Annotated in this window: 51 protein-coding genes (2 of these 51 running past the window's edge); 23 read left to right on the top strand and 28 right to left on the bottom strand. The window is 74.4% G+C overall.

Annotated features, from left to right (window positions below; all coding sequences use genetic code 11):
- From ACIRPH_RS21080 to ACIRPH_RS21095, 4 genes are all read left to right on the top strand, one after another.
- Window positions 1-422, top strand: the 3' portion of a protein-coding gene (locus ACIRPH_RS21080; protein ID WP_402916775.1) for a UTRA domain-containing protein. Its footprint begins 319 nt before the window's first position; 422 of the gene's 741 nt are visible here — the last part of the coding sequence; the start codon falls outside the window, past its left edge; its stop codon occupies window positions 420-422.
- A 214-nt stretch (window positions 423-636) separates the two neighbouring features.
- Window positions 637-828: a DUF397 domain-containing protein gene (locus ACIRPH_RS21085; protein WP_402916777.1), complete on the top strand. Its 192-nt coding sequence runs from the start codon at window positions 637-639 to the stop codon at window positions 826-828.
- 17 nt (window positions 829-845) lie between these two features.
- Window positions 846-1,031, top strand: coding sequence for a DUF397 domain-containing protein (locus tag ACIRPH_RS21090; protein ID WP_402916779.1), 186 nt, complete (start codon window positions 846-848; stop codon window positions 1,029-1,031).
- A gap of 17 nt (window positions 1,032-1,048) precedes the next feature.
- Window positions 1,049-1,237: a DUF397 domain-containing protein gene (locus ACIRPH_RS21095; protein ID WP_402916781.1), complete on the top strand. Its 189-nt coding sequence runs from the start codon at window positions 1,049-1,051 to the stop codon at window positions 1,235-1,237.
- Between the two features lie 422 nt (window positions 1,238-1,659).
- On the opposite strand, the gene ACIRPH_RS21100 is transcribed toward ACIRPH_RS21095, so the two are convergent.
- From ACIRPH_RS21100 to ACIRPH_RS21115, 4 genes are all read right to left on the bottom strand, one after another.
- Window positions 1,660-3,171 (bottom strand): MFS transporter, encoded by a 1,512-nt coding sequence (locus ACIRPH_RS21100; RefSeq protein ID WP_402916783.1) that lies wholly within the window; start codon window positions 3,169-3,171, stop codon window positions 1,660-1,662.
- Between the two features lie 313 nt (window positions 3,172-3,484).
- Window positions 3,485-3,817 (bottom strand): hypothetical protein, encoded by a 333-nt coding sequence (locus tag ACIRPH_RS21105; protein ID WP_402916785.1) that lies wholly within the window; start codon window positions 3,815-3,817, stop codon window positions 3,485-3,487.
- A gap of 510 nt (window positions 3,818-4,327) precedes the next feature.
- A complete protein-coding gene (gene fabG, locus ACIRPH_RS21110; protein WP_402916787.1) occupies window positions 4,328-5,092 on the bottom strand; it encodes a 3-oxoacyl-ACP reductase FabG in 765 nt (254 codons plus the stop codon).
- A gap of 450 nt (window positions 5,093-5,542) precedes the next feature.
- Entirely contained in the window at window positions 5,543-6,721 is a 1,179-nt protein-coding gene (locus ACIRPH_RS21115) for a beta-1,3-glucanase family protein (protein ID WP_402916789.1), read from the bottom strand.
- A 317-nt stretch (window positions 6,722-7,038) separates the two neighbouring features.
- Here ACIRPH_RS21115 and ACIRPH_RS21120 point away from each other — a divergent pair, with 317 nt between their 5' ends.
- Window positions 7,039-7,668, top strand: a complete 630-nt coding sequence (locus ACIRPH_RS21120) for a hypothetical protein (protein ID WP_402916791.1) — start codon at window positions 7,039-7,041, stop codon at window positions 7,666-7,668.
- A gap of 108 nt (window positions 7,669-7,776) precedes the next feature.
- On the opposite strand, the gene prpB is transcribed toward ACIRPH_RS21120, so the two are convergent.
- The 3 genes from prpB to ACIRPH_RS21135 all read right to left on the bottom strand — a co-directional run bounded on the left by prpB (window position 7,777) and on the right by ACIRPH_RS21135 (window position 12,109).
- A complete protein-coding gene (prpB, locus tag ACIRPH_RS21125; protein ID WP_402916793.1) occupies window positions 7,777-8,670 on the bottom strand; it encodes a methylisocitrate lyase in 894 nt (297 codons plus the stop codon).
- 125 nt (window positions 8,671-8,795) lie between these two features.
- Window positions 8,796-10,379 (bottom strand): serine/threonine-protein kinase, encoded by a 1,584-nt coding sequence (locus ACIRPH_RS21130; protein WP_402916795.1) that lies wholly within the window; start codon window positions 10,377-10,379, stop codon window positions 8,796-8,798.
- On the bottom strand, window positions 10,376-12,109 hold the full coding sequence (locus ACIRPH_RS21135; protein WP_402916797.1) for a protein kinase: 1,734 nt from the start codon (window positions 12,107-12,109) through the stop codon (window positions 10,376-10,378). The genes ACIRPH_RS21130 and ACIRPH_RS21135 overlap by 4 nt, the downstream gene beginning before the upstream one ends.
- A gap of 290 nt (window positions 12,110-12,399) precedes the next feature.
- Here ACIRPH_RS21135 and ACIRPH_RS21140 point away from each other — a divergent pair, with 290 nt between their 5' ends.
- Window positions 12,400-13,374 (top strand): ABC transporter ATP-binding protein, encoded by a 975-nt coding sequence (locus ACIRPH_RS21140; protein WP_402916799.1) that lies wholly within the window; start codon window positions 12,400-12,402, stop codon window positions 13,372-13,374.
- Entirely contained in the window at window positions 13,371-14,162 is a 792-nt protein-coding gene (locus ACIRPH_RS21145; protein ID WP_402916801.1) for an ABC transporter, read from the top strand. Before ACIRPH_RS21140 ends, ACIRPH_RS21145 begins: the two co-directional genes overlap by 4 nt.
- Before the next feature lie 4 nt (window positions 14,163-14,166).
- Here the strand turns inward: ACIRPH_RS21145 and ACIRPH_RS21150 are convergent, their stop codons facing one another.
- From ACIRPH_RS21150 to ACIRPH_RS21160, 3 genes are all read right to left on the bottom strand, one after another.
- Entirely contained in the window at window positions 14,167-14,784 is a 618-nt protein-coding gene (locus ACIRPH_RS21150) for a response regulator (RefSeq protein WP_402916803.1), read from the bottom strand.
- Window positions 14,781-16,115 (bottom strand): sensor histidine kinase, encoded by a 1,335-nt coding sequence (locus ACIRPH_RS21155; protein ID WP_402916805.1) that lies wholly within the window; start codon window positions 16,113-16,115, stop codon window positions 14,781-14,783. Before ACIRPH_RS21155 ends, ACIRPH_RS21150 begins: the two co-directional genes overlap by 4 nt.
- A gap of 393 nt (window positions 16,116-16,508) precedes the next feature.
- Window positions 16,509-17,000: a GreA/GreB family elongation factor gene (locus ACIRPH_RS21160; RefSeq protein ID WP_402916807.1), complete on the bottom strand. Its 492-nt coding sequence runs from the start codon at window positions 16,998-17,000 to the stop codon at window positions 16,509-16,511.
- A 201-nt stretch (window positions 17,001-17,201) separates the two neighbouring features.
- On the opposite strand from ACIRPH_RS21160, the gene ACIRPH_RS21165 reads away from it, so the two are divergent.
- A complete protein-coding gene (locus tag ACIRPH_RS21165) occupies window positions 17,202-18,842 on the top strand; it encodes a helix-turn-helix domain-containing protein (protein WP_402916809.1) in 1,641 nt (546 codons plus the stop codon).
- A gap of 249 nt (window positions 18,843-19,091) precedes the next feature.
- On the opposite strand, the gene ACIRPH_RS21170 is transcribed toward ACIRPH_RS21165, so the two are convergent.
- Window positions 19,092-20,267: a hypothetical protein gene (locus ACIRPH_RS21170; RefSeq protein WP_402916811.1), complete on the bottom strand. Its 1,176-nt coding sequence runs from the start codon at window positions 20,265-20,267 to the stop codon at window positions 19,092-19,094.
- A 593-nt stretch (window positions 20,268-20,860) separates the two neighbouring features.
- On the opposite strand from ACIRPH_RS21170, the gene ACIRPH_RS21175 reads away from it, so the two are divergent.
- The 3 genes from ACIRPH_RS21175 (at window position 20,861) to ACIRPH_RS21185 (ending at window position 24,248) form a co-directional block, all read left to right on the top strand.
- The gene (locus ACIRPH_RS21175; protein ID WP_402916813.1) at window positions 20,861-22,210 is read left to right on the top strand and encodes a GAF domain-containing protein; all 1,350 of its coding nucleotides are present in this window, start codon (window positions 20,861-20,863) and stop codon (window positions 22,208-22,210) included.
- Window positions 22,211-22,329: 119 nt separating this feature from the next.
- On the top strand, window positions 22,330-23,853 hold the full coding sequence (locus ACIRPH_RS21180; RefSeq protein ID WP_402916815.1) for an aldehyde dehydrogenase family protein: 1,524 nt from the start codon (window positions 22,330-22,332) through the stop codon (window positions 23,851-23,853).
- A complete protein-coding gene (locus ACIRPH_RS21185) occupies window positions 23,853-24,248 on the top strand; it encodes a DUF779 domain-containing protein (protein ID WP_402916817.1) in 396 nt (131 codons plus the stop codon). The genes ACIRPH_RS21180 and ACIRPH_RS21185 overlap by 1 nt, the downstream gene beginning before the upstream one ends.
- Before the next feature lie 144 nt (window positions 24,249-24,392).
- Here the strand turns inward: ACIRPH_RS21185 and mnhG are convergent, their stop codons facing one another.
- From mnhG to ACIRPH_RS21215, 6 genes are read right to left on the bottom strand one after another with little or no spacing between them, the layout of a single operon-like run.
- A complete protein-coding gene (gene mnhG / locus ACIRPH_RS21190; protein ID WP_402916819.1) occupies window positions 24,393-24,803 on the bottom strand; it encodes a monovalent cation/H(+) antiporter subunit G in 411 nt (136 codons plus the stop codon).
- Complete coding sequence (locus ACIRPH_RS21195; RefSeq protein WP_402916821.1) at window positions 24,800-25,120, bottom strand: monovalent cation/H+ antiporter complex subunit F; 321 nt, start codon at window positions 25,118-25,120, stop codon at window positions 24,800-24,802. Before ACIRPH_RS21195 ends, mnhG begins: the two co-directional genes overlap by 4 nt.
- A complete protein-coding gene (locus tag ACIRPH_RS21200; RefSeq protein ID WP_402916823.1) occupies window positions 25,117-25,731 on the bottom strand; it encodes a Na+/H+ antiporter subunit E in 615 nt (204 codons plus the stop codon). The genes ACIRPH_RS21195 and ACIRPH_RS21200 overlap by 4 nt, the downstream gene beginning before the upstream one ends.
- Entirely contained in the window at window positions 25,728-27,386 is a 1,659-nt protein-coding gene (locus ACIRPH_RS21205; RefSeq protein ID WP_402916825.1) for a Na+/H+ antiporter subunit D, read from the bottom strand. Before ACIRPH_RS21205 ends, ACIRPH_RS21200 begins: the two co-directional genes overlap by 4 nt.
- A gap of 2 nt (window positions 27,387-27,388) precedes the next feature.
- Entirely contained in the window at window positions 27,389-28,219 is an 831-nt protein-coding gene (locus ACIRPH_RS21210; protein ID WP_267946916.1) for a Na(+)/H(+) antiporter subunit C, read from the bottom strand.
- Window positions 28,216-31,167, bottom strand: a complete 2,952-nt coding sequence (locus ACIRPH_RS21215) for a Na+/H+ antiporter subunit A (protein ID WP_402916934.1) — start codon at window positions 31,165-31,167, stop codon at window positions 28,216-28,218. The genes ACIRPH_RS21210 and ACIRPH_RS21215 overlap by 4 nt, the downstream gene beginning before the upstream one ends.
- 248 nt (window positions 31,168-31,415) lie before the next feature.
- Here ACIRPH_RS21215 and ACIRPH_RS21220 point away from each other — a divergent pair, with 248 nt between their 5' ends.
- A complete protein-coding gene (locus tag ACIRPH_RS21220; protein ID WP_402916828.1) occupies window positions 31,416-31,892 on the top strand; it encodes a MarR family winged helix-turn-helix transcriptional regulator in 477 nt (158 codons plus the stop codon).
- A gap of 199 nt (window positions 31,893-32,091) precedes the next feature.
- Here ACIRPH_RS21220 and ACIRPH_RS21225 read toward each other — a convergent pair whose 3' ends face one another.
- The gene (locus ACIRPH_RS21225) at window positions 32,092-32,493 is read right to left on the bottom strand and encodes a DMT family transporter (protein ID WP_402916830.1); all 402 of its coding nucleotides are present in this window, start codon (window positions 32,491-32,493) and stop codon (window positions 32,092-32,094) included.
- Window positions 32,490-33,248, bottom strand: coding sequence for an SDR family NAD(P)-dependent oxidoreductase (locus ACIRPH_RS21230; protein WP_402916832.1), 759 nt, complete (start codon window positions 33,246-33,248; stop codon window positions 32,490-32,492). The genes ACIRPH_RS21225 and ACIRPH_RS21230 overlap by 4 nt, the downstream gene beginning before the upstream one ends.
- A 159-nt stretch (window positions 33,249-33,407) precedes the next feature.
- On the opposite strand from ACIRPH_RS21230, the gene ACIRPH_RS21235 reads away from it, so the two are divergent.
- Window positions 33,408-34,025 carry a helix-turn-helix domain-containing protein gene (locus tag ACIRPH_RS21235; RefSeq protein WP_402916834.1) on the top strand — a complete coding sequence of 206 codons (618 nt, stop codon included), beginning with the start codon at window positions 33,408-33,410 and terminating at the stop codon, window positions 34,023-34,025.
- 209 nt (window positions 34,026-34,234) lie between these two features.
- Window positions 34,235-34,633 (top strand): helix-turn-helix domain-containing protein, encoded by a 399-nt coding sequence (locus ACIRPH_RS21240; RefSeq protein WP_402916836.1) that lies wholly within the window; start codon window positions 34,235-34,237, stop codon window positions 34,631-34,633.
- A 99-nt stretch (window positions 34,634-34,732) separates the two neighbouring features.
- Here ACIRPH_RS21240 and ACIRPH_RS21245 read toward each other — a convergent pair whose 3' ends face one another.
- Both ACIRPH_RS21245 and ACIRPH_RS21250 read right to left on the bottom strand, forming a co-directional pair.
- On the bottom strand, window positions 34,733-35,353 hold the full coding sequence (locus ACIRPH_RS21245) for an ATP-dependent Clp protease proteolytic subunit (protein WP_402916838.1): 621 nt from the start codon (window positions 35,351-35,353) through the stop codon (window positions 34,733-34,735).
- Window positions 35,350-36,015 (bottom strand): ClpP family protease, encoded by a 666-nt coding sequence (locus tag ACIRPH_RS21250; protein WP_402916840.1) that lies wholly within the window; start codon window positions 36,013-36,015, stop codon window positions 35,350-35,352. The genes ACIRPH_RS21245 and ACIRPH_RS21250 overlap by 4 nt, the downstream gene beginning before the upstream one ends.
- A 338-nt stretch (window positions 36,016-36,353) precedes the next feature.
- Here ACIRPH_RS21250 and ACIRPH_RS21255 point away from each other — a divergent pair, with 338 nt between their 5' ends.
- On the top strand, window positions 36,354-36,617 hold the full coding sequence (locus ACIRPH_RS21255; protein ID WP_267946905.1) for a GlsB/YeaQ/YmgE family stress response membrane protein: 264 nt from the start codon (window positions 36,354-36,356) through the stop codon (window positions 36,615-36,617).
- Between the two features lie 86 nt (window positions 36,618-36,703).
- Here the strand turns inward: ACIRPH_RS21255 and ACIRPH_RS21260 are convergent, their stop codons facing one another.
- From ACIRPH_RS21260 to ACIRPH_RS21280, 5 genes are all read right to left on the bottom strand, one after another.
- Complete coding sequence (locus ACIRPH_RS21260; protein ID WP_402916842.1) at window positions 36,704-37,615, bottom strand: Gfo/Idh/MocA family protein; 912 nt, start codon at window positions 37,613-37,615, stop codon at window positions 36,704-36,706.
- A 99-nt stretch (window positions 37,616-37,714) separates the two neighbouring features.
- The gene (galK, locus tag ACIRPH_RS21265; protein ID WP_402916844.1) at window positions 37,715-38,851 is read right to left on the bottom strand and encodes a galactokinase; all 1,137 of its coding nucleotides are present in this window, start codon (window positions 38,849-38,851) and stop codon (window positions 37,715-37,717) included.
- Between the two features lie 217 nt (window positions 38,852-39,068).
- On the bottom strand, window positions 39,069-40,028 hold the full coding sequence (gene galE, locus ACIRPH_RS21270; RefSeq protein WP_402916846.1) for a UDP-glucose 4-epimerase GalE: 960 nt from the start codon (window positions 40,026-40,028) through the stop codon (window positions 39,069-39,071).
- Window positions 40,025-41,110 (bottom strand): galactose-1-phosphate uridylyltransferase, encoded by a 1,086-nt coding sequence (gene galT, locus ACIRPH_RS21275; protein ID WP_402916935.1) that lies wholly within the window; start codon window positions 41,108-41,110, stop codon window positions 40,025-40,027. Before galT ends, galE begins: the two co-directional genes overlap by 4 nt.
- A gap of 110 nt (window positions 41,111-41,220) precedes the next feature.
- A complete protein-coding gene (locus ACIRPH_RS21280; RefSeq protein WP_402916848.1) occupies window positions 41,221-42,015 on the bottom strand; it encodes a DeoR/GlpR family DNA-binding transcription regulator in 795 nt (264 codons plus the stop codon).
- Between the two features lie 193 nt (window positions 42,016-42,208).
- On the opposite strand from ACIRPH_RS21280, the gene ACIRPH_RS21285 reads away from it, so the two are divergent.
- The 6 genes from ACIRPH_RS21285 to ACIRPH_RS21310 all read left to right on the top strand — a co-directional run bounded on the left by ACIRPH_RS21285 (window position 42,209) and on the right by ACIRPH_RS21310 (window position 51,844).
- Entirely contained in the window at window positions 42,209-43,507 is a 1,299-nt protein-coding gene (locus tag ACIRPH_RS21285) for an ABC transporter substrate-binding protein (RefSeq protein WP_402916850.1), read from the top strand.
- A gap of 22 nt (window positions 43,508-43,529) precedes the next feature.
- On the top strand, window positions 43,530-44,519 hold the full coding sequence (locus tag ACIRPH_RS21290) for a carbohydrate ABC transporter permease (RefSeq protein ID WP_402916852.1): 990 nt from the start codon (window positions 43,530-43,532) through the stop codon (window positions 44,517-44,519).
- A gap of 68 nt (window positions 44,520-44,587) precedes the next feature.
- A complete protein-coding gene (locus ACIRPH_RS21295) occupies window positions 44,588-45,436 on the top strand; it encodes a carbohydrate ABC transporter permease (RefSeq protein ID WP_402916937.1) in 849 nt (282 codons plus the stop codon).
- Window positions 45,433-47,607, top strand: coding sequence for an alpha-galactosidase (locus ACIRPH_RS21300; protein WP_402916854.1), 2,175 nt, complete (start codon window positions 45,433-45,435; stop codon window positions 47,605-47,607). Before ACIRPH_RS21295 ends, ACIRPH_RS21300 begins: the two co-directional genes overlap by 4 nt.
- A 1-nt stretch (window position 47,608) precedes the next feature.
- On the top strand, window positions 47,609-50,602 hold the full coding sequence (locus tag ACIRPH_RS21305) for a glycoside hydrolase family 2 TIM barrel-domain containing protein (protein ID WP_402916856.1): 2,994 nt from the start codon (window positions 47,609-47,611) through the stop codon (window positions 50,600-50,602).
- A gap of 177 nt (window positions 50,603-50,779) precedes the next feature.
- The gene (locus ACIRPH_RS21310) at window positions 50,780-51,844 is read left to right on the top strand and encodes a ferric reductase-like transmembrane domain-containing protein (RefSeq protein ID WP_402916858.1); all 1,065 of its coding nucleotides are present in this window, start codon (window positions 50,780-50,782) and stop codon (window positions 51,842-51,844) included.
- A gap of 422 nt (window positions 51,845-52,266) precedes the next feature.
- Here ACIRPH_RS21310 and ACIRPH_RS21315 read toward each other — a convergent pair whose 3' ends face one another.
- Both ACIRPH_RS21315 and thiD read right to left on the bottom strand, forming a co-directional pair.
- On the bottom strand, window positions 52,267-52,461 hold the full coding sequence (locus ACIRPH_RS21315; protein ID WP_402916860.1) for a CsbD family protein: 195 nt from the start codon (window positions 52,459-52,461) through the stop codon (window positions 52,267-52,269).
- Between the two features lie 133 nt (window positions 52,462-52,594).
- Entirely contained in the window at window positions 52,595-53,395 is an 801-nt protein-coding gene (gene thiD / locus ACIRPH_RS21320) for a bifunctional hydroxymethylpyrimidine kinase/phosphomethylpyrimidine kinase (protein ID WP_402916862.1), read from the bottom strand.
- 243 nt (window positions 53,396-53,638) lie between these two features.
- Here thiD and ACIRPH_RS21325 point away from each other — a divergent pair, with 243 nt between their 5' ends.
- Window positions 53,639-54,253 carry a TetR/AcrR family transcriptional regulator gene (locus ACIRPH_RS21325; protein ID WP_402916864.1) on the top strand — a complete coding sequence of 205 codons (615 nt, stop codon included), beginning with the start codon at window positions 53,639-53,641 and terminating at the stop codon, window positions 54,251-54,253.
- Between the two features lie 31 nt (window positions 54,254-54,284).
- Window positions 54,285-55,355: the 5' portion of a DUF418 domain-containing protein gene (locus tag ACIRPH_RS21330; RefSeq protein WP_402916866.1), read on the top strand. 138 nt of this gene lie beyond the right edge of the window; the window shows 1,071 of its 1,209 coding nt (coding positions 1-1,071); its start codon is at window positions 54,285-54,287; the stop codon falls past the right edge of the window.

The following is a 55,355-nucleotide window of genomic DNA, read 5'->3' on the forward strand; positions in this document are numbered from 1 at the left end:
GGCAGGAGCCCGCGAACGAACATGTTGCCCTCGGCCTGCGCGTCGAACCCGGTGACAACGTGATCGCCAGGCGCAAGATGTTCTGGGCCAACGAGATTCCCGTGCGGATCTCGACCTCGTACTTTCGTCTGGACGTCGGCGAGAACACGCGCCTCGACGGCGAGGGTTTCGTCCTGCCGACACTTCAGGCCGCCATCGAGGACATGGGCCACCGGTTCGGGAACGCCACCGAGACCCTGACCGCGCGTCCGGCCACACCGTACGAGGCCGACCTCCTGGACATCCCGGGTGAGTGGGTGGTGCAGGTGCTTCGGGTCAGCTACTCGACCGAGGACGTTCCCGTGCACGCCTTGGAGACGATCTGTGCTGCCTCCCGCCACTCGTTCCCGGTCGGGCAGGTGACCGGTTCCGACCAGTTCTGAAGTCTGGACGAGAAGCGGCCCGGAGAAGCCGGGGCCGTTGCCCGTCCTGAGGGCGGGCGAGGAACCTGGCCCTGCTCCAAGGGCTGTAGAAGGACGTGCCCCCGGTCGCCTGGGTGACAGGAAGGGCGCCACTAGGTGTCTAGTTTCCAGGGTCCTCCCGCCGTACTCTTCCGGGCAGGAGCTACCGACTCGCATCCCTATGAAGAAGGCGCCCATGTCTGAGACCTCCCACACCATGACGTTCCGTAAGAGCAGCTACAGCGGTGGCCAGACGCAGGATTGCGTGGAGGTGGCCGACTTTGATGGTGGTTCGGCAGTCCGCGACTCCCAGAACCCTGAGCTGGGCGTGATCGCCTTCCCCTCCACCGAGTGGGCTGCACTCCTGAGCACTACGACTCGCGATTAGCCGAGAGGGCACCATTGATGACCACCAGCACTCCCCACCTGAACTTCCGCAAGTCGAGCTACAGCAACCCGCAGAACTGTGTGGAGGTCGCTGATCTCCCGGGCGCTGCGGCCGTCCGGGACACCCAGTACCGCGAGTTGGGTCATCTCACGTTCGGCGCTGCCGAGTGGGCTGCACTCCTGAGCACCGCGATCCACGATTAGTCGAGAGGGCACCGTTGATGGCCGCCAGCGTTTCCCACCTGAACTTCCGCAAGTCGAGCTACAGCAACCCCTCGAACTGCGTGGAGTTCGCTGACGCGGGGGAGGGGACCGCTGCCGTGCGCGACTCACAGAACCCTCAACAGGGTCACTTCCTCCTGCCCGGCCGGGAGTGGAGCGCGCTCCTCGGAGCCGTCCGCCTGGAGTAGGTTCCAGTCGCCGGTCTGAGCCGGGATCGTCCTACGTCCTGACACCAGGAGGCGGGGCGGCCGACCATTCCTCAGGCCCCTCCGGGAACCGGGCCACCCGGTTTCCCGGGGCATCCAGCCACACCCGGTGGCCGCTCGCGTCCACCGTCAGCCCGAACCGCTCCACGCCCGGACGGCCCCGCTCCACCCACCACCGCCACGCCGCCTCGACCTCGTCCCAGAGTCTCCGGGGCCCCGACTGCCACACCTCACCCGGTACACCGGGCTCCCACCGCACGGCCGCCCATGACCGGTCGTCGAGCCCGTAGAACCAGGCGACGCCCCCGCCGTCCTGAGCCCGGAGCCGGTCCCCCACGGGGGAGTTCGCGCGGCGGGGATCGGGCTCCGGCGATCCCCGTTCGGGGCCTTCGCCGTTTCCGGGCCTACCCGGGCACCACGTCGTCCTCCGTCCCGGCGGCCTCCCGAACCGCTCCAGGAGACTCCCGCCGCCGGGCCAACAGCACGGCCACACCGATCGTGGCGGCCAGCGACAGGGCCGCGACACCCCAGGAGGCGATGTCCCAGGCCGCCGTGAGGTGTTCGGCCAGCGCCCCGGACCCGGGGCCCGTCAGGTCGCCGGCGGTCGCACGTGCGGCGATCTCGACCGATCCGGTGCGGGCAGCGACGACGCTGGTCAGCACGGCCCCGAAGACGGCGATGACCAGGGCCTCGGCACCGCCGCGCAGAGTGTTGAGGAAGCCCGCCGCCATACCCGCCTTGGCGGAGGGGACCAGAGTCATCGCCTGGCCGTCGGTGATGCCGAACGACAGGCCCATGCCGGTGCCTATCAGGGCCAAGGGCAGGGCCAGCGCCAGTGGGCCGATCTGCGGATGGAGGACGGTGAGCAGGCCGTTCCCCCCGGCGACGAACAGCAGGGCGAGAATGATCAGCCCCCGGGGCGGAACGCCCCTGGTGACGAGCCACCCGCCCAGGAGCGGGGTCACCAGGACCGGTGCCGTGAGCATGAGCATCATCAGGCCGGCGGTCTGGGCGCCCACCCCCTGGACCCCTTGGAGGTAGGTCGGCAGGAAGACCAGCACGCCGAGGAACCCGACCGACGTGGTCAGCGTGGCCAGGCACCACGCCATGAACGGGCCGTTGCGCACCAGGGCCAGGTCGAGCACCGGCTGTGCCACCCGGCGTTCGATGAGGAGGAAGAGCACGAGCAGCACCGCCCCGGCGCCCAGGGCGCCGAGCGCCTCCGGGCTCGTCCAGCCCGCCTCCGGCGCCTCGATGACCGCGAACATCACCAGGGCCAGACCGGCGATGAAGGTCGTCGCCCCGGCCCAGTCGACGCGCGGCCGGTCGGAGGCGCGCGACTCGGCGATGAACAGCGAGCCGCCCAGGATGAGCAGGCCGACCGCCGCGTAGACGAGGAACGCCGCCCGCCAGCCCACGGCCCCGACCAGCAGCCCCGACAGGGTCGGGCCGACGGCGATGCCGACCCCGGCCATGGTGCCCATGGCCGCGAAGGCACGGGTTCGAGCGGCCCCCTCGAAGAAGGTCGCCAGCAGCGCTCCGCCGCTGGCCATGATCGCGGCACCGCCGACACCGGCGGCCAGGCGGGCGGCGTCGAGGACGAGGATGTCACCGACCAGGGCGCCGACCGCGTTGCCCGCCGCGAAGACGATCGCCCCGGCGGCGAACAGCAGCCGTCTTCCGAACAGGTCGGCGAGGGAACCGCAGACGAGGGTGAACGCGGCGAAGGTGAGGTTGTACCCGGCCACCACCCAGTGGAGCGGGGCGCCGGAGGCCCCCAGGTCCGAGCCGATGCTCGGGACGGCCACCGCCGTTCCGGAGATCGACATGGCCACGACCAGTACGCCCGTCATGACGGCCGCCAGCAGCACTCCGGGGCGGGGCGTCCTCCGGGGCGGATCACTCGTCGCACGCACGTCTTTCTCCTCTGTGTCGGTGGACGTGGTCGACATTCTCGAACCTCAACTTCCGTTGAGGTCAAGGTGCGCTGGTAGGAGCCCCGGCCGTGCCGGGGCGAGGGGCGGGAAATCCTCTTCGGCGCGGCCCGACAGGGTGGGCTCCGAGAACTTCGGAGGAGCCCCGGGCATCCCGGGATGCCAAAAGGAAAACGGCCCCGGCAAGAGCCGGAGCCGTTCTGGGGATTGATGTAGGACAACGATGCGGTGATGCGGTGAAAGACCGAAAGAATGCGGACCCGGGACGCGGCGGTCCCACGCCCCGGCGGGGCCGCTAGATTTCCACGACCTTGTAGGTGAGCCAGTAGCTCGCGTCGTCACCCGTGAACGTGGTCTTCTTCTCACCCTGGCCCGCTTCTTCGGCCTGGATGTTCTCGCTGCCGAGGAAGTCGTCCGGGTCCGGGGTGTCCTCGTCCCAGAGCTCGACCTTTCCGGAACCGCCGTTCATTTTGACCATGCGGTCGATGTCCTTGGTCTGGCCGTCGTTGATCTCGACGACCCCCCAGAAGTTGGTGCCGTCCCACTTGAGGTAGGCGTTGTCAGGGCCGGTGTTGTCCTCGGTGGTGTTGCAGTGCAACTGGATGAACTTGACCCACTTCTCGGCCATGGCGTACTTCCCTAGCTTTTTGCGGCCTGCTGCATTCCGAGCGAGGGCAGGGAGTGCTTTTCGCAAGGCTCTTCGGAAGGGCAGGTTCCGGAAAGCGTGCAAGGGTGGGAAATACCCCATCGGCATCCTATGGGAATGAGGGAACTCCGAAGGATGGCGCCGTGGGCTTCTCGCCCCTCGTGCTTGTCCGGGCTGCTGCCCGAGACCAAACATTACTGAGATTCGATCGGCTGTGACGCTCTCGGCGTCGATGGCGGGGATTTTCCTTTCGGCCTTTCGGGTCTTTGGTGACGAAGAGTGCAAACTGAAACCGCCCCCCTTCCGGAAACCCTTTGAAAGGGTCTTCCGCAGAGGCGCTTTCGGAAGGTCCGTCTTGCGGCCGGGGGCAACCGCACCCGGTGTCCGCCCGAGCCCCGGGCGCTTCCCGTGCCGTCCCGGCGGGGCCGCTGACGGGGGAGTCACCGCGGCCGGGCAGCCCGGCCGCGGTTCCCCGCCAGGTGACCCCGTGCGTCAGTTCGGGCCGAGGGCCCGACCGAAGGCCTGGCCGTCCTCGGGCAGCACCTGGCCCCCGTCCACCACGAGGGACTGGCCGGTGATGAAGGAGGCCCCGGCGCTCGCCAGGAACACGCAGGCCGCGGCGATGTCCTCGACCTCGCCGACGCGTCCGACCGGAATGGCCGCGCGCATGCGTTCGAGGTAGTCCGGGCCCATCTCGTCCAGGCCCTCGGTGCGCACGTTGCCGGGGAGCACGGCGTTGACGGTGATGCCGCGGGGCGCGAGTTCCAGGGCGGCGCTGCGCATGAACCCCAGCTGGGCGGCCTTGGTGGCCCCGTAGTGGGACCAGCCCGCGTACCCGGTCAGCGGCCCCGTGATGGAGGACGTGATCACCACCCGCCCCCGGCCGGAGGCCGTCAGGGCCTCCACCGCGGCCTGCACCATCAGCACGGTGCCCTTGACGTTGGTGTCGAGGACCCGGTCGAGTTCGTCCTCGCCCATCGACACCAGCGGCGAGGAGGGGAAGATCCCGGCGTTGGCGCAGAGCACGTCAAGCCCGCCGCTGTCCGCCACGACCTCCTCCACGATGCGGGCGCAGTCGGCCGCCCTGGCCACGTCCCCCACCGCCCACCGCGCCCCCGGGACGCCCTCGGCGGCCTCACGGGTCCTGGCCTCGTCGCGGCCCACGATCACCACCCGGTCCCCGGCCTCCGCGAACCCCTTGGCGATGCCGAGCCCGATGCCCCTGGTACCGCCGGTCACCAGAACTGTTCTGCCCACAGCCGTCTCCCGCCATCCCGTTGGTCACTGCCCTCCCGGTGCTCTCGGACGGTGCCGTCCCGCCCGCCCCGACTTCTCCGGGCGGGCCACCGAGCCCCTCCACGATCCCCCCTCCGGTCGGCGCCGCGGCGGCCGGTCCCCGGGTTCCGTGCCGCCGTGCCCGCCGTGCCCGAAACCCGGAGGCCGGGGGCAGGGCCGCCGACCGCGCGGGAAAAGGGTGACGCCCCCGTGCCCGGCGGCACGGGGGCGTCACCGGTCCCGGTCCGCCGCGCCGCCGCGACCCGTTCCCGCGCCCCACACGCGGAACGGGTCCCGGCGACGGCAGGCGGACCGGGCGTCCGGAGGGCCCGCCCTCCGGGCCGGGCACGGGGCCGCCGCGGGGCGGTTTCCCGGATCCGATCCCGGCCCGGAGGCGCCCGCCCGCGTGCGCGGGCGGTGCGGGCCGCGGCGTCAGAACGCCGTGAGGGTGATCTCGAAGGCGGAGGGCCCGTGGTCCTGGATGTAGGACGCGAAGTCCTCCACGTCGTCGAAGGCGAACCCGTAGGCCTTGCCGTCCACGGTGTTCGCGTGGAAGACGGCGGCGTAGTGGTTGGCGATCTCCGACTGGTAGAAGCCTGCCGGGTCGTCGGTCGGCTGCTGGGCGGCGGCCAGCAGGGTCGCCCTGTTGAACGCGGCGCCCAGGATGGCGGCGACGGGCCCGGTGATCCCGTCGTTGGGGGCGGCCAGGTTGCCGTCGCAGAAGAGGACGTCCCTGGTCGAGGGCCGGGAGATCGGCGCGACGCCCCCGTCGAAGACCAGCTGCTCGCCCTGCACGCGGCCGGTGAAGGTCCCGGCGTTCGTGGTGACCGTCAGGTCGGTGGACGCGTAGTGCGACCAGACCTGGTCGATGTAGGGGTCGAAGTAGTCCGCGGGGAACAGCCCCTGGTCGAGGGCGTGCCCGGGGGCGATCACCCGCAGGTCGTCGTACACCAGGGAGGAGAAGACCGGGTCCGCCGAGAGCGTCTCGAACACGGCGGCCCGCCCGCCCGGCTTGAACGTGCCGGTGGTCTGGTCGGCGTCGCCGGTCAGCCGGATGCCGATGGGCACGCTGAACTGGTCGACCATGCTGGTGTTGCAGAACATCCCGGCGTCGTTGTGGGTGAACTCGACCGAGTCGTGCAGCACGTCGAAGCCGTGGTCGCTCTCCACCCAGCCGGCGGGGAGCTGGAGCGCGGGCGTGCCGTCGCCCCCGATGACGATGCGGATGCCGAGCTTGCCGCCGAGCGCGAGGTAGATGCGCCCCGACATGTAGGGGAGCGTCATGCCGGCGAGGGCGTCGAGCGGGATCGAGTAGTCGGTGTACCCGTTGTCGGTGTTGTCGCCCTCGCTGACGGGGTGGGGCGTCCCGGAGGCGTCGACCCACACGTGCTGGTTCGTGGTCAGGTCGGTGCCCACGACGTAGACGAGCACCTCTCCGTCGGCGAACCGGCCGGTGTTGTTGACGATGCTGACCGGGAGCGCTCCCGGATTGGCCAGGGCGGAGGAGTCCGACCTGAGCGACGCCTGGGTCGGGGCCGGGGCGCAGCCGCCGAGGAGGGGGACCCCCACGGCCAGGGTGGCGCCCCCGAGGAAAAGCCTGCGGTCGATCATGAGGTCTCCTTGGTAGCGGGTCAGAGACTGGAAACTAAGTGATCATTTAGTCACGCTTGCGTCAACAGGGGTAACGGTGCGTGCTTCTGGTGCGGGGGAGTTTTCCGAGGCGGAAGGCTGTGCGTGTGACGCAGCTCACCTTTCATGGTGGGAGGGGTGAAGAGCTCGGAACCCCCTGTGGCGGCGCTACGCGGGCGCGGCCGACCGCCCAGGAGCGGGGCCGTACCCTCGGGAGGGAACCGTCGGGTGCGCCCCGGAGTCGTATCCCCGGCAACGCCCGCGGACCGTCCGTGATCCCGACGACAAGGAACCTCCCCGTGTATCCCCCTGCTCCCAGACCTCCCATGCCGACCGTCCTCAAGGCGGTCAGGGTCATCCTGATCATCCGGGCGGTCATCGCCGTCCTCCTCTACGGGACGGCCTTCCTCGGCCTCCTCGTCCTCATGACGCTGCCCGCCGCCGAGGTCGAGGCCGCGGCGGGAATGCCCGTGGCGGCCCTCGTTGCGGCCCTGGTCGTCGGCCTCCTCATCACCGGCTTCGAGATCTACGTCATCGCGGACATGGGCAAGGGCGGACCCCGGGCCCGCACCCTCCTGCGCGTCGTGATCGGCCTCGCGCTGGCCAACGCGGTCCTCGGCATCATGACCGGTTCCAACCCCGCACTCGGGCTGGGCCTGGCGATCGCCGTGCTGTGTCTGATCGAGGGCCCGTCCTCGAAGGAGTGGTTCCGGGCCACCGACCCGAACGCCCCCGCCGGCCCCCCGCCGGTCCAGGGCGGATATCCGCAGCCCGGTCACCCCGAGCAGGGCGGATACACCGGCCACCCCGGGCAGATCGGCCAGGGCCACCCGCAGCCCGGCCACCCCGGGCAGGGCGGATACCCCGGCCACCCCGGCTACCCCGGATACCCGGGGCAGCCGAACCAGCCCGGTCCGGGCGGCCACTAGCCGTTCCGGCGTCCCGGGGAGCCCGCCGTCCGCGCGACGGGCTCCCCGGGCGGGACCGTCCGGCCGGGCCCCGCCGATCGTCGTGTCGGCCGTGCCCACCGCATCCGTTCAGACCGTGAAGTCGAAGACGTCGCCGTCGAAGGCGTTGTAGGCGGGGTAGTCGAGCAGTTCGTAGAGGCGCCTGCGGGTCTGCATCCGGTCGACCAGGCCCGCCTGGGTGCCCTCGTCGCGCAGGGTCCGCAGCCCGTCCTCGACCGCGCCCATGGCCAGGCGGAGCGTGGTGACCGGGTAGATCACCATGTTCATCCCGAGGGACTCCAGCTGTTGGGCGGTCAGCAGCTCGCTCTTGCCGAACTCGGTCATGTTGGCGAGCAGCGGCACGTCCACCGCCGCGCGGAACGCCTCGAAGTCGGCGGGGCCGCGCATCGCCTCCGGGAAGACCATGTCGGCGCCCGCGTCCACGTAGGCCCGCGCGCGCTCGATCGCGGCGTCCAGGCCCTCCACCGCGGCGGCGTCGGTGCGCGCGCAGATGACGAACCCGTCGTCGCGCCGGGCGCTCACCGCCGCCCGGATCCGCCGGACCATCTCGTCGGCGCCGACGACCGCCTTGCCGTCCAGGTGGCCGCAGCGCTTGGGGTTCACCTGGTCCTCCAGGTGGCACCCGGCGAGCCCCGCGTCCTCCAGGGCCTGGACGGTGCGGGCCGCGTTCATGGGCTCCCCGAAGCCCGTGTCCGCGTCGATGAGCGTGGGCAGGTCGGTCACCCGGGCGATCTGGCCGCCCCGCGTCGCGACCTCGGACAGCGTGGTCAGGCCGATGTCGGGCAGGGCCAGGTCGGCGGCCACGACCGCGCCCGACACGTACGCGCCGTCGAAGCCGAGCTCCTGGACGAGCACCGCCGTGAGCGGGTTGACCGCGCCGGGGACGCGCAACAGGCGTCCCGAGGACAGGGCCTCGCGCAGGGCGCGGCGCTTCTCGTGCGGGGCGGTACGGGCGTGCAGCATCAGGGGATTCCTTCCGATCCGGAGGGGTCGCCGGGCGCGGTCGCCCGGTCCTCCCCGAAGGACAGCAGACGGCACTTCCCCCCGGCGAACCCGGGTGGGTGTTCCACGAGGTCGGGGGAGAGGCCCTACCCGGTGGCGGTCCCCCCGCCGCACGAGGGGACGTCGGAGGACAGGGTCCGCTCGGACGCGTCGTAGCAGAGCCCGGTCGGCGGGACCCCGGACACGTCCGGCACGTAGTCCGGGCTCGCGAGGACGAGCAGGCCCTCGTCGGGCGCCCCGTCGAAGGTCACCGCGAACGCGCTGCCCGCCCCGACCTCCCCGTCGGCCTCCACCCCGGACGGCGCCAGGGGCCCCTCGCCGCCGGTGACGGCGAGCATCGACGGGACGTCGTCGCCGAGCTCGACCTCCATGAGGTCGACGGTGAACGCGAACCGGACGCCGCCGGGGGTCGCGTCGACCGAGTCCACGGACATGCTGAACGCGCTCTCGAACGAGTCGGACGAGGCCGCGAAGGACGGCCGGTCGCCGGGTGCGGCCTCGGCGGGGTTCACCACCGGGTCCCCGCCGGTCTGGGCCGCGGTCCACCACTCGACGTTGTGCCCGTCCGTCCGGACGTCCGACCGCGTCCAGCCGGCGTGCGCCTCCGCTCCGTTCCCGGCCGCGTCCTGCGCGGGTCCGTGCGCCGCCCCGGCCGCGCCGTCGCCCGGCCCGGGGGCGAGGACGCGGGCCGCCGCAGCTCCCCCCGCCACGGCCGTCACGAGGAGCAGGGCGGCGCCCGCGGCGAGGAGCGCGCGGGGGCGCCGGGGCCGGGGCGCGGCGGGGAGGCCCTCCCGGACCTCGCGCCAGGAGCGCTCCAGGGCCCTGTCGACGGACGCCGCCACCTCGTCCGAGGGCAGGTCGAGGGGGGTTCCCGTCAGGGACGACACCAGCTGGGCCGCGGTGGGCCTGCGCCCCGGCTCCTTGTCCAGGGCGGCCGACACGAACGGGAGCAGCCGGGCGGGGACCGCGGACAGGTCGGGCTCCTCCCTGAGCACCCGGTACACGAGCGCGTCCGCGGGCCCCGTCCCGAACGGCGGGCGCCCGGACGCGGCGTGGGCGACCAGCGCGCCCCACGCGAACACGTCGGCGGCGGGGGAGGGCGGGGCCCCGCGCAACAGCTCGGGCGCGATCCACCCGGGCGTGCCGAACAGCCCCCCGGTCCTGGTCAGCACGGTCTCGTCCAGGGCCCGCGAGATGCCGAAGTCCAGCACCTTCGGCCCCTCGGGGGAGAGCATGACGTTGCCGGGCTTGAGGTCGCGGTGGACGATCCCGGCGGCGTGGACGGCGCGCAGCGCCTCGGCGGTCCCGACCGCCAGCCCGTCGAGCGGGGCGCCGGCGAGCGGCCCGTGGGTCCGCACGTGGTCGGACAGGGTCCGGCCGGGCACGAACTCCGTGGCCAGCCACGGGTTCCCGCCGTCGACCCCGGCGGCCACGAAGGCGGGCACGGCGCGGCTGCGCACGCGGCGGAGCAGGCGGACCTCGCGCGTGAAGCGGTCCCTCAGCGCGGGGTCCTCCGCCAGGTCGGCCCGGATGACCTTGACGGCGGCGTAACCGCCCCGCCCGGCCGACGCCGCGTAGACGGTGCCCATGCCCCCGCTGCCGATCCGGCCCACGACGCGGAAGGCGCCCACGGCGGCCGGGTCGCCGGGGCGGACGGGTGCGAAGCTCACAGGCCGTCCTCCCCCGCCACCGAGTCGAAGGTGGGACAGGGGTCGCCGTCGAACGACCCGTCCATGGTGCTCGTCGAGACCTGGGTCCAGGCCGTCCCGCACATGTAGGCGCCCTGGCTCCGCACCGCCGCGTACTCCCCGCTCGGGGCCGCCCCGGGGTCGGGGCGGTAGGCGACCAGGACGGAGCTGGGCGCGTCGGGCACGTCGAACGAGAACTCCGCGGTGGGGTCGGACGGCGTCAGCTCGGCGAGCGTCCGGCCCTCCACGCGGTAGTCCTCCCTGCCGTCGTCGGGGTCCTCGGGCACGGACTCCAGGCCGGGGCCGACCTCGTAGAGGGTGATGTCGTCGGAGCGGAGCGTGTAGTCGCCGCTGTCGGGCAGGTAGGTGATGTCCCCGCTGACGGTGAGGCCGTCCGACCCCTCCAGGGCGGCGGTGTCGAGGTAGGTGACGTAGATGTTCATGGTCGCGATGGCGTGGTCCTCACGGGCGAACCCCTCGGGCGGCTCGTACGTCCACCCGGCGAACCCGTCGGCGGCCCCCATGTCCCCGGAGGGGTCCGCGAGGACCATCATCACGTTGTCGCCGGGGACGGTCACCGCCAGCTCCCCGGAGGCGGAGGCCGGAGCGGCGTCGCCCTCCGCGCCCCCCGTCCGGCCGAAGCGGTCCCCCGCGTACCAGGCGCCCCCGACGACCAGCACGAGCGCTGCGAGCGCGGCCCCGGCCGCCGCCCACGGGCGGCCCCCGCGTCCGGGCCGTCCGGGCGGACGGACCGCCCCCCGGGCGGGGGGCGCGGAGGGGCGGACCGGGGCAGGGACCACCGTGGCCGGGGCGGGCGGCGCCTCCCACCCGTCCGCGATCACCACGGTGACCAGGGCGGTCGTCTCCTCGTGTCCGGCGGCGGCGCCGAGGCGCGGACCGAGGAGGCCCGCCAGGAGCGCGGGGACGGTGAGGCGCCGGCCGGGGTCGCGGGCGAGCGCGCCCCGCACCAGGCCGAGCAGGTTCTCCGGCACGCCGTCGAGGTCGGGTTCGCCCTCCAGGATGCGCAGGGCGGCGGACTCGGCGGAGCCCGCCCCGAACGGGGCCCGGCCGGTGGCGGCGAAGGCCACCAGGCAGCCCCACGCGAACACGTCGGCGGCCGGGCCGGGCCGCGCCCCGCGCAGCAGTTCCGGGGCGACCCACCCCGGGGTGCCGAACAGGCCGCCGGTGCGCGTGATCGCGGTCTCGTCCAGGGCTCGGGCGATGCCGAAGTCCAGCACCTTGGGTCCGTCCCCGGAGAGGACGACGTTGCCGGGCTTGAGGTCGCGGTGGACGATCCCGGCGGCGTGGACGGCGCGCAGCGCCTCCGCGACGCCGGCGGCGAAGGCGTGCAGCGGGGCGCCGGCCAGCGGCCCGTGTTCGCCCACGTGCTGCCGCAGGGTCGGGCCCGGGGCGTACTCGGTGGCGAGCCACGGCTGCCCGGCCCGGGTGTCGCTCGCCACGAACCGCGGCACGCAGGGGTTGACCACCCGTCGGACCAGCGAGGCCTCCCGGTGGAACCGGGCCCGGAAGTCCCGGTCGGCGGCCAGGTCGGCGTGGACCAGTTTGACGGCGACCAGCCGGCCGGAGGGGTCGGCGGCGGCGTAGACCGCGCCCATGCCCCCGCTGCCCAGGCGACCGACGGTGCGGTAGCCCCCGACCGTTCGGGGGTCGCCCGGGAGGAGGGGAGGGAACGGGGGGCGGTGGGACGTCACGGAACTCCGATGGGACCGGGGAAGGGGTGGCGGGGGTCAGAATGCTACCTCCGGCGCGGGGGAGCCGGGCTCGGAGGGGGAGCGCCGCCCCGGCCCCCGCGTGGTTCACGGGGGCGTCGGGCACGTTGCCGCCCGCGTCGGCGCAGGCGTCCACGGCCTCGTCGATCCCGGCGCCGCCCCGCCCGGGGCGGCCGTCGCCCATGACACCTGTCACGGTCACCTCCTGACGGACGGCCTACGCCCTCCCCTCCGATCCGGGACAGCCTGGAAGCCCACACCGGAGGAGAGCGATGATCAGCGTTCGCGGACTGACCAAGAGGTACGGGGAGAACCTGGCGGTGGACGGCCTGACCTTCACCGTGGCCCCCGGCCGTGTGACGGGCTTCCTCGGCCCCAACGGGGCCGGCAAGAGCACGACCCTGCGGATGGTCCTCGGCCTGGACACCCCCACGTCGGGGACCGCCCTGGTCGGGGGGACCGCGTACCGGCGGCTCGCCGCGCCCGCGCGGGAGGTCGGGGCCCTGCTCGACCCCGCAGCCGCCGACCCCGGGCGCACGGGGGCGAACCACCTGCTGTGGCTGGCCCGCGCGGGCGGCATCGGCCGCGCGCGGGTGGACGAGGTGCTCGGCCTCGTCGGGCTGGAGGAGGTCGGCGGGCGCAGGATCCGCCACTACTCGCTCGGGATGCGGCAGCGGCTCGGCATCGCCGCCGCGCTGCTCGGGGACCCGGGCGTGCTCCTGCTGGACGAGCCCCTCAACGGACTGGACCCCGAGGGCATCGTCTGGACGCGCCGCCTGCTGAAGGGGTTCGCCGAGGAGGGGCGCACCGTCCTCCTGTCGAGCCACCTGATGAACGAGATGGAGGCCACCGCCGACCACGTGCTGGTCATCGGAGGCGGGAGGCTCGTCGCGGACGTCGGCCTCGCCGAACTGGTCGCCACCGGTGCGGGCACGCGGGTCGAGGCCGTCTCGCCGCGCGCGGACGAACTGGCCGCCCTTCTGCGCCGCGAGGGCGCGACGGTGGCCGGAGGAGGGGGCGGCCGGATCGCCGTGACCGGGGCCGACGCCGTCCGGGTGGGCGACCTGGCCGCCCGGCACGGGATCCCCGTGCACGAGCTGGTGCCGGTCCGGGCCCGGCTGGAGGACGCGTTCATGGCCCTCACCCGGGGTCAGGGCGGCCACGAGGGCCGGGCCGAGGGGCCCGGGTCCGCCGGAGCCGCAGGTGCGAACCACCGGAAGCCGCAAGGAAGGGAGACGGTCCGATGACCGCCGTGGACCACCGTCGACCCACCGCCAGGGACACCGTGGCGGCGGAGTGGACCAAACTGGCGGGCCTGCCCCGCAACCGCCGGACGGCGGCGGGGGCCGTCGCGCTCGCGCTCCTGGTCGCCGCCCTGTTCTGCCTGACCTTCGGCGCCACGACCGGGGTCCCGCTGGCCGAACAGCCGGTCTTCGACGTCCTGACCGCCGGACTGCTCGGCGTCGACGCCGCCGCCCTGGTGCTGGCGGTGCTCGCCGCGGCGGGCACCGGGGGCGAGTACGCGACGGGGATGATCCGGACCACGTTCACGGCCACGCCCTCCCGGGGGCGCGTGCTCGTCGCCCGGGCCCTGGTCGCGGCAGCCGCCTCCTGGGCTGTGTCGCTCGCCGCGGCGGTCGGCGCGGCCCTGGTCAGCCTGCTGGTCCTGTGGCTCTCCGGGCTCCCGGTCTGGGACGCGACCGAACCGGCGGTGTGGCGGGTCGTGCTCGGCGCCTCGCTGATGGGACCGTTCTACGCGCTGGCGGCGGTGGCCCTCGCCGACCTCACCCGGTCCACGGCGGGCGGCGTGGCGGGGGTGGCGGCCCTGCTGGTCGCGCCCACCGTCGCGGGCTGGCTGCCGGGAGGACAGGCGGTCGTGCCGTTCCTGCCGGGGGAGGCCGTCCACGTGCTCGCGGGGATCACGGGACCGGGACAGGACCACGCGAACCCGTGGACCGCACCGGCGGTCCTGACGGTGTGGGCGGTCGCGCTCCTCCTGCCCGCCCTCGGCGCGAACCGGCGCAGGGACACCTGAGGGCTCAGAGCCAGCCGTTGCGCTCGGCGACCCGGGCCGCCTCCGCTCGCGTCCGGGTCCCCGTCTTGCCGATCGCCGACGACAGGTGGTTGCGCAGCGTCCCCCGGCTCATCCCGAGGGAGCGGGCGAGCGCGGCCACGTCGTCGCCCCCGGCCGCCACGGCCGCCAGGACCTCGCGCTCGCGCGGGGTCAGCGGGCTCGTGCCGTGCGCGAGCGACTCCACCGCCAGGGCGGGGTCCACCACCCGCAGCCCCCGGTGGACCCGGCGGACCGCGTCCACCAGGTCCTCGGGGGAGGCGTCCTTGACCACGAACCCGGTCGCCCCCGCCGCCAGGGCCCGGGACAGGTAGCCGGGGCGGCCGAACGTCGTGCACATGAGCACGCGGCAGCCCGGCAGGGCCGCCACCAGTGCGGCGCAGACGCCGATCCCGTCCCCGTCCGGCATCTGCACGTCCAGCACGGCCACGTCGGGCCGGACGCGGCGCGCCTCGGCCAGCGCCGTCGCGCCGGTCCCCGCCCGGGCCACGACCTCGATGTCGGCCTCCAGGTCCAGCACGGTGGCGAGGGCCCCTCGCACGAGGGCCTGGTCGTCCGCGACGAGGACCCTGATCGTCCCGCTCATCCCCGCTCCCCGTCACCGTCGGCGCCGCGCGCCGTGTCCCCCGCCGCGCCGTCCGGTGGGACGGCGGGGGCGACCGTGTCCCCGGACAGGTCGCCGGTCCCCGCCCGGGGGGCCTCCTGCCCGGCGCCGTCCGGGGCCGCCGGGAGCTCGGCGCGGACGAGGAGCCCGCCGCCGGGCCGCGGCTCCACGGTCAGGGCGCCGCCCGCCCCGGTGACGCGGTCCTCCAGCCCGAGCAGGCCGTCGCCGGGCACGACCCCGCCGGGCCGGGCGCGGCCGTCGTCGCCGACCTCGATCCAGCCCGGCCCCAGGGCGACGCGCACCCGGGACGCCCCGGAGTGGCGGACCACGTTGGTGACCGCCTCCCGCAGCACGAACCCCAGGACCTCGTCGACCGCGTCGGCGTCGGGGCCGCCGGTACCGTCGGGGCCGCCCGTCCCGTCGCGGCGGAGGACGGCCGCCCCTGAGGACCCGGCGGAACCGGGGCCCGCGGCGTCCGCGCCCGGCGGCAGTTCGAGGGCCACGCCGGCCGCGCTCAGCACCGCCTCGGCGCGCAGGAGCTCGGCCGACAGGGTGACCCGGCGCGACCCGGAGACGGCGGCGCGCACCTCGGCCAGCGACCGCCGGCCCAGGTCCTCCAGGTCCCGCAGCTCCGCCGCCGCCCGGTCGGCGTCGCCCGTGGACTCCAGGATCCTGCGTCCCACGCCGGCCTTGAGCACGATGGTCGTGAGGCTGTGCCCCAGCAGGTCGTGCAGGTCGCGGGCGAAGCGCTCGCGCTCCCGGAGCACGGCGAGCTGCGCGGCCTGGTCCCGGGCGCGGCGGAGTTCGGCGTTGGCCTCCACCAGCCGCACGGCCAGGGCCGTGGCGACGGTGACGGTGGTGATGATGACGAGGTTGCCGAACTGCTCGCCCACCCGCCCGGTGACCAGGGCCAGGGCGGTCACGCCCACCACGGCGAGGACGGTGGCCCACAGCGTGGGGCGCAGGGGCAGTATCGCGGCGGTGACGGCGAGCCCGAAGACGAGGACCCACGAGTGCGGCAGCCCGAGGACCGCGAACAGCGCGCAACCCAGCAGGAGCAGGGCGGCGCAGGCCAGATGCCGTGCGGTGCCCCCCAGGCGCGGGGCCAGGGGGACGGCCGCGGCGCACCCGGCGACGTAGGCCGCCGCGAGGACGGCGGCGAGCGTCCGCAGGGCCGGGGAACCGGCCCCGTCCAGGGCGCGGAGCCACTCGGGCAGGATCACCGCGTTGAACAGCAGTGTCAGGCCCACGGACAGGACCAGGGTCCGGCCGGGGCCGGACCCCTCCGACACCGTTTCCGCAGCCTCGCCCATGCGTCGCATCCTATGGGGCGCGGCCCCCCGGCGGGCGCGTGGCCGTGCAGGGGGTTCGCACGTCACAGGAGGGTGCGCGCGTCCTCGGCCGCGCACCGGGCGGTTCCCGCAGCTACGGGTCGGGGGGCGGCGGCGGGTGTGGGCGCCAGCCGTTTCAGGGCGTCCCCGCGGTCGGGGGTCGGGGACCCCGTACCGAGTGTGGGCGCCAGCCGTCCCAGGGCGTCCCCGCGGCTGCGGGGCGGGGGAGCGGCGGCGGGAGGGGAACGGGGGCGGTCCCGCCGAGAGGCGGGGCCGCCCCCGTGTCGGCCCGTCCGCCCTCCCAGTCGGGCGGACGGGCCACGGGACGGCCGCCCGCTTTCCCGGGGGCGGCCGTCCGGTCCATGGGCCCCGGTCTCAGCCGGCCACGAAGGCCCGGTACGGTTCCGCGCCCAGCAGGGTGACCCCGATGACCGCGCCGCGCGGAGAGGTGAACGTGCGCCGCTCGCCCCGGCGGGCGCCCAGCAGGGACGCCCCCAGCGGCGACTCCGGCGAGTACACCGTCATCCGGTCCGCGACGGACGCGTCCCGCAGGCCCAGCAGGAACTCCTCGGTCTCGTCCTCGCCGTCGTAGCGGATGGTGAGCACCTTGCCCGGCGCCGCGATCCCGTCGTCCGGGGCGGCCTCGTCCACCACGGCCTCGCTGAGCAGGCGCTCGATGGTGTGGACGCGGGCCTGCCGCACCGCCGGGTCGTGAATGTAGCGGGGCGCGGGGACTGTGCTCCCCGCGCCCCCGTCCGCCCCGGTGGTGTCCGGGTCGTCGTCGGGGAGGCCGCGCAGCACTCGCAGCTCCTCCTGGAGGCGTTCGTAGCCCTCCCTGGTCATCCATCGGTCGGTGGTCCTGGTCATGGAACGTTCCTTGTCTTCACGGGCCCACGCCACGGCTCGGTCCGTGGGTGGAGAAACACAGCGAGGGCCGGCGAGGGGGGTGCTGCCGCTCATTACCGAGTGTGTCCACGGCGGAGGGGGACGGGGTTATCCTGGGCCGACATTCCCGTGACCTGGTTTTGTCGAGATCCGACAACATCGTGGTGGGAGGGGGAGCGGGAGATGATCAACCTCGACCGGCTCGTCAACGTGCTGGGCGGGTACGGCGCCAGGCTGGTGGGCGCCGAGGGCCTGCGCCGCAGGGAGCTGCGCAGCGTCGCCATGCACGACCCCACCGACGACGCCCCGCCCCTGGGGGACGCGTTCCTCGCGGTCGGGGTGGACTCCGCGGCCGAGGCGGTCCGCCTCGCCGAGCAGGCGCGCGCCACCGTCGTCCTCCTCCGCTCCGCCGCGGACCCCGCGGACGACGTGCGCGAACACCTCCGGACGCGCGGGCTGGCCCTCCTCGTCGTCGACCCCGCGGTGTCCTGGAGCCAGATCTCCGGCGTCGTCTACGGCCTGGTGCTGGAGGGCCGCGAGACCGAGGCGGGACGCGGGCCCAGCGACCTGTTCACCCTCGCGGACACGGTCGCGGCCGAGGTCGGCGGACCGGTCACGATCGAGGACCGCTCCTCCCGCGTGGTCGCCTACTCCGCCTCCCAGGGGGACACCGACCGGGTGCGCCGGGCCACCGTGATCGACCGGAGGGCCCCGGAGGAGGTCCGGGAACGCCTCGCCGCCGACGGGGTGTTCGCCGGGCTGGCGGCCTCCGCCGAACCCCGCTTCGTCCCCGGTGTGCCCGAACTCGGGCTGGGCGGGCGCACGGCCGCGCCGATCCGCGTGGGGCGCGAACTCCTGGGCTCCCTGTGGGTGGTGTGCGACGCCCCGCTGGACGCCGGGCGCTCCCGCGCCCTGCGCGAGGGGGCGCACACGGTGGGACTCCACATGCTGCGCGCGAGGGTGAGCAGCGACCTGGAGCGCCAGGTGGAGTCGGAGTCGGTGATCGACCTGCTGGAGGGGTCGGCGGACCCGGCGCAGACGGCCGGCCGCCTCGGCCTGCCCGACACGGGCCTGCGGGTGATCGCGTTCCAGGCGAGGGCCAGGACCGAGCCGGAGGCGGCGATCCTGCACCTGTTCGAGCTGGTCACCACGGGTTTCGGGTGGTCGCGGCCCGGGCGCAGCACCCTGCTCGGAACGAACGTCTACACGGTGCTGCCGTGCGGGGACGACCCCTCGCCGGCGGTGGAGTGGGTGCGGTCGACGGTGCGCGGGCTGCCGGACCAGCTGGGCGTGGCCGCCGGCGTGGGCGGCGTCGCCGACCCCTCCGGCCTCCCGGCCAGCAGGCAGGAGGCGGACGAGTGCCTGACCCTGCACGGCCGGGGGGCGCACACGGCGCCCCCGGGACGGGGCGGGGCGCGCGGAGCGCCTGCCGCGGGGCCGGGGTCGCCGGGGCCCGCCGGGCCGGTGGTCTACGACGACGTCTGGCACGCGGTGCTGCTGCGCCGTCTGCGGCTGGTGGCCGAGGCGGGCAGGATGCCCACCCGCAACCCCGTCGCGGAACTGGTGCGCCACGACGCCGGGCACGGGACGGATTACGCGGGCACGCTGCGGGCGTGGCTGTACGCGCACGGCGACCTGGGGCGGGCCGCGGAGGCGCTGGACCTGCACCCCAACACGGTGCGGTACCGGCTGCGCCGCATGGGCGCGATCGCGCACCTGCCGCTGGACGACCCGGAGGCGCGGGTGGCGATGACCATCGCCCTCGCCGCCCTGGTCGAGGAGCCCTCCGCTCCCCCGGCCGGGCTCGGGCCCGGACTCTCCTGAGGCCGACCGGGCGCGCACGGTCCCGGCGGGGGACTCCGCGAGGAGAGGGGCGCGGGCGCCGGGCCGCTCCACGCCGTGGCGGGGCTCCCGGCCAGGCGAGCGGCGCGGCGAAGGCCCCGGGCGCCGGGGAGCGCGACGGGTGCGGCCGGACGGCCCGGGCCGGGGGTCGGCACCGGCGTCCGGCCGCCCCCGCACCGCCGGACGGGAGACGACGTCCGGGCCGGAGAGGGCTCTCCGGCCCCGCCGAGGTCACTCCGGCCCCGGCCGGACCTCCTGGTCAGGGGGGACGACGGTGACGCCGTGGTCCCGGTGGTGCGGGTCCGCGCCGCCCCCGGCCCCGGGGCCGGGGGGAGGCCCCGGAAGGGGACCGGACGGTGCGGCCGGGCCCGGCCGTCCGCCGCCCCCGGCCGCTTCCCGTCCCGCCTCCTCGCGCAGGCGGGCCTCGCTCCGGCCCCGCCTGACCGCCGTCACGACGATGACGACCGGCCCGGCGACGATCCCCGCCAGGGACAGCAGCGCCAGGGCCCCGAGCCCGGAGTCCCGGCGGGAGTTCGCGGCCTCCGCCGTGGCGATGTCGCCCACCGCGTAGGAGACGCCCGGGTCCCCGTCGCAGACGAGCGTGTACTCGCCGGGGACGGGGGTGTCGACGGCGTCGACCAGCCTCCAGCCGTCGGACTCGTAGGAGAGTCCGGGGAAGCTGAAGGGGTGGTCGGCCGGGTCGCTCCCCTCCACCGTGCAGTCGTAGTGGTGGGAGGCGTCGCCGGGCGACACCCACAGCCCCCAGGCCCCGTCCTCGCCCTCGGCCGCCTCGAAGGAGATCTCGCCGCGGGTCTCGACCTGCCCGGCGAAGTCCGGGAGCGTGCTGCCCGAGGCCGTCATCGCCCACAGGGTGAGGGCCCCGGCCGCGATGCCCCCGGGGACGCACAGCCCGCCGATCCAGAACCACCGGGGGCGGGGGCGTACCGCACTCCGGTCGATCCGGGGGCGGAACGGGGGAAGCGGCGGTCCCGCGTGGACCGGACCGGCGCCGTACGCCCCGTGCGCGGCGGGCCCTCCGCGGGCGCCCGCCCCCCGGGGCGGGTGCGGGTACCGCGCCCGGCGGAGCGCCGCCGCCCGGCTGTAGCGCACCAGGAAGACGACCAGGAGGACGACCAGGCTCGCGATGAAGCCGAGCACCGGCGTCACGATCCCGAAGAAGATCTCCGGCGGGGTGTCCTCCTCGCCCGAGAGGAGGAGGACGCCGAAGGCGAGGGTGGCCGGGAAGATCAGGCCGCCCGCCCAGTACCAGTGCCTGCCGGGGCGCAGCGCGCGCTCGGGGGAGGCGGGGCCGCCCCGGGGCGGTTGGACCGGGGACTCGTCCGTGCCGTGCGGCGCCGGGGGAGAGAAGCGGGGACGGGGAGCGGAGGGGGAGGGGGGAGAGGACATGGCCCGTATTGTGCCACCGGGTGACGACGGAGCGTGGACGTCCGGACGGCGGCGGGCGGCCGCGTTCCGCCGTCCGGGGCCGCTGCCCGCGGGGACCCTGCCCCGGGCCGCTCTCCCCCGTGGCCCGGCCCCGCCGCGCGGGTGCGGGACGGAGCTGCGGGGGCGCTCCCCCCGCCCGGACGCCCGCCCCGTGCGCCCCGTCCGCCGTGTGCGGGGCGGCACGACGGCGTGCACGCGCACGACCGGGCCCCTGATCCGCCCCGGGCCGCTCCCCCTCCCGGCCCGGCCCGGCTGCTGGGGCGGGGGCGGATTCCCGGCGGTCCCCCTCCGGCCCTGCGTCCCGCTGCTCGCACGTGGACGGACCTCCGGCCGTTCTCCTCCGGCCGTTCTCCTCCGGCCCGGGCGCGGCTGCCCGGAACGGGACGGGGGTCCGGCCGCTCTCCTCCGGTCCTGCGCTCCGCCGTCCGGGCGGGGAGGACCTCCGGCCGTTCTCGCGGAACCACTTGTCAGGAGGGGCGGGCGCGGCTTCAATCGGGGGGTCGGGGCGGTCCGCCGGCACGGTCCGCCGTCGTCTCGACGAAGGGGGCGCCGTGATGTCCGGGACGTGGAACGCGTGGTCGTGGGACGCCGACCCCGAGGCCGTGCGCCGCGACGTGGCCGCCGCGCACGAGCGCTTCACCGACTCCGGCCGGGTCAGCGGCCCCGTCCGGGCGGTCGTCGGCGAGTCCTGGAGGCGCAGCGTCCTGCACGGCGTCGACCCCGACACCACCGTGCCCCGGATCGAGCTCGCCGGGCACGCCCTGCGGGAGCACCGCGACGCCCACCCGCTGGCCGCCGCCATGCCGCTGCTGCGCCGGCTCCTGGTCGACACCGCGCCCGGGCCGCAGATCGTCGCGGTCGGCGACGCCGCGGGACGCCTGCTGTGGGTGGAGGGCGACCACCGGCTGCGCGACAGCGCGGAGGCCATGCGCTTCGTGGAGGGCGCCAACTGGCACGAGCGGTCCGCGGGGACCAACGCGCCCGGCACCGCCCTCGCCCTCGACCACGAGGTCCAGGTGTTCGCGAGCGAGCACTTCTCCAGGGGCGTGCAGCGCTGGAGCTGCTCGGCCGCGCCCCTCCACGACCCCTGCACCGGGGAGGTCCTGGGCGTCCTCGACATCACGGGCGAGGACCACCTCGCCTCCCCGCAGGCCCTCGCCCTGGTGCGGACGGCCGCCGCCGCGGTGGAGATGGAGCTGCGGGCCCTGCGGCTCGGCTCGCTCCCTCCCCGTCCCCGGACCGCGCCCGGGGACCGCGGCGCGCACCGGCCCCCGGGCGTGAAGGGGACCGGCGGCGCCCGCCCCGTGCCGCCCCCGGGACGGGGCCCCTCGGCGGGACCCGCGCTGCGGGTCCTGGGCCGCGCCGGGGCCCTGATCTCCCTCGACGGCGGCGAGGCGGAGCTGAGCGTCCGCCACTCCGAGATCCTCCTCCTGCTCGCCCGCAGTCCGCGCGGCCTCACCGGTGAGGAGCTCGGGGCACGGCTGAACGAGCACGACGCCTCCCCGGTCACCGTCCGCGCGGAGATGTCGCGGCTGCGCCGCCTGCTCGGCCCCGGTCTTCTCGCGTCACGCCCCTACCGCCTGCTCCGCCCGCCGTCCACCGACATCGACGAGGTCCGGCGCCACCTGGCGGAGGGCTCCTACCGGAGGGCGCTGGAGGTCTACGCCGGGCCGGTCCTCCCCCGGTCGGAGGCGCCGGGGGTGGCGGAGATCCGCGACGCCCTCCAGGCGGAGGTGTGCGAGGTGCTCGGGGCCAACGCCCCGCCGAGCGTGCTCCTGGCCTGGTCGGAGGACCCCGAGTGGCGCGACGACCCCCGGGTGGTGACCGCGGCGCTGCGCTCCCTCGACCCCGGGTCCCCCCGCCACGCCGCCCTCCGGGGAAGGCTGCGCTGGCTCGGCGGCTGAACCCGCCCCGCCCCCGCAACGTGGTCGCAACGTCGCCGTGACTAGCGTCACCGGCCCCAGATCCCTCGGGAGCGGGCGCCGGACGCACCACCGGCCCCCGCCCGAAGAAGGAGGCCACCATGGCGGTCTACGCTCCCCCCGGACAGCCGGGGAGCATCGTCGAGTACGCGCCGCGCTACGACAACTGGATCGGCGGCGACTGGGTCGCGCCCGTGCGGGGCCGCTACTTCGAGAACCCCACGCCCGTCACCGGGCAGACCTTCACGGAGGTCGCCCGCAGCGGAGCCGAGGACGTCGAGCTCGCCCTCGACGCCGCCCACGGGGCCGCCCCCGCCTGGGGCCGCACCTCGCCGGCCGAGCGGGCCCTCGTCCTCCACCGCATCGCGGACCGGATCGAGGACAACCTGGAGAGGCTGGCCGTCGCGGAGTCCTGGGAGAACGGCAAGCCCGTCCGCGAGTGCCTGGCCGCCGACCTCCCGCTGGCCGTGGACCACTTCCGCTACTTCGCCGGGGCGATCCGCGCGCAGGAGGGGCACAACTCCCAGATCGACGGCGACACCGTCGCGTACCACTTCCAGGAGCCCCTGGGCGTGGTCGCGCAGATCATCCCGTGGAACTTCCCCCTGCTCATGGCCACCTGGAAGCTGGCGCCCGCGCTCGCCGCGGGCAACGCCGTGGTCCTCAAGCCCGCCGAGCAGACCCCGGCCTCCGTCATGCTCCTGGTCGGGCTGATCGCCGACCTGCTGCCGCCGGGCGTGCTCAACGTCGTCAACGGCTTCGGCGTGGAGGCGGGGAAACCGCTGGCCGCCAGCCCCCGGGTGCGCAAGGTCGCCTTCACCGGTGAGACCACCACCGGGCGCCTGATCATGCAGTACGCGTCGGAGAACCTCGTCCCGGTCACCCTGGAGCTGGGCGGGAAGAGCCCCAACCTCTTCTTCGCCGACGTCGCCGCGGCCGAGGACGCGTTCTACGACAAGGCGCTGGAGGGCTTCGCGATGTTCGCCCTCAACCAGGGCGAGGTGTGCACCTGCCCCTCCCGCGCGCTCGTGCAGGACTCCTTCTACGACAAGTTCATGGGCGACGCCCTGGAGCGGGTCGGCCGGATCGTGCAGGGCGACCCGCTCGACACCGGCACCATGCTCGGCGCGCAGGCCAGCAACGACCAGCTGGAGAAGATCCTCTCCTACGTCGACATCGGCCGGCAGGAGGGCGCCGAGGTGCTCGCCGGGGGAGAGCGGGTCGACCTCGGCGGCGCCCTCTCCGGCGGCTACTACATGGCCCCGACCGTGTTCGCGGGGCGGAACGGCATGCGCGTCTTCCAGGAGGAGATCTTCGGCCCGGTGGTGTCCGTCGCCCGCTTCGACGGCTACGACGACGCCGTCAGGACCGCCAACGACACCCTGTACGGGCTGGGGGCGGGGGTGTGGACGCGCGACGGCAACACCGCCTACCGCGCCGGCCGCGACATCCAGGCCGGCCGCGTGTGGGTGAACAACTACCACGCCTACCCCGCGCACGCGGCGTTCGGCGGCTACAAGCAGTCGGGCATCGGGCGCGAGAACCACAAGATGATGCTCGACCACTACCAGCAGACGAAGAACCTGCTGGTCAGCTACTCGGACCAGGCGGCGGGGCTCTTCTGATGGGCGCCCCGGGCAGCGGTGCGGAGGTGGAGCGGGTCGCCGTCACCGAGGAGGCCGCGGCCCTGCTCCGCGAGCTGCGCGACGAACACGGGCCGCTCATGTTCCACCAGTCCGGCGGGTGCTGCGACGGCAGTTCGCCGATGTGCTATCCGGCGGGGGAGTTCCGCACGGGCGACTCGGACGTCCACCTGGGCGACCTGGACGCGGGCACGCCCGAACCGGTGCCGGTGTGGATGTCCCGCTCGCAGTTCGCGGTGTGGAGCCACACCCACCTGACCATCGACGTCGTCCCGGGGCGGGGCGCGGGCTTCTCCCTGGAGGCGCCGACCGGCCGCCGGTTCCTCCTACGGTCGAGGCTGATGGCCGACGGGGAGGCCGAACGCCCCGCACGGTGACCCGTGCGCGCGGACCCCGGTCCGCGCGCACGCGCGGCCGCCCGCTGGGGCGCGGTGGGCGGCGGCACGCGGAACGGCCGGGGGAGGACCTCCTCCCCCGGCCGTTCCCCTCTCCGGTGCGGACCGGCGCCCCGGCCGCCCGGCTCAGGCCTGCGTCTCGGGGAGCCCTTCGCCGCCGCCGTCGGACCGGCGCTTGGCGGCCAGCCGGTCGGCCAGCTCGTCCCGGACGATCAGGTCCTCGCGGACGCGCCCGGTCCGGTAGGCCACCCGGGCGGCGATGTGGCCGGCCACGGGGACCGTCACCACCTGGAACAGGCCCACCAGGAGCAGCGTCCCGACGTTGAACACGTTGGTCTCCTCCGGGATCAGCCGGATGCCGATCCCGACCAGGACCAGCAGGAGCCCCAGCACCTGCGGCTTCGCCGCGGTGTGCATGCGGGAGAGCAGGTCGGGGAAGCGGATCAGGCCCACCCCGGCGACGAGGGAGAGCAGCGCCCCGGCCAGCAGGCACAGGATCGCGATCCAGTCCAGGACGGCGACGACCTGGTCGCTCATGACGAACCCCCTTCCTCGGGGGTCGGGGCCGGGGGCTCGGTCGGCGTGGCCACGTGCTCCTCCGGGCGGCGGGCGACGAACTTCGCGATGCTGATCGAGCCGATGAAGCCCAGCAGCGACAGCACCAGCAGGGTCGGCAGGACCGTCGGGTCGCGGTGGAAGGCCGCGTAGGCGCCGATGCCGGTCAGCGCCGAGGCGAGCAGCACGTCCACGGACAGCGCACGGTCCAGGATGCTGGGGCCGATCACCATACGGGTCACGCCCAGCAGGACGGCCGCCCCGAGCAGGAGGCCGATGGCGATCCACAGGACGTTCACGCGTCCTCCCTCCGGTTGTCGACGGTCGGTCCGGCACGGAGCGCGTCGATGTCCTCCCGGGTGCCCAGGGCCATCACGATGCGCTCCTCCAGCTTCCAGATGTCCTCCCGGCCGGCCTCGATGCCCCTCTCGTCGTCCGCGCCGAGCAGGTGCACGTACAGGATGTGGTTCGGCTGGGAGACCTCGACGATCACACTGCCGGGGATGATCGAGCTGGCGATCGCCGTGCACACCAGCATCAGGTCGGCCTCGGTGCGCAGCGGCACCGCGACCACCGAGCTGCGCACGGGGCCGGGGGAGAGGGTCTGCACCGTCACCCGGAAGCTGGCCACGGCCATCTTGCCGAACACGTACACGAGCATGCGGACCAGGTGCACCGGCCGGAACCGGAACCCCGGGGTGATCGGCGGCAGCGGGAAGACCAGCATGATCAGGACCGACACCAGGAACCCCAGGACCAGCAGGCCGAGGGACTCGAAGCGCAGCTGGAAGCCGTCGAACAGCAGGAGCCACACCAGGGTCATGCCGAGCGCCACCGGGACCTGGACCTTGCCCAGGCGCCGCCGCAGGGCGGCCAGGCCCATTCTCTTCTTCGCCTTCAGGTCGATCACCGGGCGCCTCCGAGAACCGCCTCGACGTACGGGGTCCGGGCCATCAGCTCCACCGCCGCCTCCGAGGAGTAGTGGATCAGCGGGCCCGCGAACACGGTCAGGGCCAGGCCGAACGCGACCAGAGCGACCGTGGCGCCGACCATGCTCTTGGGCAGGACCACGGACGTCACGACCGGGCCCGCCAGGGTCGAGGTGTCGCCGAGCCGGGAGGACGGGCCGACCGCCTCGCCCGGCCCCAGGGCCGCGGTCGACGCGTCGTCGGCCTCGACGTCCTCCAGCACGGTGCCGGGCTCGGCCACCATGCCCTCGGAGGGCGTCCGCCAGAACGCGTAGTTCCACACCCGCGCGATCACGTACAGGGTCAGGAGGCTGGTGAGGACCGAGGCCCCGACCAGCGTGTAGGCGAGCGGCGTGCCCGCCTCCACACCGGCCTGGAGCAGGCCGATCTTGCCCAGGAAGCCCGACAGCGGCGGGATGCCGCCCAGGTTCATCGCGGGGATGAAGAACAGGACCGCCAGCACCGGCGCGATCCGCCCCAGCCCGCCCAGCTGGTCCAGCGACGTCGAACCGCCCCGGCGCTCGATGAGCCCCGTGACCAGGAACAGCGTCGTCTGCACGGTGATGTGGTGCGCCACGTAGAACACCGCTCCGGCCAGGCCGTGCTCGCTGCCGAGCGCCACGCCGAACAGCATGTAGCCGATATGGCTGATCAGCGTGAACGACAGCAGACGCTTGATGTCGGTCTGCGCGACCGCGCCGAGGATGCCCATGATCATGGTGGCCAGGGCCACCCACATGAGCAGGTCGTTGAGGACCTCGCCCGGGAAGAAGAGCGTCTGTGCGCGGATGATCGCGTACACGCCCACCTTGGTGAGCAGGCCCGCGAACACCGCCGTGACCGGCGCGGGGGCGGTCGGATAGGAGTCGGGGAGCCAGGCGGCCAGCGGGAAGACCGCCGCCTTGATGCCGAACGCGAACAGCAGCATCACCTGGAGGACGACCCTGAGGTCGGGGGAGATCTCCGGGAGGCGCTCGGCGAGCTGCGCCATGTTGACCGTGCCGGTGGCCCCGAAGATCAGCGCGATGGCGATCAGGAACAGCACCGACGACACCAGCGACACGACCACGTAGATGGCGCCCGCCCGCATCCGCGACTGGGTGCCGCCCAGGGTCAGCAGCACGTAGCTGGCGGTCAGCAGGATCTCGAACCCGACGTACAGGTTGAACAGGTCACCGGCGAGGAAGGCGTTGGAGACGCCGGCCACCAGGATCAGGTAGGTCGGCTGGTACACCGACAGCGGCGCGACCTCGGCCTTGCCCGCCATGCCCTGGCCGATCGAGTAGACGAGCACGGCGAGCGTGATCGCCGCCGAGACCGTCACCATCAGGGCGGACAGCTGGTCGGCGACCAGGGTGATGCCGATGGGCGCCTCCCAGCCGCCCACCTGCACGGCCTGCGGGCCGAACTCGTAGGCGCCCAGCATCAGGGCGAACCCGATGAGCAGGACCAGGGCCAGCGAGATGACGCTCAGCCACTGCTGGACCCGCGGCCAGCGGATGCCGAGGGCCAGCTTGACCCCGGCCGCGAACAGCGGGAGCACCACCGGCAGGGGGATGAGGTAGTGCACGAAACCGACGAGGTATTCCCCATCCATGATCAGTCACTCCCTTGCAGGTCGCTGTCCTCGGCGCGGGCCAGGCGCTCGCGCTCGGCCGACATGGTCTGGCGCGCCTGGCGCCGCTGCGAGCGGATACGGCGGCGCAGCTCGCGCCACAGCTCGCGTTCGGCGGCCCGGTCGGCGCGGCGGTGCTCGCGCAGCCGCCTGCGTCCCAGGCGGATGCGCCCGCGCAGCTCCTGCACCTGGGCGGTCATGCTCTCCGTGCGGTCGGTGAGCCTGCGCATGGTCTCCTGCGACCGCTCGTCCGGCCCGCTCTCCTCGGCCTCGACCTCGTAGCGGGCCAGTTCGGCCTGGGCCGCCGCGATCTCCGCCTTGATGCGGGCCTGCTCGGCCAGCTCCTGGGCGTCGGCGGCGGCGATGGTCGCCTGGAGTTCGGCGCGCTGGCGGCGGATGTCGGCCTGGAGCCTGCGGCGCTCCTTGGCGAAGCGCTGCCGCACCGCGCGGCGGCCCTCGCCCTGCACGATCCTGATGTCCTCGGCGTCGTCCTGGACCTCGTCGTTGCCTTCGAGCTGCCAGTTCCGGTACGCCATCGCCAGCAGGAACGCGGTGATGCCGAGGGTGATGACGATCGCCGTCAGGATCATCGCCTGCGGCAGCGGATCGGTCATCTCCTCCGGCTCGGACAGCCACAGGATCGGCGGTTCGCCGGCCTCCCCCGCCATGGACAGGATCATCAGGTTGACGCCGTTGCTCATCACGATGAACCCGAGCAGCACACGGGTGAGGCTGCGCTCCAGCAGGAGCACGACCCCCACCGCGACGAGCACGCCGACGAGGACGACGAGGATCAGGCTGGGTGACTCGTTCACGAGGTGACCTCCTCGGCACGTGCGGGCGCCCCGGCCCCGGCGTCCTCCTCCGCGTGTGCGGCGTCCCTCTCGATCTGTTCGTCGATGCGGGCGCCGAGACTGCGCAGGATGTCCAGGATCAGGCCGATCACCAGCAGGTACACGCCGACGTCGAAGAGCATGGACACGGTGACGTGGGCCTCGCCCAGGATCCAGAAGTCGATGTAGGCGTCCCCTCCCGCGAGGACGTCGGTGCCGAAGATCGCCCCGCCCAGCGCCGTGCCGGTGGCCAGCGCCAGCCCGGCGCCGATCAGGGCCCCCGGCTGCACCCAGGCCGTGGCGTACAGCTCGAAACGGCCTCCGGCGAGGTAGCGGACGATGAACGCCAGACCGGCGACGATGCCGCCCGCGAACCCGCCGCCGACCGCCGTGTGGCCGGTGAGCAGCAGGTACACGGAGATCACCATGATCACCGGGAAGAGGAAGCGCGAGACGACCTCGAAGATGACCGACCGGCGCTCGGTGGGCAGGGCGTCCGCGCCTGGCAGCCAGGCGTTGTTCCACCTGGGCTTGATGTGCAGGCTGTCCGGCGCCATCCGCAGCTCGCCCAGGTCGATGCTGCTCCGGTCGCCGGCGGGCTCCGGGGACTTGGTGACGGACACCGCCATCACGCCGCCCGGCGCCTTGCGGGGCTGCGCCCGGCGGCGCACGAACATCAGGCTGGCGACACCGGCGGCCGCGGCGGCGAGCACCGAGATCTCGCCCATGGTGTCCCACGCGCGGACGTCGACCAGCAGCACCGAGATGATGTTGTACCCGCCGGCCTCCTCGGCGGCGGCCGGGTACCCCTCGGAGACCGAGGGCGCCTGCCGCGCCGCGAGGGCGAACCAGGTCATGGTGGCGACCAGGATGCCGGTCGCGCCGCCGATGGCCATGTTCCACACCCGGCGGCCGCGCAGCGCGGGCGCCGAGAAGAGGGAGGGCAGCCGGCGCAGGACCAGGACGAAGACCACCAGGCTGACGGTCTCCACCAGGAACTGGGTGAGCGCGATGTCCGGCGCGCCCATCAGGTAGAAGAGGGCGGCGATGCCGTAGCCCCCGGTGCCGACGAGGATCACCGCGAACAGCCGCCGCCGCACGAACAGGGCCAGCAGGGCCGTTCCGGCGACGATCACCGCCGGGATGACCTGGACCGGGGTGTCCCAGAGGCGCACCTCGGGGTGCGGGCCCTCCCAGATGCGGCCGCTGACCATCCACCAGCCCGCGGCGACGACGAGGGAGACCAGGACCGTGCCGAGGTAGACCGGCAGCGAACCGCGCTGGGTCCGGCCGGTGACCTGGAGCGCCAGGTTCTCCAGTGCCGCGAGCATCCGCCGGTAGATCCGGTCGGGGTCGACGAAGGAGGTGCGGGTGCCGATCCACACGACCTGGTGGCGGAAGTAGAACAGCACGAGGCCGACCGCGACGCAGACGGCGGACAGCAGGAGCGGGAGCTCGAAGCCGTGCCACAGCGCCAGGTGCGTGGCGTACGCGCCGGGCGCGAGGGGCACCGTGTCCGCGTAGCGGGCGAGGAGGACGTCGAGTGCGTGGGAGAGGGGACCGCCCAGCAGGCCGAGCGCGGCCATGGCCGCGGCGGGCGCCAGGAAGAGCGCTCCGGGGGCGTGCACCGGGGTGTCCGGGACGTCCTCCTTGACGGCGAACGCCCCCCACAGGAAGCGCAGGCTGTAGGCGACCGTGAGGACGGAGCCGGTGACGATGCCGACGAGGACGGCGGTGTCGAAGGGACCGCCCTCGGTGAAGGCGCCGAAGGCCAGCTCCTTGGCGGCGAAACCGAGGGTGGGGGGCAGGCCCGCCATCGAGGCGAGCGCCAGGACCGAGATCCAGAAGGTCCCGGGCATGGAGGTGCGCAGGCCGGAGAGCTCACGCAGGTCGCGGGTGCCGGTGCTGTGGTCGATGATGCCGACCACGAGGAACAGCGGCGCCTTGAACAGCGAGTGCGCGATGAGCATGGAGACGCCGGCGAGGGCCGCGGCCCGGGTGCCCGCGCCGAGCAGGACGATGAGGAAGCCGAGCTGGCTGATGGTGCCGTAGGCCAGGACGAGCTTGAGGTCGTACTGGCGCAGCGCCTTCCAGCCCCCGAGCAGCATGGTGAGCACGCCGAAGAACAGCGCCGACCAGGTCCAGACGGCGGAGTCGGGGAAGGCCGGGGTGAGCCGTGCGACCAGGTAGACGCCGGCCTTGACCATCGCCGCCGCGTGCAGGTAGCCGGAGACCGGCGTGGGCGCGCGCATGGCGGCGGGCAGCCACAGGCTGAACGGGAAGAGCGCCGACTTGGACATCGCGCCGACCATCACGAGGGCGAGCGCGACGTCGACCAGGACGCCCGACGGCGGGGCGGCGACGAGCTCGGAGATCACGTAGGTCCCGGCGGTCTCGCCGAGCACGATCATGCCGACCAGCATGGCCAGGCCGCCGAAGGTGGTGACGGTCAGGGCCGTCATCGCCGAGCGGCGGCTCTCCTTGAGCTCCGTGTTGTGCCCGATGAGGAGGTAGGAGAAGACCGTGGTCAGCTCCCAGTACACGAAGAGCTGGATGAGGTCGTCGGCCAGGACCAGGCCGAGCATGGCCCCGGCGAAGGCGACGAACACACCGGCGAAGCGGCCCAGGCCGGGCTCGGAGTCGTTGAAGTAGCGGGCGCAGTAGACCAGGATCAGCGTGCCCACGCCGGCGGCGATGAGCGTCATGACCAGGCCGAGCGTGTCCATGTACAGGCCGAGCCTGAGCGAGAACTCGGGGGCCCACGCCATGGAGGACGAGAGCTCACCGCCGCGCAGGACGACCGGGGTCTGGAAGAGGGCCCAGACGGTGGACGCGCCGGGGACGACGGCGAGGGCGAAGAACGCGTTGCGGCCCCACTGGCGTACCAGTAAGGGTGCGATCGCCGCTGCGATGAAATGCGCGATCAGCACTGTTGTCAATGCGCCCCTCCCGGACCGGTCCGGGCCCGCCCGGTGCCGGACGGACGTCCACTGCCCCCAGCGGCGGTCCTCGTCGTCCACAAGCGGACGCGTGGACGGGGTGTCGCTACGGTTTGTGGGGGCATGGATGTTTATGAACTTGCGTGCTTAAGCTATTTAATAGCTAGACTACACAAACGTCAAACCACCGCGCGGGTCGGAGGACCCGCGGCGCCCGCCCAGCCTGCGAGGACCGTTTCGTGCCCGACGAGACCCACGAGCCAAGTGCCGAGCAGCCAAGTGCCGAGCTCGAAGAGTTCCAGCGTGCCTGGACCGAACTGATCAACGCGGCCATACACGCGCGCTCGCGCAGCGGCCACGGACACCGGGGTGCCGAAGAACTCACTCTGACGCAGGCCCTGCTCATGGAGGCGGTGCGGGGCATGGACAGCCCGAGTGTGGGCGCCGTCGCCCAGATCGTGGGCGTCTCCTCTCCTTCCGCCACCCGCATGATCCAACAGCTGGAACGCAAGGGCATGATGGCGCGCCGCCGCTCGGAGCGTGACGAGCGCAGCACGGTGGTGGCGCTCACGGAGGAGGGTGAGAGGGTCCTCGCCATCCGGCGCAAGGAGATGGAGCGCAAGCAGCGGCAGGTCTTCGACGCCATAAGGCCCTCGCTGAGGCCCGTCGTGCTCACGCTCCTGCGCGACCTGCGCGCGGCGGTGGACGACACCTGACCCGGCGCGGGCGCGCTCCGGACGCCGCCCCGTGGGCGGCGGAGCGCCCCTCCGGCACGCGGCGCCCGGAGCGCGTCCCCTCCGCCCCCGGGGCCGGGGTGCGCCGGGCGCGGACGGGGCGTGCGCCCCGCCGCGCGGGGCCCGGCCGTCCCACTCGGACCCCGGCGCGGCGAGTCCCGCCCCGTCGCGTTCGGCCCGGTCAGCCCCGGCCGCCGGAGACCTCCGGCGCCCCCTCCCCCGGGGACGGCGCAGCCCCCTCCACGAGGTGCAGCCCCGCCACGCCGGCCAGGATCAGCACGACGAAGCCGATCCGCAGCACACCGAGGGCCTCGCCGAGGAAGGCGGTCCCGGCCAGGACCACCCCGGCCGCGCCGAGCCCGACCCAGACCGCGTACGCCGTGCCGACTGGCAGGTCCCGCAGCGCCAGGGACAGCAGCGTGAAGCTGGTCGCGGCGGCGCCCACCGCCAGGGCGCTCGGCCAGAGCCGGGAGAAGCCGTGCGACTCCTTCAGCGCCAGCGCCCACACGACCTCCAGGGCCGCGGCGGCCAGGAGCAGCGCCCAGGGGAGCGGGAGCCACTCGGAAGGGTGCGGCGCGCTCACGCGTTGGCCCCGGCGTCGACCAGGATCGACGTCCCCGTGATGCTCCGCCCGCCCGGTCCGGCCAGGTGGGCCACCGACGCCGCCACGTCCTCCGGGTCGGTGTAGCGCCCCAGGGCGGTCAGCGCGCGCTCGGCGTCGGCGCCGGGGCCGTCGGCCGGGTTCATCTCCGTGTCGGTGGACCCCGGGTGGACGAGGTTGACGGTGATCCCCCGGGGGCCCAGCTCGCGGGCCAGCGAGCGGGTCAGCCCCACCAGGGCCGCCTTGCTCGTCGTGTACAGCGTGGCCTCCGGGAGGGAGGCGCGCTCGCTCAGGTTGGTCCCGACGCCGATGATCCTGCCGCCCGGCCCCATGTGCCGGACGGCGGCCTGGGCGGCGACGAACGCGGCCCGGGCGTGGACGGCCATCGACCGGTCGAACTCGGCCACGGTGGCGTCGCCGAAGGGCCCGAAGACGGCGATCCCCGCGTTGTTCACCAGGATGTCCGGTCCGCCCAGGCGCTCGTGGACGAGGTCGACCGCCTCGCGGATCCGGTCCGGTTCGGCGGAGTCGGCGCGGACCGCGAGGACGCGGACCCCGGCCGCCCCGGCCTCGCGGGCCAGCGCCTCGGCGCGCTCCCGCGCGTTCAGGTAGGTGAACGCCACGTCGGCGCCGTCGGCGGCCAGCCTGCGGACGATCGCGGCCCCGATCCCGCGGCTGCCGCCGGTGACGAGCGCGACCCGTCCGGCGAGGGGGCTCCGTGTGCTGTCGTGGGCCATGTCGGCTCCCTGGTGCGTTGCTGGGGGTGGTGCGTCCGGGGAGGGCTCCCCGCGCGGCCGATACTAAGTGGAATTTCTTCCACTTACAAGGGGGTGGTGGGGCTCCGGCTATACTCGCCGCGTGTTCGCAGGTCACCAGGAACTTCCCGAGGCGTCCCCGTGAGCGCCCCCGCCCCGCGGCGCCGTACGCTCCCCATGGCCGGGGCGGCGCGTCCCGAGCGCGCCGACGCCGCCCGCAACCGCCGGGCCCTCCTCGCCGCCGCCCGCGAGCTCCACGCCGAACACGGCGCGGAGGGCCTCACCCTGGAGGCCGTGGCGGCCCGCGCGGGCACCGGGGTGGGCACGGTCTACCGGCGCTTCGGAGACCTGGCCGGGCTCACCCACGCGATGGTCGACTCCCAGGAGTACGAGTTCCAGCGGGGCTTCCTCGAAGGCCCGCCGCCCCTCGGGCCGGGAGCGCCCCCCCTCGAACGGCTGCACGCCTTCGCCGACGCCTTCGTCGACCGCCTGGAGGTCCAGGCCGGACTCCTCGCCGTCGCCGAGACCGCCTCGCCGCAGGCCCGCTACCGGAGCGGGGCCTACGCCGCCCACCACGCGCACCTGGTCTCCCTGGTCGCGGAACTGCGCCCGGACGCCGACCACGCCTACCTGGCGGACGTCCTGCTCGCCCCGCTGGAGGCCGCTCTCCACGTGCACCAGCGCAGGGGGCGCGGGATGTCCGAGGAGCGGGTCCGCGCCGGGGTGCACGGGGTGGTCGACCGCATCGCCCGCCCCTGAGGCCGGGGGAGGGGCCCGTCCGGCCCGGACGGCGGGCGTCCTGCCGCCCCCGGGGCCGGCGGAGGCGGCGGGAAGGCGCCGGAGGGCCGCCGTGGGCGGTGGCGCGTCCTCCGCCGGGCCGGTTCTGCCTTGCGCAGAAGGGCGCCGTCCGTCTCCCCGCCGCGGCGTACGCTCGGAGGAGACCACCGCTCACCCACCGGGAGGACCCGATGACCGACGTCCTACGCTCCCTGGACGAGGCCCGGAGGGGTCACCGCGCAGAGGAACCGCCGGAACCGCTCATGCGCGACCTCATCGGCGACCTCCTGCGACGGACCCGGACCGAGCAGGGCCGGACCCTGCGCGAGGTGGCGGAGGACGCCCAGGTCTCCCTCCCCTACCTGTCCGAGATCGAGCGCGGACGCAAGGAGGCCTCCTCCGAGGTCCTCGCCGCCGTCTACCGCTCCCTCGGCCTCAGCATGGCCGACGTGCTCGCCGCACTGTACGAGCGGACCGTGATGGCCCCGCTCACGCGAACACGCACCGGCCCGGGCGACTTCCGGCGCGCTCCGGCCCCCTCCGTCGCCGCCCCCGCCCACCGGGCCAGGGTCCTCTCCCTGGCCGCGTAGCGGCCCTGCCCCGCCCCCCGACGCGGTCGGGGGGCGGAGCGCGTCCGGGAGGCCCGGGGGCCGGCGGCACGCCCGCCGGGCCCCGGGCCCCGCCGCCCCTCAGGCCGCGCCGACGGCCTCCGGTGCGACCCGGCGGGTGGTGATGACCCCGTCCACCAGGCCGTACTCCTCGGCCTGCCGCGCGGTGAAGATCTTGTCCCGGTCGGTGTCGGCGCGCAGCCGCTCCACCGACTGCCCCGTGTGCCGCGCCAGGATCTCCTCCACCTGCGAGCGCACCCGCAGGATCTCGCCGGCCTGGATCTCCAGGTCGGCGGCGACGCCCTGGCCCTCGCCCGAGGGCTGGTGCAGCAGGACCCGCGCGTGCTCCAGCGCGAGCCGCTTGCCGGGCGCGCCCGCCGCGAGGAGCACCGCCGCGGCGGAGGCCGCCTGGCCCATGCACACCGTGGCGACGTCGGCGCGCACGAACCGCATGGTGTCGTAGATCGCCGTCAGCGCGGTGTTCGAGCCGCCCGGCGAGTTGATGTACAGCTGGATGTCGGCGTCGCTGGACTCGTAGTCGAGGTGGAGCATCTGCGCCATGACCACGTTCGCGACATCGTCGTCGATCGGGGTGCCCAGGAAGACGATCCGCTCCGACAGCAGCCGGCTGAAGACGTCGAAGGACCGCTCGCCGTGGGGCGTGCGCTCCACGACCACCGGCACCGTGTACCGCCCGCTCATCGCCTTCCCCCCGCCGTGCCCGTGGCGAACCCGGGGGCCTGCGTGCCCAGCCGGATGCCGCCGCCGCCGACCTCGGCCACGGACGCGACCACGTGGTCGACGAACCCGTAGTCCCTGGCCTCCTCGGCGGTGAACCAGGCGTCGCGGTGCTGGTCCCGGGAGATGGTCTCCTCCGACTGCCCGGTGTGCCGGGCGATCAGCCGCACCATGGTCTGCTTGGTGTGCGCGAGGTTCTCCGCCTGGATGGCGATGTCGGCGGCGGTCCCGCCGAGCCCCCCGCTGGGCTGGTGCATCATGATGCGCGAGTGCGGGAGGCTGTAGCGCTTCCCGGGGGCGCCGACGCAGGCCAGGAACTGGCCCATGCTGGCGGCGAACCCCATGACCAGCGTGGACACGTCGTTGGGGATGAAGTTCATCGTGTCGTAGACGGCCAGTCCCGCGGAGACGGAGCCGCCGGGGCTGTTGACGGCCAGCGTGATGTCCTTGTGCGGGTCCTCGTCGGCGAGCAGCAGCAGCTGGGCGCAGACGCGGTTCGCGCTGGTCTCGTCGACCTGGGTGCCCAGCAGCACGATGCGGCTGCGCATGAGGCGCGCCGCCATCTGGTCGTCGAAGGCCGCCCCCGCCGCCTCGTGCGAGGCGGCGGGACGTGGGTGGATGGACATGGAACCCTCCTCGTCCGGCCCTCCGTGGCGGGGTGGTCGCCCGCCCGGCCGGTGGTCCCAGACTGCGGCCGCGGCCCCGGCGGATTCCACCGTTTCGGCCCGCCGCAGATCTGCCCCCGGCAGATCCCGCTCCGCGCCCGTCCGCGGCCGGGCCCGCCCGGCCCGACGGTCCGCCGCTCCGCGTCGATCCGGCCCCCGCACAGGCACGGGTTCTGCCGGGATGAGCAGGGACGGGGGCAAAAAAAGCGGCAAAAGAGTAGTTCAGGGGATGGACTCGCCGTGTTTTCCCCTTCCGGCAATGGGCACGGGGAGAGGGCATCTACGTGGGGGAGGAACCTGTGGAGATCACCGGAATCATCAGTGCGATCATCGTCGGCCTCATCATCGGAGCACTGGGCCGCCTCGTCGTGCCGGGCAAACAGCACCTGCCGATCTGGCTCACCCTGCTCCTGGGCATCGTGGCCGCCTTCCTCGGCGGCTGGATCGGGGCGATGATCTGGGACCAGTTCCTTTTCATCCTGGTCATCCAGGTTCTTGTCGCCGCCGGAATCGTCTACCTGGCGGACGGGATGTACTCGAAGAACGCGAGGGGGACCGCCTAGCGGCGCCACCCCGGCCGGTGTCCCCGGCCGGGGCGACCCTCCCGGGGCCGAGGCCCCGGGGAGCACCTCCGGAAGGCCACCGGGTCCTACCCGGTGGCCTCGTCCACGCCCACGGCCCGGCCCAGCGACACGGACCTCTCGGCGGCCTCCAGCACCGCGACCACGTCCCGGCCGAAGCGCACGTCGCACGGTTCCTCCGCGCCGCCGATCCGGGCTCCCAACCGGTCGACCGCCGTGCCGAACGCCTCCACCGCCGACCGGTCGCCGCCCGGAACCGGCACCCAGCCCCGTTCGCCGTGCAGGACGATCTCGAAGGTCGTCGCCTCCGGCGGGGCGTCGAGGGTCACCGCGAACGAGCCGACCGCCCCGTTCTCGTGCTGGGTGAGCATGTGCGTGGTGTGCCCGGGGCCGGCCAGGGCCGTCACCCGGGTGACCGGGCCGAGCACCGGCAGCACCACCGACAGCACGTGGGGGCCCACGTCCCACAGGCCTCCCCGCTCCCGGCGCCACGGTGAGGCGCCGTACGGGTTGCCGGGCTGGAAGATCGACGCGAACAGGGTCGCCCGGACGCCGTGCCACCCGCCCTCGGCGGCGGCCGAGCGCACGAACTCCTCGACGCTGTCGGAGAAGCGGTTGGTGAAGAACACCACCGACGCCAGGTCCCGCGCCGCGACCTCGGCGGCGAGTTCCCCGGCGGCCGCGGCTGAGAGCGCCACGGGCTTGTCGAGCAGGAGGTGCTTCCCGGCCCTCGCCGCGCGCAGGGCCAGGTCGGCCTGCACGTCGGGCGGCAGGGCGATCGACACGGCGTCCACGTCGGCGAGCAGCGCGTCGACGCCGTCGTACGCGCGGGCGCCGTAGCGGTCGGCGAGCGCCGCGGCCTTGGCCGGGTCGCGTCCCCACACCCCGGCGAGGACGGCGTCGGGGTGCGCGTCCAGCGCCGCGCCGTGCGTCTCCGCCGCCCAGTGGCCGGTGCCCAGCAGTCCGAACCTGAGGCCCATACGGTTCTCCCTTGTTGTCGGCCGGCCGCCATTGTGCAGGGGAGCGCCCCCGACCCCGGCGACCGGCCCCCTCTCTCCCGCGCTGCGGCCCGGGAGGTGTCAGACGACGCGGCGCGCCCCCGCGGAGGGGACGGCCTCGAAGACCCCTGGTTCGGCGAAGCCCCGCTCCCGGTAGGCCTCCCGTACGGCCTCGGCGCAGTCCCGCGCCCCGTCGGCCGCCACGAGCGCGATCACGCACCCGCCGAACCCCCCGCCGGTGATCCGCGCGCCCAGCGCCCCGGCGGCCAGGGCCGCGTCGACGGCGGTGTCCACCTCGGGCACGGTAACCTCGTAGTCGTCGCGCAGGGAGGCGTGCGAGGCGGTGAGCAGCGGGCCGACCGCGCGCACGTCGCCGGAGCGGAGCAGCGCCACGGCCTCCAGCACCCGCGCGTTCTCGGTCACCACGTGGCGCACCCGCCTCCGCGACAGGTCGTCGGGCAGGGCGGCCAGGGCCCCCGGCAGGTCGGCGACGTCGCGCAGGGCCGCCAGCCCCAGGGCCCGGGAGGCGTCCTCGCAGGCGCGGCGCCGGTCGGCGTAGTGGCCCTCCACCAGCCGGTGCGGGGCGCGGGTGTCCACCACCAGGAGGGAGAGCCCGTGCTCGCCGGGGGCGAAGGGCACCTGCTCGGTCTCCATCGTGCGGGTGTCCATGAACAGGGCGTGGCCCTCGGTGGAGAGCATGGACGCCGACTGGTCCAGGATCCCGCAGGGCATCCCCACGAAGTCGTTCTCCACCCGCTGGGCCAGGCGGATCACCCGGTCGGGCGGGAGGTCGGCGCCGTGCAGGGCGGCAGCGGCCATGACCACCGCGCACGTGAGCGCGGCGGAGGACGACAGCCCCGCGCCGGTCGGGACGGCGCTGTCGACCAGCAGGTCCAGCCCGCCCACCGGGTACCCCTCCTGTCCCAGGACCCACAGGGCGCCGGCCGGGTAGGCGGCCCACCCCCCGACCGCGCCGGGGACCAGCTCCGCCAGGGAGGCGCCGAACTCCCCGGCCGTCTGCCCGGACCGGAACCGCACGGCGCCGTCCGGGCGCCGGGAGGCGGCGGCGGTCAGGGCGAGGGGGAGGGCGAACGGGAGCACGAACCCGTCGTTGTAGTCGGTGTGCTCCCCGATGAGGTTGATGCGGCCGGGCGCGGACCACACGCCCTCCGGGCCGTGGCCGAACACCGCGCGGAACGCGGACGACACGTCGCTCATGTGGTGGTGCCCTCTCGTCCGTCCGAGGCATCGCGCCCCGTGCGCCGTCCGGGTCCGCGTGCCGTCCGTGCCCCCGGGCCGGCCCCGGAGCCGTGCCCCGTGCGCCGTCCGCGTCCCCGTCCCGTCCCGGCCCCCCGCTCCGGTCCGCGCCCCGGGCGGCCGTGGGCCGGACGGCCCGGACCGCCCGCCGCCCCGGGGGAGGGCCCGTCCGCCGGCCTCACGGTCGGGGGAGCGCGCGGGCGAACGCCCACGCGTCGGCGACGGTCTCCTCCAGCGTGCGGGTCGGGGACCAGCCCAGGTCCCGCCGGGCCCGCTCGTTGGCGGCCACCAGCACCGCCGGGTCGCCCGGCCGGCGCGGGGAGTCCACCGCCGGGACCGGGTGGCCGGTGGCCCGCCGGACGGCGTCGAGGACCTCGCGCACGGTGTGCCCCCCGCCCGTGCCCAGGTTGACGGCGCGGTGGGTCCCCGGGACCAACCGCTCCAGGGCCCGCAGGTGCGCGTCGGCGAGGTCGGCGACGTGCAGGTAGTCGCGCACCGCCGTCCCGTCCCGGGTCGGGTAGTCGGTGCCGTACACGTGTGCGCCGTCCCCCTCCCCGGCGGCCACGCGCAGCAGGTTCGGGATCAGGTGGGTCTCGGGGTCGTGCCGCTCGCCCAGGCCGAGATGGGCGCCGGCGACGTTGAAGTAGCGCAGGCTCATGGCGCCCAGCCCGTACGCGCGGGCCCAGGACGCCAGCATGTGGTCCACGGCGAGCTTGCTCGCCCCGTACGGGTTGGTGGGCACGGCGGGGTCGGTCTCCGCGATCGGCCCGGGCGACACGGGCTCGCCGTAGACGGCGGCGCTGGAGGAGAACACCATCCGGCGGACGCCGTGGCGCCGCACCGCCTCCAGGAGGGCGAGGGAGCCCGCCACGTTGGTGCGCCAGTAGGCCCCGGGGTCGTCCACGGACTCGCCGACCAGCGACTTCCCGGCGAAGTGCAGGACGGCGTCCACGGACGGGTCCAGCACGTCGGCGGCGTCCGCCAGGTCGGCGACCACCAGCCGGGCGCCCCCGGGGACGGTGTCGCGGTGCCCCGTGGACAGGTCGTCCAGCACCGTCACCTCGTGTCCGGCCCGCAGGAGCAGGGCGGTCACCACACCGCCGACGTATCCGGCCCCGCCGGTGACGAGCAGTCTCACTGTGCGACCTCCCTGAGGCGGCGGGCGGTGGTCTCGGGGGCGACGTCGTTGATGAACACGCCCATGCCGGACTCGGTCCCGGCGAGGTACTTGAGCTTGCCCGGCGCCCTGCGGACGGAGAACAGCTCCAGGCGCAGGCGCGCCAGGCCGCGCCGGGGGTCCCGGACCGGGGCCTGGTGCCAGGCGGAGATGTAGGGGAGGGGCGCGTCGTACAGGGCGTCGAAGCGGCCCAGCACGTCCAGGTACAGGAGCCCGAAGTCGTCGCGTTCGGCGCCGGTGAGCGAGGGCAGGTCGGGCACCGCCCGGTGCGGGTACAGGTGCACCTCCACCGGCCAGCGCGCGGCGGCCGGGACGAACGCCGTCCAGTGCTCGGTCCGGGCCACGACCCGGCTCCCCGCCTCCTGCTCGGCGCGCAGGACGTCGGCGAACAGGTCGCCCCCGGTGCGCGCCCGGTACTCCTCGGCCGAGTCGAGGGTGCGCAGGGTGCGGGGGGTCACGAACGGGAGGGCGTAGATCTGGCCGTGGGGGTGGTGGAGGGTCACCCCGATCTCCGGCCCCCGGTTCTCGAAGCAGTAGACCTGCTCCACGCCGGGCAGGGCGGACAGGGCGAGGGTCCGGTCGACCCAGGCCTCCATCACGGTGCGGGCGCGCCCGGGGGAGAGGTCGGCGAACGAGGCGCGGTGGTCGGACCCGAACACGAGGACCTCGCAGCGGCCGGCGCCCACCCTGCGGGAGGGCTCCAGCTCGCCGACGTCCTCCAGCTCCCGGCCGTGGTCGGGGACGAGGGAGGGGAAGCGGTTCTCGAAGGCCACCACGTCGTAGGAGGCCGCCGGGATCTCGGTCGCGCGCCCGCCGACGGAGGGGCACAGGGGGCAGTCGTCGCTGGAGGGCAGGTGGGTGCGCCCCTGCCGGTGGGAGGCGACGACCACCCATTCGCGCAGCAGCGGGTCCCAGCGCATCTCCGACCCGGTGGCGGACGGCGGCAGGTCGCGCGTGTCGGGCGCGGGCTCGCGGACGGCGCCGCCCTCGTCGAAGTAGACGATCTCGCGGCCGTCGGCCAGCTTCGCCGGGGTCCTGCGCAGGGGGCGGGCGGGTTCCGCGGCGACGGTGCCGGGGGCGCCCCGCCCCGCGCCCCCGCCGGCGGCGCCCGGTCGGTGCCCGCGCCCGGCCGGGCCGTCCTGCGGGGCGCGCGTCATCCCTGCTCCGTCCGGGGCCGCACGTCGGCGACCACGAGGCGGCCGACCTGCTCGGAGAGCGCGGCGCGTGCCGCGTCGGGGATCCCGGAGTCGGTGACGAGCACGTCGCAGCGGTCCAGCGGCGCGATGGTGCTGATCCCGACGGTGCCCCACTTGCTGTGGTCGGCGGCCACGACGAGGGTGGCGGCGGCCTCCACCAGGGCGCGGTTGGTCTCGGACTCCATGAGGTTCGGGGTGGTGAACCCGGCGCGCTCCTGCATGCCGTGCACGCCCAGGACCAGGGCGTCCAGGTTGAGGCCGCGGATCGAGGCGAGCGCGAGCGGGCCGACGAGCGCGTCGGAGGGCGTGCGGAAGCCGCCCGTCAGGGCGACGGTCTGGTCCGGCCGGGCGGTGCGGTGGAACACCTCGGCCACGTGCAGGGAGTTGGTGACCACGGTCAGCCCGGGGGTGTCGGCCAGGTACTCGGCGACGAGCGCGGTCGTGGTGCCGGCCGACAGGCCGACGGCGCTGTGCGGTTCGACCAGGCCGGCGGCGGCGCGGGCGATCGCGTGCTTCTCGTCCTCCTGGCGGGTGGACTTGGCCTCGAACCCCGGCTCCTCGGTGCGGGCGCCCTCCGGCGCGACGGCGCCGCCGTGCACCTTGCGGAGGGAGCCGCGGTGCTCCAGGACGTCGAGGTCGCGCCGGACGGTCATGTCCGACACCGCGAGGCTCTCGACGAGGTCGGCGACCCTGACGCCCCCGGTCCGCCTGACCTGTTCGAGGATCAGCTCCTGCCGTTGCGCGGCCAGCATCCGTCCCCCAAGCGATGAGTGGAAATGTTGAAAGGTGTTCGTTCCAGTGTTGCAGGTTCCGTGTTCGTGTCAATAGGGACGATAGTGCGTGGTTTTCTGTTCGGAAAAGTTGAGAAGTGTTGACAAGTGGGAGTGATGTACCGAACATGTGGAGAACTGTGATCGCCTTCACACCCGTTCGGAGGAGTCCTCGATGCACCACAGACCTCCGGGACCGCCGGGCCTGCGGCGACGCGCCCTCCTGGGCGGCCTGGCCGGAGCCGGGGTGCTCCTGGCCCTGCCCGGCCTCACCGGGTGCGGCGCCGCGGGCCGCGACGACCCGAACACGGTCACGATGGCCTCGAACCGGGCCAACCCCGCCCAGCGGGAGGCCGTCCGGGAGAGCCTCGGCGTGTACGAGGCCGCCTCCGGGCGGACCGTCGAGGTCAACACCTTCGACTCCACCTCCTTCCAGGAGAGCGTCAACAACTACCTCCAGGGCACCCCGGACGACGTCATCGGCTGGTTCGCCGGGTACCGGATGCGGTTCTTCGCCGAACGGGGCCTGATCAGCGACGTCTCCGACGTCTGGGAGCGGCACTTCGAGGGGGCCTTCACCGACCAGGTGAGGAGCCTGTGCACGGCCCCCGACGGCAGGCAGTACATGGTCCCCGACTCCACCGCGCCCTGGGCGGTCTTCCACCGCAGGAGCCTGTTCGAGCGCAACGGCTACGAGGTCCCCGCCACGAGGGAGGAGTTCGTCGGGCTGTGCGAGCGGATGCGCGCCGACGGCCTCGAACCCCTCGCCTCCGGGATCCGCGAGGGCTGGCCCGCGATGGGCATGTTCGACCACCTCAACCTGCGCATCAACGGCCCCGAGTTCCACCTCGGACTCCTCGACGGCGACCACTCCTGGGACTCGCCCGAGGTCAGGAGCGTTTTCGGGGCCTGGGCCGACCTCCTGCCCCACCACCAGCCCGACCCCCTGGGCCGCGGGATCAACGAGGCGCAGACCTCCCTGGTGCGCGGCGAGGCCGGGATGATGCTGTGCGGCATGTTCATCACCCACGTCTTCCCCGAGGGGGAGGACCTGGACGACCTGGACTGCTTCGCCTTCCCCGAGTTCGACCCCGAGATCGGCGCCGACGTGGTCGAGGCGCCCATCGACGGGTTCATGGTCTCCGGCGACCCGCGCAACCCCGAGGGCGCCCGCGAACTCCTCGGCCACCTCGGCTCGCTGGAGGCGCAGGAGATCTACACCGCGATCGACCCGCAGGCGCTCCCCACCCACCTGGACGCGGGCACCGGCGGGTTCAGCCCGCTCGACGCGAAGGTCAACGACATGGTCGCGAGCGCCGGCGCGCTCACCCAGTACATGGACCGCGACACCCGGCCCGACTTCGCGTCCGTCGTCATGATCCCCGCCCTCCAGCGCTTCCTGCGCCAACCCGACGACATCGCCGACCTGACCGGCACCATCCAGCGCCAGAAGCTGTCGATCTTCGGCCGGTGAACCAGAAGTGAAGGAGACAGGCATGGCGTCGAACGGCCCCCCGCCTCCCCCCGCAGCCAGGACGGACGGGCCCCCTCCCCCCGCCCCGGCGCGGCGCACCGGACGCGCCCGGCGCCCGGGGACGGGCCCCCGCCACGGGCGCGCCGACCGCGCCGCCCTCGCCCTCATGCTGGGCGTGCCCGCCCTGCTCGTGATCGGCCTGGTGTGGCTGCCCGCGGCGGCCACGGTCCTGCTGTCGTTCACCCGGTGGGACGGCATCGGCGGCCTGGACACCATCGAGTGGATCGGCGTCCAGAACTACACGGACGCGTTCACCATCTACCCGCCGTTCGGGCCCGCCCTGCGCAACAACCTCGTGTGGCTGGCGTTCCTGTTCACGGTCCCCACCCTGCTCGGGATGCTCCTGGCGGTGCTGCTCGACCGGGAGCTGCGCGGCGGCCCGGTGTACCAGAGCATCTTCTACCTGCCCGTGGTGCTCTCGCTCGCCCTCATCGGGTTCGTGTGGCAGCTCATCTACTCCCGCGACCAGGGCCTGCTCAACGCGTTCCTCGCCGTCGTCGCCGACGCGCCCGCCGTGGACTGGTTCGGCGACCCGGACATCAACCTGTACGCGGTGCTGGTCGCGGCCGGATGGCGGCACACCGGGTACATCATGCTGCTCTACCTGGCGGGGCTGAAGGCCGTCGACCCGTCCCTGCGCGAGGCCGCCGCCATCGACGGCGCCGGACCCGTGCGCACCTTCACCCGGGTCGTCTTCCCGGCGCTGCTCCCCATCAACCTGGTCGTGGTCGTCGTGACCGTCATCGACGCACTGCGCGCCTTCGACATCGTGTGGGTCATCAACCGGGGCCGCAACGGCCTGGAGCTGATCTCCGCGCTGGTGACCTCCAACGTCATCGGCGAGGCCAGCAGGGTGGGCTTCGGCTCCGCGCTGGCCGTGGTCATGCTGGTGATCTCCCTGGTGTTCATCGTCGTCTACGTGTCCACCATGCTGAGAGGGGCCCAGAGGTGACCGCCGCGACACCCCCCGAGACCCGACGCACCGGGCCCCCGACGCGCCGGGGCCCCGCCCGCCGGCGCCTGCGCCCGGCACGGGCGCTGCTGCACGCGTTCCTCGTCGTGACGGCGCTGGCCTGGCTGTTCCCCGTGCTGTGGGCGGTGGTGAACTCCTTCCGCGACTACGACTACACGGCGCTGCACGGCTACCTGTCCCTCGGCGGGTTCACCCTCGACAACTACGCCAACGCCTGGAACCAGGGCGAACTGCCGGGCTACTTCCTGAACTCCCTGGTCATCACCGTCCCCGCGGTGCTGCTCACCCTGTTCCTGTCGTCGTGCGCGGCGTTCGTGCTCTCCGCCTACTCGCGCCGCTTCAACCTGGTGATGCTCGCGGTGTTCCTCGCCGCGAACCTCCTGCCGTCGCAGGCCCTCCTCGTCCCGCTGTTCCGCCTCTACAACGCCGTCCCCCTGCCCTACTGGATCAGCGGGTCGGGGTCGCTCTACGACAGCCACCTGGGCGTGGTCCTCATCCACACGGCGTTCCAGATCGGCTTCTGCACGTTCGTCCTCAGCAACTTCATGAGGGCGATGCCCGCGTCGCTCCTCGAAGCCGCCAGGGTGGACGGGGCGACCGTCTTCCAGCAGTACCGGAAGGTGGTGCTCCCGCTGTGCCGCCCGAGCCTCGCGGCCCTGGCCACACTGCTGGTCACCTGGATCTACAACGACTTCTTCTGGGCGCTCGCGCTGCTGTCCAGCGCCGACAAGCTGCCCATCACCACCGCGCTCCAGAACCTCCAGAGCGCGTTCTTCGTCGACTACAACCTGCTGTCGGCCGGGTCGGTCATCGTCGCCCTGCCCACGCTGGTCGTGTTCTTCGTACTGCAACGCCACTTCGTGGCCGGACTGACCCTGGGAGCGAGCAAGGGATGACGTACCGCACCGTCCGCCTGAACGCGGCGGGGACCGCGCTGGTCGTCGGGGTCCCCGACGAGGGCCTGCCCCACGTGCTGCACTGGGGCGCCGACCTGCCCGACGACGCCGGGCTCGCCGACGCCGCGTCGCCGCCCGCCGCCCACAACGGGATCGACGTCCCCACCTGGGTGTCGCTGGCGCCCACCCAGGGGGAGGGCTGGCGCGGCCACCCCGGGATCGCCGGGCACCACGAGGGCCGGGCGACCTTCCCCGCCTGGACCGTCCGCTCCGTGACCGTCGACCCGCCGGAGGGCCCGGACGGCGGCGCGGGGGCGGGCGCCCCCGGGGACGGCGCGGGGGGCGCGGTCACCGTCCTCGCCGCGGCCGCGGGGCTGGAACTGCGCTGCGAGCTGAGGCTGGAGCCCTCCGGCCTGGTCCGCGCCCGCAACACGGTCACCAACACCGACGACGCCCCGTGGACCCTGGACTCGCTCCTGGTCACCATGCCCCTGCCCCGCGAGGCCGGGGAGGTCCTCGACCTCACCGGGCGCTGGTGCCGCGAACGCGCGCCCCAGCGCCAGGACCTCTCCATGGGCACGCGCATGCGCGCCTCCCGCCGCGGCAGGACCGGGCACGACGCCACCCTGCTGCTCACCGCCGGGACGCCCGGGTTCGGGTTCCGGCACGGCGAGGTGTGGGGGGTGCACACCGCCTGGAGCGGCGACCACGTCCACCTGGCCGAGCGCCTGCCCGAGGGGGCCGGGCACGCCGACGCGGTCCTCGCGGGCGGCGAACTCCTCCACCCCGGCGAGGTCCGGCTCGCCCGGGGCGAGTCCTACTCCACGCCGTGGGTGTTCCTGTCCTGGTCCGACCGGGGGCTGGACGGGATGTCCTCGCGGATCCACCGCTGGCTGCGGGCCAGGCCGGGCCACCCCTCCTCGCCGCGACCGGTCGTCCTCAACACCTGGGAGGCCGTCTACTTCGACCACGACCTCGACAAGCTCAAGCGGCTGGCCGACACGGCGGCCCGGATCGGCGCCGAGCGGTTCGTCCTGGACGACGGGTGGTTCCGGGGCCGCCGCGACGACACCGCCGGGCTCGGCGACTGGACGGTGGACACCGGGGTGTGGCCCGACGGCCTGCACCCCCTCTTCGACCACGTCCGCTCCCTGGGGATGGAGGCGGGGCTGTGGGTCGAGCCGGAGATGGCCAACCCCGACTCCGACCTGCTGCGCGCCCACCCCGAGTGGATCCTGGCCGCCGAGGGCCGCCTGCCCCCGCCCAGCCGCAGCCAGCAGGTCCTCGACCTGTCGCGACCCGAGGCCTTCCGGTACGTGTTCGAGCACCTGGACGCCCTGGTCACCGAGTACCGCCCCGACTACCTCAAGTGGGACCACAACCGCGACCTGCTCGAACCCGTGCACGCCCCCACCGGAGCGGCGGGCACGCACCGGCAGACCCTCGCCGTGTACGCGCTCCTCGACCGGCTGCGCGAGCGCCACCCCGGCCTGGAGATCGAGTCGTGCTCCTCCGGCGGCGGACGGGTGGACCTGGGCGTCCTGGAGCGCACGGACCGGGTGTGGGCCTCCGACTGCAACGACCCCCTGGAGCGGCTGGCCCTCCAGCGCTGGACCTCCCTGCTCCTGCCCCCCGAACTGGTGGGCAGCCACGTCGGCGGCCCCGTCTCGCACACCACCGGCCGGGCCGCGGACCTGTCGTTCCGCTGCCTCGCCGCCCTCCTCTCCCACACGGGGATCGAATGGGACGTCACCACGTGCACCGAGGACGAGCTCGGCGTCCTGGCCTCCTGGATCTCCCTCTACAAGGAGCTGCGGCCCCTCCTGCACTCGGGCGACCCCGTGCACGCCGACGCGCCCGACCCCTCCGAACAGCTCGACGGGGTGGTCTCCCGCGACGGCGGCGAGGCGGTCTTCCGGTACGCCCGGCTGACGACCTCCGCCCGGGCCCTCCCGGGGCGGGTACGCCTGCCCGGCCTGCGCGAGGACCGCGTCTACCGGCTGGCGTGGCGCCGGGAGGCGGGACGGCCCTCCACCCTCCAGCAGGCGCTCCCGGCGTGGTTCCGCGAGGGGGAGGCCGCCGTCTCCGGCGCGGTCCTCGCCCGCTCGGGGGTGCAGCTGCCCAACCTCAACCCGTCCCAAGCCCTGCTCCTGCACCTGAGGGAGGTCTGACATGACCGAGACCCGCAAGCCCGCCTACCTGGAGGACTTCGCCCCCTCCGCCGGGGCCCGCGCGCCCCGCGCCCGCTTCGACGGCGACGCCCCCTCCCTGGACCTCAACGGCACGTGGCGGTTCCGGATGCTCCCCGGGGCCCCGGCCGGCACGGACGGTTTCGAGCGGCCGGACTACGACGACTCCGGGTGGGAGGGGCTTCCCGTGCCCTCCCACTGGCAGCTGCACGGACACGGGGCCCCCGCCTACACGAACGTCGTCTACCCCTTCCCCGTCGACCCACCGCACGTCCCGGACGAGAACCCCACCGGGGACCACCGGCGGGAGTTCGACCTGCCGGAGGACTGGCCGGAGGGGGCCGCGGCGCTGCGCTTCGACGGCGTGGACTCCTGTTTCCGCGTGTGGCTCAACGGCGTCGAGCTGGGCTTCTCCACCGGGAGCCGGCTGGCCGCCGAGTTCGACGCCGGCCACCTGCTGCGCCCGGGCCGCAACGTCCTGGCGGTCCGCGTCCACCAGTGGTCGGCGGCCAGCTACCTGGAGGACCAGGACATGTGGTGGCTGTCCGGGATCTTCCGCGACGTCACCCTGACCGCCCTCCCCGAGCGGGGGGTCGGCGACGTCGCCGTCCACGCCTCCTACGACCACGAGAACGGAACGGGCGTCCTGCGCGTCGACGTGGCCGGGTCGGCGGAGGCGCTGGTCAGCGTCCCCGAACTGGGCCTGGTGGACGCCCCGGCCGGGGTGGAGCACGCGGTCGGCCCGGTGGAGCCGTGGACGGCCGAGGAGCCCCGCCTCTACGACGCGGTGGTCGCCGCGCCGGGGGAGCGGGCCCGGCTGCGCGTCGGCTTCCGCACCGTGGAGGTCTCCGGCGGCCTGCTGCGCGTGAACGGCAGGCCGCTGCTGCTGCGCGGCGTGAACCGCCACGAGTGGCACCCCGACCACGGCCGCGCCGTGCCCCGGGAGACCATGCGCGAGGACGTCCTGCTGATGAAGCGGCACAACGTCAACGCCGTGCGCACCAGCCACTACCCGCCCCACCCCGACTTCCTCGACCTGTGCGACGAGCTGGGCCTGTGGGTCGTGGACGAGTGCGACCTGGAGACCCACGGCTTCGAGCTGGTGGGGTGGCGCGGCAACCCTTCCGACGACCCGCGCTGGCGTGACGCCTACCTCGACCGGATCGCGCGGACGGTGGGGCGGGACCGCAACCACCCGAGCGTCGTCCTGTGGTCCCTGGGCAACGAGTCGGGGACCGGCCGCAACCTGGAGGCCATGGCCGCCTGGGTGCGCGAGCACGACCCCTCACGGCCGGTCCACTACGAGGGCGACCGCGACAGCTCCTACGCCGACGTGTACTCGCGCATGTACCCGCCGCACGACGAGGTCGACGCGATCGGCCGCCGGGAGGAGGAGGCCACCGACGACCCCGGGGCCGACGCCCACCGGCGGGGGCTCCCGTTCGTGCTGTGCGAGTACGCGCACGCCATGGGCACGGGCCCGGGAGGGCTGGAGGAGTACCAGGAGCTGTTCACGCGGCACGAGCGACTCCAGGGCGGGTTCGTCTGGGAGTGGATCGACCACGGCATCCGCCGCCGCGAACCGGACGGCGCCGAGTGGTTCGCCTACGGCGGCGACTTCGGCGAGACGGTGCACGACGGCAACTTCGTCGCGGACGGCCTGCTCCTCCCCGACCGCACGCCCGGGCCCGGCCTGCACGCCTACAAGAAGACGATCGAGCCGGTGCGGGTCGTCCCCGACCCGGCCGCGGGGACGGTGGGGGTCGCCAACACCTGGGACTTCCGGGACACGTCCGGTCTGGTCCTCCGGTGGCGCGCGGAGGAGGAGGGCGTGCCGTTCGGGGAGGGCGTGCTGGACATGCCGTCGCTCGGCCCCGGGGCGCGCGCGGACGTCCCCCTGCCCGGGCTGCCCGAGCCGCCCGGCGGCGGAGAGGCGTGGCTGACGGTGTCGGTCCACCTGGGCGCGGACCAGCCCTGGGCCCCGGCCGGGCACGAACTGGCCTGGGGGCAGGCCCGGCTCACCGCCGGAGGGCACGGCGCCGCGGGGAGACACGGGGTCGCCGGGAGACACGGGGCTGTCGGGGCGGCCGGGCCCCCGGGACCCGCCGGGACCGCCGCGTCTGGTGGAACCGCCGTGTCCGCCGTCGGCACGGAGGGCACCCTGCTCCGCCTCGGCCCGGGCGTCCTCGACACGGGAACGGGCGCCCTGCTCTCCGTCGGAGGACTGCCGGTGGGGTCCCCGGAGGCGGACCTGTGGCGAGCGCCGACCGACAACGACCAGGCGCGCCACGGGGTGTCCGTCGAGGCCCCCTGGCGGGCGGCCGGGCTCGACCGGATCACCTCGCGCCGCGTCCGCGCCGGGCGGGACGGCGAGGCGTACGTCGTGCGCGACCGGCTGGCCCCGGCGGGCGCGGACTTCGGGATGCTCGTCGCCTACCGCTGGACCGCGGAGGGCGGGCGCCTGCTCCTGGACGTGGACGCCGAGGCCGAGGGGGAGTGGCCCTGCCCCCTGCCGCGCTTCGGCGTGCGCATGACCGTGCCCTCCTCCCTGGGAGGGGTCGAGTGGTTCGGGCGGGGGCCGGGCGAGGCCTACCGCGACGTGGGCCAGGCCGCGAGGGTGGGCCGGTTCACCAACTCGGTGGACGGGCTCCAGACGCCCTACCTGCGACCCCAGGAGAACGGCAACCGGGCCGACGTGCGGTGGGCCGTCCTGCGGACGGAGGACGGCACGGGGCTGCGGATCGACGGGGCCCCGGTCTTCGGCCTCTCCGCGCGCCGGTGGGACACGGCCGCCCTCGACGCCGCCCGGCACCCGCACGAACTGGTGCCGGACGGACGGATCCACCTGCACCTGGACCTGGAGCACCACGGCATCGGCTCGGCCTCCTGCGGTCCGGGCGTGCTGCCCGCGCACCGGCTGGCCGCCGGACGCCACCGGCTCCGGCTCGGGTTCTCCCCGGTGGCCCCGACCCCCTGAGTCCCGGCCCCCGGGACACGCGGCGGCGGGGGGAGGGGCCCTCCCCCCGCCGGGGCGCGGAGCCGTCCGGGGAGACCGGTCCGGACCGGTTCCCGGACACCCCGGGAAGAGGGGTGGCCAGGCGGGGGGAGCGCTGCTGTCATAGGGGTTCCCTCTCACGAAAGGCGCCCCCCGCCCATGGCCGACACCACCGGACCCGAACGCGCCCGCCCCGGACGCAGACCCTCCCGGATCGACGGCGCGGCACTCCGCGCCGACCTGCGGCGCGTCGTTCCCGACAGCGCCGCCGCCCTTGTCGTCACCCTCGTCATCTTCTTCGTCGTCTACGCACGCATCGAGGCGGGAACCTCGATGACGCTCATGGTCATGCCGTTCCTGTCCGACGCCGGGGAGTACTGGCTGTACTGGCTCTGCCAGGCCTTCGGGTGGTCGGGGCTCCTCTGGGCCTGGATCACCGTCATGCTCGGGCTGCTCCGCTCCACCGCGCCCCTGGCGCGGGCCCCCGTCCCGCACGCCCGCATCGAGCGCTGGCACCGCGTCACCAGCCTCACCACCATGGGGCTGATGTTCGCGCACGCGTTCGCGTTCTTCCTCGAACTCGTGCGGGACAACGAGGAGGGGCTGGCCTGGGGCGGACGCCTGCTGTCCGCGTTCGTGGACGTGTTCGTGCCCGGCGGCTACGCCACCGGGACCGGACAGGTCGCGATCCTCATCGGGCTGATCGCCCTCTACCTGGCCGTGCCGCTCAGCCTCGCCTACTACTTCCGGTTCCGGACCGGGACGCGCACGTGGCGGGCGCTGCACCGGTTCGTCATCGTCGTCTACGCGCTGAGCGTCTGGCACACCCTGCTCTACGGCACGAACGTGTGGTTCGACGGCTGGTTCCGCACGTTCGTGTGGGCCCTCCAGCTCCCCGTGGCCCTGCTGCTCCTGGCACGGCTGCTGGCGCCGCTGCGCGCGGACGAGCGCTTCACGCTCCGCGACCTGGCGGGCGGGCGCAAGCTCCGGGCGCTCTCCCGGCTCGGCGCCCGGCTGGCGGTCGCGGCGACCGTCGTCGTGCTGCTCGCCGTGACGATCACCGGCCGGGACGGGGGCCGCACCCCGGGGGCCGAGGGCGGTGAGATGCTGATCGGCCAGGACGCGGTCTGGGGCGGGCTCGCCCTCCTGCTGACGGTGATCGGCGCCGTCGTGCTGTCCCTGCGCGGCCGCGAGCGCCCGGAACGGGGGGCGCGCGTGGGATAGCGGGCCGACCGGGTCCGCCACCGGTGTGACGCGAGGCGCTCCCGTGACCCTGTGCTCTGCGCTCAGTGCTCCCGGGCGCCGTGTCCCCGTGCTCCCGGGCACCGGAGCGCTCACGGCCCGGGCGGCCGTGGGGCTCCGGAGGCGCCGTGGGCGGGCCCGTGAGAGCGGGTCGGCCCGGCGGAGGAGCCCGGACCCGAGCGGAGCCCCGGGCCGGCACGACACGCGGCGGGGGCGGGGGGGGGCCGGGGGGCCCCCCCCCCCCCCCCCCCGGGGGGGGGGGGGGGGGGGGGGGGTTGGGGGGCCGGGGGGGGGGGGGACGGGGGCAGCACCCCCCGGCCGGGGCGGCCCCCCCGCCCCGGCCCCCCCCGGGGGGGGGGGGGGGGGGCCCGGGGCCCCCCCCCCCCCCGCCGTCCGTGCGGGTCCTACGGAGCCTTGGGTTTCTTGTCCGAGGTGAGGGCGTCCTTGGCCTTCTCACCGGCCTGCTTGAGCTTGGACGTGGTCTTCTCGGTCTTGCCCTCGGCCTGCCACTGCTCGTTGCCGGTGGCCTTGCCGAGGGTCTCCTTGGCCTTGCCCTTGTACTCGTCGGCCTTGTTCCCGGCGCGGTTCTGCTCGGACATGTCAACCTCCTGCTGGGCATTCGGTCCTGGTCTCTGCCCTCACCGCTGTGACGGCTCCCAATCATGATCCGCAGAAAAAACTTCCCAAATGGGCTGAATTCGCCTGAAAACCTGGGCCGGGAGGCCGTGCGCGTCAGCCGCGCGGGGCGACCGGCACCACCGAGGCGAACGGTGCGTGCGTGGTCAGCCGCCTCTCGATCCCCTCGCGGACCATCGCCTTCGCGGTCGTGACGGCGGCGCCCACCTCGGCGCCCTTGGCCAGTTCGGCGGTGATCGCGGCGGCGAAGGTGCACCCGGCGCCGCTCACGCGCTCCTCGCCGATCTTCGGGGCGCTGAGGACCGTCACCTCCTCGCCGTCGAAGTACACGTCCACCGCGTCCGGGCCGGGGAGCTCCGTGCCGCCCTTGGCGACCACGTGCTTCGGGCCGAGTTCGTGGATGCGGCGGGCGGCCTCGACCAGGTCGTCCACGGAGTCGATGCGCTCCATGCCCGCGAGGGTGCGCGCCTCGAAGTGGTTGGGCGTGATGACCGTGGCCAGCGGGAGGATCTGGGCGGTGAGCGCCTTGTCGGTGTCCAGGGCCGCGCCCGCCTCCTGGCCCTTGCAGATCAGGACGGGGTCCAGGACCACGTGCCGCCACGGCTGCCGCTGGAGGGCCTCGGCGACCACGTCGATGGTGTCGGGCGTGCCGAGCATGCCGATCTTCACCACGTCCAGGTCGTGGCAGGCGGTCGCCGCCTCGATCTGGTCGGCGATGACGTTCGGGGCGACGGGGACGAACCGGTGGCCCCAGCCGTTGCCGGGGTCGAAGGAGACGATGCAGGTGATCGTCCCCATCCCGTAGACGCCGAGTTCCTGGAAGGCCTTGAGGTCGGCCTGGATGCCGGCGCCGCCGGTGGCCTCCGATCCTGCGATCACGTACGCGCGGTCGGTCATGGGGGACCAACCTCCCTCTGTCGATGTGCTGTTGCCGGTCTCGGAGCCCTCGCGGGTTCACGAACCCGTTGTTATTGCATCACAAGCGCAGGTCCCGGGCGTTCGCGGAGTCCGTGGTGGGCGTCACGGGCGCCGTGGCGCGGCCGTCCGGGGCCGGTGGCCGGGCGCTCCCGGCGGGCGCGGTGGCCGGATACGGCCACGGGACCTGTCGCGACATTAAAAATAGTGTCGTATTATTTTTTCATGGCGAGGACGGCGGACCACGATGAGCGGCGGCGACAGGTCGCCCGAGCACTCCTGCGCTCGGTGGGCAGGCGGGGGCTGGCGAGGACCACCCTCGCCGACGTCGCCGACGAGGCCGGGGTGTCGGTCGGGCTGGTGCAGAGCTATTTCCGCACCAAGTCCCAGCTGCTCCGGTTCGGAGTGGAGTACATGTACAAGCAGGGCGAGGCCCGCCTCGTGGCACTCGCCGCGGACGAGGGGCCGGCCACCGTCCGGGAATGGGTCCTCCGCGCGGCGGAGACCCTCCTCCCCCTCGACGACGAGCGGCGCCTGGAACTCACCGTCTGGCTGGAGTTCCTGCCGGCCACCATGGCCGACGAGGAGATGTCCCGGCTGCACAGGGCCACGACGCGTCAGCTCGTCGACGCGTTCGAGCGGGCGTTCGGCGAGGGCCTGCGGGCGGGCGAGCTGCCGCCCGGCACGGACGCCCGCGCGGAGGCCGCCGCCCTCGTCGCCTTCGTGGACGGCCTGACCGTGCACCACCTCGTCACCGGCGGGGACTTCGCCGAGGCCCCCGTCCTCGCCTCCCTCACCACCTACGTCGACCGGCTCTTCCCGGACCCCGAGAGCTCGTGACCCGCGTCCGACCGAGAGCTGGGCGATCCACATGACCACCACCGATCCGCAGACCGGGACCCCCGCCAGGGCGGGGGCGCGGCTCCCCCTGCTCGACGTCCTGCGGGGCGTCGCCATCATGGGCACCCTCGCCACCAACGTGTGGCTGTTCACCGCCCCCGGCTCCGAGGCGAGCTTCCTGTTCGGGGCGGACTCCCTCGGCACCCTCACCGACTTCCGTGAGTCGCCGTCCGCGGCCTCCCTGGGGGAGGGGCTGTTCCTCTTCCTCGCCAACGGCAAGTTCCTCGCCCTGCTCACCCTGCTGTTCGGCGTGGGCCTGGCCATCCAGTTCCGCTCGGCGACCCGGCGGGGGGAGCGCTGGCCCGGCCCCTACAAGTGGCGGGCGCTGTTCCTGTTCGCCGAGGGCCTCGTGCACTTCACCCTGGTCTTCGCCGCCGACGTCCTCATGGGCTACGCGGTCACGTCCCTGGTGGTCGCCTGGCTGCTGACCCGCTCCCGGAGGGCGCAGAACGCCGTGATGTGGACGGCGGCGGCCGTGCACACGGCCCTCATCGGGCTCCTCACCGCGGTGATGGTCCTCGACCCGGCCGCGGCGGGAGGGGAGACCCCGCCCGAGGTCGTGGACCTCTACGCCCACGGGAGCTACCTGGACCAGGTCGCCTTCCGGCTCGACCACGTGCTCCTCTTCCGCGCCGAGCCGATCCTCACCTTCGCCCTGATGGTGTTCATGTTCCTGCTGGGCGTGCGGCTGTTCCGCGCCGGGGCCTTCGGGGACGACGGCGCCGGCCGCCGGATCCGGGGCCGCCTGCTCGCGTGGGGCCTGGGCGTCGGGGTGCCGTTCAACCTGGCCACGTCCCTGGCCGGGCCCGGGCTGGCCCTCCTGGACCGCTACGTCGCCGCCCCGGTGGTGGCGCTCGGCGTGATCGGCCTGGTCGGCCGGGTGCTGGACCGGGCCGCCCCCGGGGGCCTCGCGGTCACGGCGGTGTCGTCCCTCGGCAGGACGGCGATGAGCGGCTACGTGGCGCAGAACCTCGTCTGCGTGCTGGTCCTCCAGGGCTTCGGCCTGGGCCTGGCCGCCCGCCTCGCCGGCTCGGGCCCCTGG

Origin of the sequence: Nocardiopsis sp. NPDC101807 (assembly GCF_044766605.1) — a bacterium.
GTDB lineage: Bacteria > Actinomycetota > Actinomycetes > Streptosporangiales > Streptosporangiaceae > Nocardiopsis > Nocardiopsis tropica.

Bases quoted from the DNA above. Each gene is read 5' to 3' on its own strand.
- ACIRPH_RS21085 (WP_402916777.1), top strand. From the start codon at position 637: ATGTCTGAGACCTCCCACACCATGACGTTCCGTAAGAGCAGCTACAGC.
- ACIRPH_RS21090 (WP_402916779.1), top strand. From the start codon at position 846: ATGACCACCAGCACTCCCCACCTGAACTTCCGCAAGTCGAGCTACAGC.
- ACIRPH_RS21095 (WP_402916781.1), top strand. From the start codon at position 1,049: ATGGCCGCCAGCGTTTCCCACCTGAACTTCCGCAAGTCGAGCTACAGC.
- ACIRPH_RS21105 (WP_402916785.1), bottom strand. From the start codon at position 3,817: ATGGCCGAGAAGTGGGTCAAGTTCATCCAGTTGCACTGCAACACCACC.
- ACIRPH_RS21115 (WP_402916789.1), bottom strand. From the start codon at position 6,721: ATGATCGACCGCAGGCTTTTCCTCGGGGGCGCCACCCTGGCCGTGGGG.
- prpB (WP_402916793.1), bottom strand. From the start codon at position 8,670: ATGCTGCACGCCCGTACCGCCCCGCACGAGAAGCGCCGCGCCCTGCGC.
- ACIRPH_RS21140 (WP_402916799.1), top strand. From the start codon at position 12,400: ATGATCAGCGTTCGCGGACTGACCAAGAGGTACGGGGAGAACCTGGCG.
- ACIRPH_RS21145 (WP_402916801.1), top strand. From the start codon at position 13,371: ATGACCGCCGTGGACCACCGTCGACCCACCGCCAGGGACACCGTGGCG.
- ACIRPH_RS21150 (WP_402916803.1), bottom strand. From the start codon at position 14,784: ATGAGCGGGACGATCAGGGTCCTCGTCGCGGACGACCAGGCCCTCGTG.
- ACIRPH_RS21155 (WP_402916805.1), bottom strand. From the start codon at position 16,115: ATGGGCGAGGCTGCGGAAACGGTGTCGGAGGGGTCCGGCCCCGGCCGG.
- ACIRPH_RS21160 (WP_402916807.1), bottom strand. From the start codon at position 17,000: ATGACCAGGACCACCGACCGATGGATGACCAGGGAGGGCTACGAACGC.
- ACIRPH_RS21165 (WP_402916809.1), top strand. From the start codon at position 17,202: ATGATCAACCTCGACCGGCTCGTCAACGTGCTGGGCGGGTACGGCGCC.
- ACIRPH_RS21170 (WP_402916811.1), bottom strand. From the start codon at position 20,267: ATGTCCTCTCCCCCCTCCCCCTCCGCTCCCCGTCCCCGCTTCTCTCCC.
- ACIRPH_RS21175 (WP_402916813.1), top strand. From the start codon at position 20,861: ATGTCCGGGACGTGGAACGCGTGGTCGTGGGACGCCGACCCCGAGGCC.
- ACIRPH_RS21180 (WP_402916815.1), top strand. From the start codon at position 22,330: ATGGCGGTCTACGCTCCCCCCGGACAGCCGGGGAGCATCGTCGAGTAC.
- ACIRPH_RS21185 (WP_402916817.1), top strand. From the start codon at position 23,853: ATGGGCGCCCCGGGCAGCGGTGCGGAGGTGGAGCGGGTCGCCGTCACC.
- mnhG (WP_402916819.1), bottom strand. From the start codon at position 24,803: ATGAGCGACCAGGTCGTCGCCGTCCTGGACTGGATCGCGATCCTGTGC.
- ACIRPH_RS21205 (WP_402916825.1), bottom strand. From the start codon at position 27,386: ATGGATGGGGAATACCTCGTCGGTTTCGTGCACTACCTCATCCCCCTG.
- ACIRPH_RS21230 (WP_402916832.1), bottom strand. From the start codon at position 33,248: ATGGCCCACGACAGCACACGGAGCCCCCTCGCCGGACGGGTCGCGCTC.
- ACIRPH_RS21240 (WP_402916836.1), top strand. From the start codon at position 34,235: ATGACCGACGTCCTACGCTCCCTGGACGAGGCCCGGAGGGGTCACCGC.
- ACIRPH_RS21245 (WP_402916838.1), bottom strand. From the start codon at position 35,353: ATGAGCGGGCGGTACACGGTGCCGGTGGTCGTGGAGCGCACGCCCCAC.
- ACIRPH_RS21250 (WP_402916840.1), bottom strand. From the start codon at position 36,015: ATGTCCATCCACCCACGTCCCGCCGCCTCGCACGAGGCGGCGGGGGCG.
- ACIRPH_RS21260 (WP_402916842.1), bottom strand. From the start codon at position 37,615: ATGGGCCTCAGGTTCGGACTGCTGGGCACCGGCCACTGGGCGGCGGAG.
- galK (WP_402916844.1), bottom strand. From the start codon at position 38,851: ATGAGCGACGTGTCGTCCGCGTTCCGCGCGGTGTTCGGCCACGGCCCG.
- ACIRPH_RS21280 (WP_402916848.1), bottom strand. From the start codon at position 42,015: ATGCTGGCCGCGCAACGGCAGGAGCTGATCCTCGAACAGGTCAGGCGG.
- ACIRPH_RS21285 (WP_402916850.1), top strand. From the start codon at position 42,209: ATGCACCACAGACCTCCGGGACCGCCGGGCCTGCGGCGACGCGCCCTC.
- ACIRPH_RS21290 (WP_402916852.1), top strand. From the start codon at position 43,530: ATGGCGTCGAACGGCCCCCCGCCTCCCCCCGCAGCCAGGACGGACGGG.
- ACIRPH_RS21300 (WP_402916854.1), top strand. From the start codon at position 45,433: ATGACGTACCGCACCGTCCGCCTGAACGCGGCGGGGACCGCGCTGGTC.
- ACIRPH_RS21305 (WP_402916856.1), top strand. From the start codon at position 47,609: ATGACCGAGACCCGCAAGCCCGCCTACCTGGAGGACTTCGCCCCCTCC.
- ACIRPH_RS21310 (WP_402916858.1), top strand. From the start codon at position 50,780: ATGGCCGACACCACCGGACCCGAACGCGCCCGCCCCGGACGCAGACCC.
- ACIRPH_RS21315 (WP_402916860.1), bottom strand. From the start codon at position 52,461: ATGTCCGAGCAGAACCGCGCCGGGAACAAGGCCGACGAGTACAAGGGC.
- thiD (WP_402916862.1), bottom strand. From the start codon at position 53,395: ATGACCGACCGCGCGTACGTGATCGCAGGATCGGAGGCCACCGGCGGC.
- ACIRPH_RS21325 (WP_402916864.1), top strand. From the start codon at position 53,639: ATGGCGAGGACGGCGGACCACGATGAGCGGCGGCGACAGGTCGCCCGA.